We start from the raw sequence: 56716 nt of genomic DNA on the forward strand, positions 1-56716 counted from the left end.
ACGAACTTCGTGAGGCCCCCCGCGGTGAAGAACATCTCCGCCGTCACGGGGCGGCCGAAGAACATGTCGTCGTTCGAGTAGAGGAAGTGCTCGGCCAGCCCGTCGATGCGGTGGAGTTGCGCCTCGACGGCATGGGAGTTGTGCGTGGGGAGCACCGACGGATCGGCGAAGAACTCGTCGCTGCGAACGACCGTGACCCGCGGATGCTCCCGCAGCCATGCAGGCTGCGGCGAGTCGGTGGCGATGAAGATGCGGCGCACCCAGGGGGCGTACATGTGCACGCTGCGCAGCGCGTACCGCAGCTCGTCGACGTGCCGGTAGCGGGCGGGCCCGTCGTCGCCTTTGCCGACGACGTACTCCTCCTGCTGGGCGGCGCGCTGCCGTTGGAACTCGCTCGCCGACCCGTCGACCCAGGAGAAGACCATGTCGATGTCGACGGTGACCTGGTGGGGACGCACCTCGAACATGCCGGCCACGGTGCGCCACGACCTGCCGTAGCGCCAGACCGTCGTGACGACGAGATCGGATGCCGGGAAGACGCGCCGCGTGAGCGCGGTGGGTCGTGGCGTGTGGACCAGATCGCCGCTCATGCGCCAGGTCTCCAGGCGCACGCCCTCCGCGCTGCCGTAGCGGAGAGAGCCGCTGTCGGTGACGCGGGGACGGAACAGTCGCAGGGACCAGACGGCGTCGGCCTCGGGCAGAGGCACATCGACGGCGAGACGGGCGGCACCGCCCGGCGCCTTCGCGTACAGGGGCTCCCGGGCTCCGGCGGCAGCGAGGGCGCGGAGCGCCGCGCGCCCCTCCGCGGCATCGACCACGATGACGGCGGCGCCGTGATCGTCTTGCGCGAGCAGCGGATCGATACCGGCGGCGGCCAGGGTGTCGGCGATGAGGCCGATGTCGGCCACACGGGCCATCTCGGGCGTCAGGTCGTCGTGCACGATGTGGAGCACGCCATCCACCCAGCGCACGTCGTCGCGGGCCAGCAGGCCCGACCAGGGATGCGGGTGCGGTGAAAGTGCCTCCAGTGCTGCCGTCACGAGGACCGCCCTTCGTCGTCGGAGAGGCTCAGCGTACGGTGCCGGCGTTTCCCGCGCGTTTCGGGGACGGCAGGCGCGGCGGGCGGTCGCGGTCGATAGCCTGGACGGGTGACCGACATCTCCGAGCGCTTCCCCGCCTCACGCGGCGGCGACCTGCACCGTCCGTACGCTGCGGCATCCGACCGCTACTCCGCCTCCGCGTTTCGTCAGGTGGGCTCGAGCGGGCTGTATCTGCCCGCGATCTCGCTGGGGCTGTGGTGGAACTTCGGCGACAACGTCCCCTTCGGCAACCAGCGCGCGCTACTGCGCCACGCGTTCGACCGCGGCATCACGCATTTCGATCTCGCCAACAACTACGGTCCGCCCTACGGCAGCGCCGAGACCAATTTCGGACGCATGATGCGCGAGGACTTCCGGCCCTACCGGGACGAGCTCATCATCTCGTCCAAGGCCGGCTACGACATGTGGGACGGGCCCTACGGTCAGTGGGGTTCGCGCAAGTACCTGCTCGCCAGCGCCGAGCAGTCGCTGACGCGCATGTCGCTCGACTACGTCGACATCTTCTACTCGCACCGCTTCGATCCCGTCACCCCGATCGAAGAGACGGTCGCGGCGCTGGATACCCTCGTGCGTCAGGGCAAGGCGCTCTACGTCGGCATCTCCTCGTACGAGCCCGACCAGACGGCGCGGGCTGCCGCGGTGGCGCGCTCTCTGGGCACTCCGCTGATCATCCATCAGCCCTCCTACTCGATCCTCGGTCGATGGATCGAGGACGGCCTGACCGGCGTCCTGCGTGAGGAGGGGATGGGTGCGATCGCCTTCGTGCCGCTCGCGCAGGGGCTGCTCACCGATCGCTATCTGGGCGACGGGACCTCGGCGCGATCGCAGGAGCGCTCGTCGCTGCCGGGCCGTCGTCTCACGGACACTGCGCTGGAGGGCCTGCGTGCGCTGAACGTGATCGCCCGCGAGCGCGGACAGAGCCTCGCTCAGCTCGCGCTGCAGTGGGTGCTGCGCGACGGCGTCGTGGCCTCGGCGCTCATCGGCGCCTCGCGCACGCAGCAGCTCGACGAGAACCTCGCGGCCGTGAACGGCCCCGCGTTCGACGCGGAAGAACTGGAACGCATCGACGTCATCTCCGCCGGCATCGGCGAGGTCTGGGCGGACGCTTCGTGACGACCGCTGCGGTGGCGGGTCGCCGGGTGCACGTGCGTGCGCCCGGCAAGATCAACATCGCCTTCGACGTCGGTGACGCCCAGCCCGACGGCTACCACGACGTGGCGTCGGTGTATCAGGCGGTATCCGCCTACGAAGACGTCTGGGCCCAGGTGGCGGACGACTTCACGCTGGCGGTCACCGGCGACCTGGACGTGTCGGGGGTGCCGCTCGACGAGTCCAACCTCGCCGTCCGCGCCGCGCGGCGCGTCGCCGAGCGGCTGGGGTGGCGCGGCGGCATCCACCTCGACATCCACAAGGGCGTGCCCGTCGCCGGCGGGATGGGGGGCGGGTCGGCGGATGCCGCGGCCGCTCTCGTCGCCGTCAACGAGCTGCTCGGCGGGGGACTCACGACTCTCGAACTTCAGGAGCTGGCGGCGCCCCTGGGCGCAGATGTGCCCTTCGCGGTGCTCGGGGGGACGGCGATCGGCACGGGTCGCGGCGACGAGCTGGCCCCCGCGCTGGCACGGGGTCGCTTCGACTGGGTCCTCGTGACGAGCGCGGACGGACTGTCGACGCCGGCGGTGTATCGGGAACTGGACCGTTTGAGAGCCCTGCCCGACATCGCGCCCGCGCACGGGGTGCCCGCCGCCGATCCTGTCGTGATGCAGGCGCTGCGTGCGGGCGATCCCGCCGCGCTCGCGGTCGCCGTCCACAACGACCTGCAAGAGGCCGCCCTCTCGCTGCGGCCCTCGCTGGCCGCGACGCTGCGCGGCGGTCATCTCGCGGGCGCTCTGGCCGGGCTCGTCTCGGGTTCGGGACCCACTGTCGCCTTCCTCGCCGCCGACGAGCGCGGAGCGGCGGCGCTGGCGTCCGAACTCGCCGCGTCGGCGGCTTCCGGATCGCGTGTGCTGCACGTGCACGGACCCGTCCCGGGCGCGCGTGTCATCAGCGCCTGAGAACGCCCCGCACCACCAGGCCGAGCCTCACCGCAGACCGTCCGCACGAATGGAGACCCGCATGTCCGATCACCGCTCCCACCACGATGCATCGCTGGACCGCACGATGACCGACGAGCTCGATGGACGCGGGCTCGGCGTGCGCCGAGTCGACGATGCGCTGCGCACCGAGACCGACCCCTGGTTGGAAGCCGTCTCCCGCGGCTTCCTGGGCGGTGAGCGCACCGATGTGCAGCGCGACGCCTTCTTCGCGCACACGGCGTATCGGCGCAAGATCGGCGTGTTCGACGACACCGCCCCGCAGCCCGACGTTCCGGTCGCGACGTTCGCGTCGTGGGCGGCGGAGCTCACGCTTCCGGGCGGTACCGTTCCCGCGTGCGCGATCAGCTCGGTCACCGTCGCTCCCACCCACCGTCGCCGTGGCATCCTGCGCTCCGTGATGACGGGGGAGTTGCGCACCGCCGTCGAGCGCGGGCTTCCCGTCGCGATCCTCACCGTGAGCGAGTCGACGATCTACGGCCGCTTCGGCTTCGCGCCGGCCGCACTTGCTGCGCAGTGGACGATCGACGCACGTCGGGCGCGCTGGGTGGGGCCCGAGGCGCCGGGACGCATCGACTTCGTCACCCGCGCGCAGGGGCGCGACATCGCCGCGGCGCTGCACGAACGCGTGCGCACGCAGACGCCCGGTGAGATCGAGATGCCCGGCGGGCACTGGGAGCGCTTCTTCGGCACCAGGCCCGACGCCGAGAAGGCCGAGGAGCTCCGCGTGGTCCAGTACCGCTCCGTGGCGGGGGAGGTCGACGGCGTCGCGCTGTACAAGGTGACCGAGAACGAGCACGACTTCGTGGCCTCGACCGTCGATGTCCTGCTGCTGGTCGCGGCGACGGACGAGGCGTACGCCGGTCTGTGGCGCTTCCTGCTGACGATGGACCTCATCGGCACGGTACGCGCGGGCGAGCTGTCGGTCGACGAACCGCTGTGGTGGATGATCGCCGATCAGCGCGCCGCGACGGTCACCGTGCGCGACCACCACTACACGCGGATCCTCGACGTGCCGGCCGCGCTGTCCGCGCGCACCTACGACGTCGCCGACGCGGTGACGCTGCAGATCGCCGACCCACTCGGCGTCGCCGCCGGCACGTTCGTGCTGACGGCGGATGCCGACGGCATCGGTGCGGTCGACATCGTGGACGAACCGCCGGTCGGCATTCCCACGGCGACGATCGGGGTGGCCGAGCTGTCGGCGATGCTGCTCGGCGGAGTCTCGGCCGTCACGCTCGCACGAGCGGGACGTCTGGTCGCCGATGATCCGGCGCGACTGGCGCGACTGTTCGCCTCGACGGTGCCGCCGCGTCTGAGCTTCTGGTACTGAGCCCTGGAACCACGCGGGGCCCGGACCGGTGTCGGATCCGGGCCCCGCCTGGTGAGAGGTCTCAGCTGCCGCAGACCTCCTGCAGCTTCTTGGCCTCGGCGGTCAGCTTCGTCGAGGATTCCTGGCCCTTCGTGGAGATCTCCTCGGCCTTGGCCTGAGCCTCCTGCAGCTTCTGCATGGCGGCCTCGTCACTCGGATCGATGTTCTTCAGGTTGGGCATCTCGAAGTCGGCGAAGATCGCGGCGAAGTTGCGGTACTCGTCGGCGAATGCGCTCAGCGGGGCCTTGACCTGCTCATTGGTGACCTTCGACTCCGCAGAGGAGAGTCCGTCCAGAACCGGCTGGAAGAGCGACGAGAAGTCGACCTTCTCACCCGAGGTCGCCTGGCTCATCGACGCGTTGAGGTCGCTCGTGATGCTCGAGGTCGCCGTCTCGATCTCGGTCTTCGCAATGCTGCAGGCGTCGGCGACGCTCTGCCCGCCCGCGCAGGCGGTGAGCGCGGCCGTGAGGCTCAGGGCTGCGGCGATCCCGCCGATGCGGGTGACGTTCTTCGTGTTCATGTCATCTCTCCGGTTTCTGATGTGCGACGGTTTCTCCGCCCACGAGAAGAGAGGGCGAAAGCTCCAGCCTATGACGGCGATACGAAGATCCGATGTCCACGCTGGGAACGGGGCCATCGGCCGTCCGCCCGCTCGCGTAGCCTGGAACCGATATGGCGCATCTGCTCGGGGCTGAAGGCCTCCACCTGGAATTCCCCACGAAGGTCGTGTTCGACCGCGTCTCGCTCGGCGTCGACGAGGGCGACCGCATCGGCATCGTCGGTCGTAACGGCGACGGCAAGTCATCCCTCATGGCCATGCTGGCCGGCCGCCTCGCGCCGGATGCCGGGCGCGTGACGGTGCGCGGCGGCGTGCGCGTGGGCGTGCTCGACCAGGGCGACACGCTCGATGACACGTTGACCATCGCGCAGAGCGTCGTCGGCGACCGCGCCGAGCACGACTGGGCCGGGGATGCCGGGGTGCGCGACGTGATCGCGGGCCTCGTGGGTGATCTCGACTGGGACGGGCCGGTCGCCGGACTCTCCGGAGGGCAGCGGCGACGGGTCGCGCTCGCGCACCTGCTCGTCGGAGACTGGGACGTGCTGGCGCTCGACGAGCCCACGAACCACCTCGATGTCGAAGCGGTGGCCTGGCTCGCCGCGCACCTCAAGCGGCGCTGGTCGGCATCCCAGGGTGCGCTCCTGGTCGTCACCCACGATCGATGGTTCCTGGACGAGGTCTGCACCAAGACGTGGGAGGTGCACGACCGCATCGTCGAGCCGTTCGAGGGCGGCTACGCGGCCTACGTGCTGCAGCGCGTCGAGCGCGACCGCCAGTCGGCCGTGATCGAGCAGCGTCGACAGAACCTCGCTCGCAAAGAGCTCGCGTGGCTGCGCCGCGGCGCGCCGGCGCGCACCAGCAAGCCGCGGTTCCGCATCGAGGCGGCCAATGAACTCATCGCCGACGTCCCCGAGATCCGCGACAAGGTGCAGTTGCAGTCGCTCGCCGTGTCCCGGTTGGGCAAGGACGTCGTCGACCTGCTCGACGCCGGCGTGACCTACGGCGATCGACAGGTGCTGCAGGACGTCGAGTGGCGCATCGCGCCGGGTGAGCGCACCGGCATCCTCGGGGTCAACGGTGCCGGCAAGTCCACGCTCCTCGGGCTCATCGCCGGCACGGTCGAGCCCACCCACGGTCGGGTCAAGCGCGGAAAGACCGTGAAGGTCGCGACGCTCACGCAGCGGATGGACGAGCTCGACCAGTACCTGGACGATCCGGTGCGCGTGGTCATCTCGGGCCTGCGCACGAGCTACACGATCGGGACGGGCTCCAAGGCGGCCGAACTCACGCCGGGCCAGCTGCTGGAGCGCATGGGCTTCAGCTCGGCGCAGCTGTCGACGCCCGTGAAGGATCTGTCCGGTGGTCAGCAGCGTCGGCTGCAGCTGCTGCTGATCCTGCTCGATCAGCCCAACGTGCTGATCCTCGACGAGCCGACCAACGACCTGGACACCGACATGCTGGCCGCGATCGAGGATCTTCTCGATTCGTGGGCGGGGACGCTCCTGGTGGTCAGCCACGACCGCTATTTCCTCGAGCGGGTCACCGATCAGCAGTACGCCGTGATGAGCGGGCGCCTCCGGCACCTGCCGGGAGGAATCGACGAGTACCTGAGGCTCCGCGCCGCCCAGCGCGATCAGCCGGCGGCGCCCGTCGCGGCGACGTCGGAGGGTGACAGTGGTCCGGCGTTGGCCGGTGCCGACCTCCGCGCGGCGCAGAAGGAGCTGGCGGCGGCGGAGCGGCGGATCCAGAAACTGACGGCCCAGGTGGATGCCGCCCGCACCGCCCTTGCCGACCACGACCAGTCCGACTATGCGGGGCTGGGCGAGAAGATGCGCGCGATCGGCGAGCTCGAGGCAGAGATCGCTGCGCTGGAGGAGCGCTGGTTCGAGCTCTCCGAGCTCATCGGCTGAGCCGGCTCTCAGGAGTCGAAGCCCAGCGACAGCTTGCGCAGCAGGCCGGCGAGTCGCTCACGATCGGAGCGCGACAGCACGCTGAGCAGCAGGGCTTCGGCGTCGACGAGGCGTGTGATCGCGGCATCCACGCGGGTCTTGCCCTCGTCGGTGATCGTCACCAGAACGCTGCGTCCGTCACCGGGATCGGCCTCGCGGCGCACCAGGCGGCGTCCGACGAGGCGATCGATGCGGTTCGTCATCGTGCCGCTGGAGACCAGCGTCTGCTGCAGCAGCTGCTTGGGACTGAGCTGGTAGGGCTCGCCGGCCCGTCGCAGTGCCGACAGCACGTCCCACTCCCAGGGTTCGAGGTCGCTGCGACGAAACGCCTCGCGTCGCGCCCGGTCGAGATGCCGCGACAGGCGATCCACCCGCGAGAGCACCTCCAGCGGCGAGAAGTCGAGATCCGGTCGCTGGGCGCCCCACGCGCCGACGATGCGGTCGACTTCGTCGTGCTCGGTGGACATGCCTCCATTATCGTCACGGCGGCCCTCGCAGTTGCGTCAAGATACCCCCGGGGGTATTGTGTGAACACGCGTTCGAGAAGGAGAACAGATGCGCATCGTGATCGTCGGGGGAGTGGCCGGAGGTATGAGCTGTGCCGCGCGTGCGCGCAGGCTCGATGAGGCGGCCGAGATCATCGTCCTCGAGCGCGGCGCGCACGTCTCGTTCGCGAACTGCGGCCTGCCCTACTACGTCGGCGGAGAGATCGCCGATGAGTCCGCTCTGCTCGTGCAGACCCCGGCCTCGCTGAAAGCGTCTCTCGCGCTCGACGTGCGCCCCGGTCACGAGGTGACGGCGGTGGATGCCGCGGCCAAGACCGTGACCGTGATGAGCGCAGACGGTGTCGACACCCTGCACTACGACACCCTCGTGCTGGCTCCGGGCGCCGCCGCGGCGACGCCGCCCATCACCGGACTGGACTCGCCGCGGGTGCGGACGCTGCGCAGCGTCGAGGACGCGGTCGCGTTGCGTGATCGCGTCCAGGCCGGTGCGCGCCGTGCCGTCGTGCTCGGAGCGGGCTTCATCGGCATCGAGGCCGCCGAAGCGCTTGCCCAGCGTGGGCTGCACACCACCGTCGTCGAGTTCGCGCCGCACGTGCTGCCCCCGCTCGAGGACGAGCTGGCCGCCCTCGTGACCGCGGAACTGCGGACGCTCGGCATCGAGGTGCGCGCCGGCACCGCGGCCACCGCGGTCGAATCCGGTGAGGACGGCGACGTCGTCGTCCTCGACGACGGCACCCGCCTGGACGCCGACATCGTCGTGCTCTCGGTGGGTGTTCGTCCCGACACGGCGGTCTTCGAGGCCGCGGGCGTCGCATGCGTGCGTGGGGCGATGATCATCGACGAGCACGGACGTACCTCGCTGCCCGACGTCTACGCGGTCGGTGATGCGACGGCATCCGTCGACGCCGTCACCGGGGCCGTGCGTCCCGTCGCGCTCGCCGGACCCGCCAACCGCGCCGGACGGCTCGTCGCCGACGCGATTCTCCGTCCGGAGCACGCTCGTCCGCTTCCGCGCCCCGTCGGGACGGCGATCGTCCGTGTCGGTGCGCAGACGGTGGCGATGACCGGCGCGAACCGCGCCGCGCTCGCCGCCGCCGGGATCGACGCGGACACGCTGCACCTTCATCCGGGCCAGCACGCCGGCTACTTTCCCGGCGCCTCGCAGATCCATCTGGTCGTCCACATCCGTCGGAGTGACGGCCTGCTGCTGGGAGCGCAGGCCGTCGGCGCCGACGGGGTCGACAAGAGGATCGACGTGCTCGCGACGGCCATCCGTGCGGGCTGGGCGGTGGATGAGCTGATCGACCTCGACCTGGCCTACGCACCGCCGTACGGCTCTGCGAAGGATCCCGTCAACATGGTCGGGATGGTCGGCGAGAACGTCCGGAGCGGGGCCCTCCGCCTCTGGTACGCGCAGGACGTCGACGCGGTCGCCGAGACCGCGCTGATCCTCGACGTGCGCACCCCCGCGGAGCTGTCCACCGGGCATCTGCCCGGGGCGCTCGCCATCCCGCACACCGCGTTGCGCGGCCGGCTCGACGAGGTGCGTGCCGCCGCCGCCGGGCGACCCGTGCGCGTCATGTGCCAGTCGGGCGTGCGCTCCGCGATCGCGCACCGCGTGCTCGCGCAGGCCGGGTTCGACTCGGCGTCCCTGTCCGGCGGCATGCTGACGCTGCGCGCCGTTCTCGGTGAGCACGCGGATGCGGTGCTCGTCTCCGACCACGCCCGCATCTGAGCGGCGCGGACTCTTCGCCGCACCACCGACAACCTCATACGTACGAACGACGAGAAGGAGAACTCTCATGTGCTCAGCAGTAACGTGCCGAACCTGCGGCAAGACGACGTGGGCCGGCTGCGGCCAGCACGTCGATCAGGTGATGAAGAACGTGCCGGCGGCCCAACGCTGCCCCGGCCACGAACAGGAAGCGGGCGGCGGCTTCCTCGCCCGCGTCTTCGGACGATGACGGCGAACGCGTCCGCGTCGGACGCCGCGACAGCGCACGACGGCGCCGCGCAGCGCAAGATCGCCAATCGCCTGCGCCGCGCGCGGGGTCAGCTCGATGCGGTCATCGCCGCCGTCGAGGAGGGAAAGCCCTGTCGTGACGTCGTGACCCAGCTGGCGGCGGTGTCCAGCGCGCTGGACCGCGCCGGCTTCGCCATCGTGTCCACGGCGCTGCGGGAGTGTCTGTCCGATCCGGAGGGTGCGGCCGCGGAAGACGGCGTCACCGCCGACGAGCTGGAGAAGCTCTTCCTCATGCTCGCCTGAGCACGGCGATGCGGTCATCCGGGGTCGGGACTGGCAGACTGGAGCGGCACACCCGCCGTCTCGTGGGGTGCGGTCCGCCGTAGTGTAACGGCAGCACGACAGCCTTTGGAGCTGTGAGGTTCAGGTTCGAATCCTGGCGGCGGAGCATGACAGAGAACACGTTGGATGCGTCCCTCGCCGTCGTGATCCTCGCCGCGGGGCAGGGAACCCGCATGCGGTCGTCGCTGCCGAAGGTGCTGCACCGCATCGGGGGTCGCCCGCTCGTCGGACACGTTCTCGACACGGCCCGCGACCTGTCGCCCGCCCACGTTCTCGTCGTCGTCCGGCACGAAAGGGATCTCGTCGCCGATGCGGTGACCGGTATCTCGCCCGAGGTCGTCGTCGTCGATCAGGACGAGATCCCGGGCACGGGGCGCGCCGTCGAAGTCGCCCTGGACGCCGTCCCCGATTTCGACGGCGACGTGCTGGTGCTTTCCGGTGACGTCCCCCTGCTCGATGCCGAGACGCTGAGCGCCCTCATCCGAGACCACCGCTCGTCCCGGGCTGCGATCACACTGCTGTCGGCCGTGCTCGACGACGCGACCGGCTACGGCCGTGTCGTGCGCGCCACCAACGGCGGCGTGGAGCGCATCGTCGAGCAGAAGGACGCCACGGCCGCGGAAGCGGCGATCACCGAGATCAACGCGGGCGTCTACGTCTTCCAGGCGGAGATGTTGCGCTCGCAGCTGGCGCGTGTGGGCACCCAGAACGCGCAGGGCGAGAAGTATCTGACCGACGTCGTGGGCCTGGCCCGCACCGCGGGGCTCGCCGTCACGGCATCCGTCGTCTCCGACGTCTCGCTGACGCTCGGCGTCAACGATCGCGCGCAGCTCGCCGAGGCCGGGCGCCTGCTCAACGCGCGCACCGTGCGCCGGTGGCAACTCGACGGCGTCACGATTCAGGATCCGGCGACGACCTGGATCGATGTCACCGCGACCCTCGCGCCCGACGTGACGGTATTGCCCAACACCCACATCCTGCGCGCCACTGCCGTGGCTGCCGGCGCCACGATCGGACCCGACACGACGCTGGAGGACTGCGAGGTCGGCGAGAACGCCGTCGTCCGCCGCACTGATGCGACCCTCGCCGTCATCGGGGCGGGCGCCTCGGTCGGACCGTTCGCCTATCTGCGGCCGGGTACCGTGCTGGCTGACGGAGGCAAGATCGGAACGTTCGTGGAGACGAAGAACTCCACCATCGGCGCAGGCAGCAAGGTTCCCCACCTGTCCTACATCGGCGACACGACGATCGGACGCGGCGTCAACCTCGGCGCCGGCGCGATCACCGCGAACTACGACGACATCGCCAAGCATCGCACCGAGATCGGCGACGAGGTGCACTCCGGCTCGCACAACGTCTTCGTCGCGCCCGTTAGGATCGGAGATGGCGCCAAGACCGGTGCCGGTGCGGTGATCCGGAAGGACGTCCCGCCCGGAGCTCTCGCCTTGAGCGTTGCCCCCCAGCGCAACGTCGAGGGGTGGGTCGAGAACCACCGACCGGGAACGGCCGCGGCCGCGGCTGCCGCACGTTCCCGCACTGCACAGGAAGCGGACCATGGCGCGCAAGAAGCACACGGTTGACCTGGACGTCGAGCGCGGGATCGCCCCCGGACTCGTCGCCAAGACCAAGAAGCGTCTGGTCGTCGCCAGTGGCAGCTCGCATCCGACCCTGTCGCATGACGTCGCCCAGGCGCTCGGCACCGAGCTGGTACCGACCGAGCATCGTACGTTCGCCTCCGGCGAGATCCTGACCCGCTTCGAGGTGTCGATCCGCGGCTGCGATGCCTTCATCATCCAGTCCTTCGGCCCCCCGGTGAACGAGTGGCTCATGGAGCTGCTGATCATGCTGGATGCCGCCAAGCGCGCCTCCGCGAAGCGGATCACCGTCGTCGCGCCGTATTACCCGTACTCGCGTCAGGACAAGAAGGGTCGCGGTCGCGAGCCGATCAGCGCGCGTCTCGTCGCCGATCTGCTGAAGACGGCGGGTGCCGACCGCGTGATGAGCGTGGACCTGCACGCCGCTCAGATCCAGGGGTTCTTCGATGGACCGGTCGATCACCTGTTCGCCAAGCCCGTGCTGCTCGAGTACTTCCAGAACAGCCTTTCGGCCGACGACCGTGCCAAGCTCACGGTCGTCTCGCCCGACACCGGGCGCGTGCGCGTGGCCGACCAGTGGTCCGACTCGCTCGGAGCGCCTCTCGCGATCATCCACAAGCGCCGCGACCCGAACGTCGCCAACCAGGTGACCGTCAACGAGATCGTGGGACACGTCGAGGGTCGCGTCTGCCTGCTCGTCGACGACATGATCGACACCGGCGGCACCATCGTCAAGGCGGCGCAGGCGCTGAAGGCCAACGGGGCCGAACGGGTCATCGTGGCGGCCACGCACGCGGTGTTCAGCGCTCCGGCGACCGAGCGCCTGCAGGATGCCGCGATCGACGAAGTCGTCGTGACCGACACGATTCCCCTTGCGGACGAGAAGCGCTTCCCGGGGCTGACGATTCTGCCCATCGCTCCGCTGCTCGCGCGCGCGATCAAAGAGGTCTTCGAGGACGGCTCGGTCACGAGCATGTTCGACGGCGCCGCCTGAGCCCGCCGCCCCCGGTCGCGGCGGCGTGAGCGTCGCCGGACGTCATCCTGGCGATCGCACCCGCGGCGGCGAAGCGCGCCTCCTAGGATCGCGGTATGAGCGCCCACGCTGCTGCCGACGTCGAACTCACCGTTGCCGCCCCGCACGCCGCTGACGTCGCGGAGGTTCGCCGCCTCCTTCGCGTCGGAGAGGACGGCCTGACGGCGGACGACGCGCGAGCCCGACATGCTGTCATCGGGCCCAACCTTCTGCCTGAGCCGAAGCGCACGCCGGCGTGGCAGCGATTCCTGTCGCACTTCAACGACACCCTGATCTACATCCTCCTCGCCGCCGCGGCGATCAAGGCCGTCATGGGCGACTGGCTCGACTTCTGGGTGATCGTGTCCGTCGCCGTCATCAACGCCGTCATCGGCTACGTCCAGGAAGGGCGGGCGGAGAAGGCCCTCGCCGGCATCCGTGGCATGCTCTCCGCGGATGCGACCGTGCGCCGGGAGGGACGTTGGACGACCGTCGCGGCCTCCGAACTGGTTCCCGGCGACGTGGTGCGACTGATGCCCGGCGACAAGGTGCCCGCCGATGCACGCATCGTCGAGGCCACCCAGCTGCGTGTCGACGAAGCCGCCCTGACCGGTGAGTCGATGCCCTCCACGAAAGAACCGGCGGCCGTCGCGGCGGAAGCGGGGGTGGGGGACCGGTCCTCGATGGTGTTCTCCGGCACGATCGTCACTGCGGGGCAGGGGGTGTGCATCGTCACCGGCACCGGGGCGCGGACGGAGATCGGCAAGATCCAGGCGCTCGTGGGCGAGGCCGGCGCGCTCGAAACTCCGCTGACCGCTCAGCTGGCCGCGTTCGGCAAGACGCTGACACTCGTCATCCTCGGCATGGCGCTGGTGATGATGGTGATCGGCCGATACCTGCACGAGATGCCGTTGCCCGACCTCGTCTCGGCGACGATCGGCTTCGCGGTGGCGGCGATTCCGGAGGGGCTTCCCGCCCTGGTCACGATCACGCTGGCGATCGGGGTGCAGCAGATGGCGCGGCGCCACGCGATCACGCGCAAGCTGCCCGCCGTGGAGGCGCTGGGCTCGGTCACCACCGTGTGCTCCGACAAGACGGGAACGCTGACGAAGAACGAGATGACGGTGCGCACCATGCTCACCCCTCTCTCCCGCTACGAGGTCTCCGGGCTCGGCTACGACCCGACGGGAACGATCACCCCTGCCGGCGGCGCAGACCTGGCGGCGTTGCTGGCCGTCGCCGACCTCTGCAACGATGCATCGCTGGAGCGGGTGGCGGACGGTGCGGATGCCGGTCGGGCGCACCTTCTCGGCTGGTCGCTGGTGGGCGAGCCGACCGAGGGGGCGCTGAAGGTCGTCGCCATGAAGGGGGGTGTCGACAGCGCTGACGCACGCCGCGTCGCCGTCGTCCCCTTCGACTCCGCCAACAAGTTCATGGCGACGCTGCACGAGAGCGCGGACGGTTCGCGGGCGGTGCTCGTCAAAGGTGCGCCTGACCGTCTGCTCGAACGCGCGCTCACCCAGCGCGGCGCGGAGGGTGCCGAGCCCGTCGACCGCGTGTTCTGGGAGCGGGCCGTCGAGGAGCTGAGCGCCCAGGGGCTGCGGGTCCTCGCCGCGGCGCGCAAGGCCACGAGGGCCGAGACGCTGGATGCCGAGGACCTCGTCGATCTGGAGATGCTCGGTCTCTGGGGCATCGTCGATCCGCCTCGACCCGAGGCCATCGTCGCCATCGCGGACTGCCATGCCGCCGGCATCCGCGTGAAGATGATCACCGGAGACCACGCCGGCACGGCGATGGCGATCAGCAGGGAGATGGGGCTGATCCGCGACGCGGACGCTCCGGTGCTGACCGGTGCAGAACTCGAGGCGATGAGCCAGGAGCAGCTGAAGGGCGTGGTGCAGGAGGTCGACGTCTTCGCCCGCACCAGTCCGGAGCACAAGATCCGCATCGTGCGCGCACTGCAGGCGCACGGCGAGGTCGTCGCGATGACCGGCGATGGTGTGAACGACGCGCCCGCGCTCACCCGGGCCGACGTCGGCATCGCCATGGGCATCAAGGGCACCGAGGCGACGAAGGAGGCGGCCGAGATCGTCCTGGCCGACGACAACTTCGCGACGATCCGCAGCGCGATCGCCGAGGGACGGCGGATCTACGACAATCTCCGCAAGTCGGTCGTCTTCCTGCTGCCGACCAACGGTGCGCAGTCGCTCGTGATCCTGGTGGCGGTCGTCTTCGGCCTCACCCTGCCGCTCACACCCGTGCAGGTGCTGTGGGTCAACATGGTCACGGCCATCACCCTCTCGCTTGCGCTGGCCTACGAGCCCGCCGAACGGGGCATCATGAACCGACCACCGCGGCCGACCGGCGGATCCATCGTCTCGATGCGTGAGCTCGGCTTCATCCTGGCGGTCTCGGTGCTCATCGGCGGTGCCACCCTCGCGGTCTTCGGCCTTGCGCTCGCCCGCGGCGCCGACATCGGCGTTGCCCGCACGGAGGCGGTTTCCACGCTCGCCTTCGCCCAGCTCGCCTTCCTGCTGAACTGTCGATTCCTGGGACGCTCGAGCCTCACGATCGACGTCTTGCGCGGCAACCCGGTCATCTGGTGGTCCGCGATGGCGCTCGTGGCTCTGCAGCTGCTGTACACCTACGTGCCGTTCCTGAACGAGCTGTTCGGTTCGGAGCCCCTCGACGGCCTCGGCTGGATCATCCCGATCGCCGCAGCCGTCGCCGTGTTCCTCGCGGTAGAGGTGTTCAAGGCGCTGCGCCGCCGCCCGATTCTCAATGCGAATGCATAGGAAAACGCAGGGGTCTCGTCCGAGCGCGCCGCTAGCGTGGAAAGCGCCACCGCGATGCGCCCCCCGCATCTGAAGCGGCAGGGCACGACAGAAGGAGGACCATCATGATCCGCACCACCGCCGTACCCCGTTCCGTCCGCACCGGCGCTGCTGCCGCCTCGGTGTTCGGAATGATCGCCCTCGCGGGCTGCTCGGCCACCACGACGAGCACCGCGTCGCCGTCGACCGCCCCCGCCGACGAGTCCACCCCCTCGACGGCGTCCTCGGCTCCTGCCACCGGCAGCACCGGGGCCGCCGCCTCCGGCAGCGTGTACAAGGACGGCACCTACTCGGCCGACGGTTCGTACGCGACCCCCGAGTCGGTCGAGACCATCTCGGTGACGGTCACGCTCGCCGACGACGTCATCACCGACGTGCAGGTCAGCGGAAATCCGACCAAGAGCGAGTCGAAGCAGTATCAGAGCCAGTTCATCGGCGGAATCAGCTCCGAGGTCGTCGGCAAGAAGATCGAGGACATCTCGGTGTCGCGCGTCGCCGGTTCGTCGCTGACCAGCGGTGGATTCAACAAGGCGATCGAAGAGATCAAGACCGAAGCGAAGGCGTGACCGCGCCCGACGCGCCCGACTCGTCCACGCCCCCCGCTTTCCGCTGGGAGTTCGAGGCGATCGGCACGCGCTGGCGCATCGACACGGCCGTGGAGTTGTCCGCCACGGTGCGCTCCGAGGTCGGTGTTCTGATCGACGCGTTCGACCGCGCGTGGTCGCGATTTCGGCCCGATGCCGAGATCGCCGCGCTCGCGACGGCGGCAGGATCCATCCCGGCGCCCGTCGACGCGGCGCCGATGCTGGATCTGTTCCTCGCGCTGAGCGAGGCCACGGCCGAAGCCGTCAACCCGCTCATCGGCGACGCGCTCGCGCGCCGTGGCTACGACGCCCAGTACGGGCTCGTGGACCACGGCGCGCAAGCCGCTCCGGCGGGATGGTCGCAGCTGCTGACATGGGGCGGCGATCGGCTCACCCTGCGCACGCCGGCGACGATCGATGTCGGAGCGCTCGGCAAAGGGCGCCTCGTCGACCGCGTGCTGCGTCGCGTCGCGGCGCACGTGGAGGGTGCGGTGACGGTCGACGCCGGCGGCGACATCGCTCTGCGCGGCAGCGAGACGATCGCACTCGAGCACCCCTTCGACCCGACGCGCGCGATCGGGGTGTGGCGGGTGACGGATGCCGCGCTCTGCGCGTCCGCGATCCAGCGCCGCGCCTGGCCGGCCGCGGACGGCGGGGGACTGCATCACGTGCTGGACGCGCGCACCGGAGAGCCGGTGCGCACGATCGCCGCGACGTGGGTGGTCGCTGCCGACGCCATGACCGCCGATGCCGCCGCCACCGCGCTCTTCTTCGACGGCGGACCCGCGTTCGCCGACGCCCACGCCGCGGCGTGGGTGCGTATGACCACCGACGGCCGCGTGGAGTGGTCGCCCGACAGTAAGGCAGAGTTGTTCCTGTGATGAGCTCACTCACCGCGGCATGGAGTCGCACCCTGGCGGTGCTCGGTCGCGTATCGATGTACCGCCTGGTCGTTCTCGCGCTCGCCGTCCTGGCCGCGATCGCTCTCGTGCTGTCCTTCGCGGGAGCGGTCGGGCCCTCGCCGTGGGTGCTGCTGGTTACCCTCCTCGTGCTCGCGTTGGTCTGTGCCGCGACCGATGCGATCGCGCACCGCGTGCTCGGCAAGGACTGGCGGTGGGAGTCGTCGCTCGTCACCGTGCTGATCCTGCTGTTCGTCCTGCGCCCTACGGTGGAGCCGGCGGCGCTCGTGGGCATCGCCGTCGCGGGACTCGTAGCCTCGGCATCCAAGTACCTGCTGGTCTGGCAGGGACGCCACATCTTCAATCCCGCTGCGGTCGGCGCGACCGTGCTCACGGTGTTGAGCGTGTGGCTGCCGGACCTGGGCTCGTCCGCATGGTGGGTGGGTTCCCCCTTCCTCGCCGGACCCGTCATCCTGCTCGGCCTCGTCGTGCTCGTTCGCACCGAGAAGGTGCGCATCATCGCGCTCTTCCTCGTCGTCGCGGTGGCGGTCGCCTTCGTGCGCACCACGCTGCAGTACCAGCAGGCGGGGCTCGCACTCGATGCGGGGACGGTGTTCTGGAACATCCTCTGGTCGTCGCCGTTCCTGTTCCTCGGCGCTTTCATGCTCTCCGAGCCGCTGACGCTGCCCCCGCGCCGGTGGCAGCAGTTCGTGGTCGCGGCGGTGGTCGGCGTCCTCGCCGGCTGGCCCATCGACGTCGGCGACGTCAGTCTCGGTCAGGAGCGCGCGCTGCTGGTCGGCAACCTCATCGCCTTCGTCTTCGCCCTGCGTACGGCGGTGCGCCTCACCTTCCAGGAACGTGTCGCCCTCACGCCCACCGTGCGCGAGCTGTCGTTCCGGGCGGAACGGCGCTTCCGTTTCGTCGCGGGGCAGTATCTCGAGCTCGAGGTGCCGCACCCCCGCCCCGATGCGCGCGGCACGCGCCGGGAGTTCAGCATCGTCTCGGCCCCGGAGGAGCTTCCGGAGGTGCGCATCGCGCTGCGCGAAGGATCGCAGTCCAGCTACAAGAAGGCGCTCGCGCTCGTCGAGCCCGGCCAGCAGCTCGCGGTGACCGGCGTGTGGGGCGACTTCGTCCTGCCGGCGCGCGCGTCGGCGCCGGTGCTCATGGTCGCCGCCGGCATCGGCGTCACGCCCTTCGTCTCGCAGCTGCGCCACCTGCGCCTGTCGGGGGAGCAGCGTGACGTGGTGTTCGTCTACGTCGCCGCGGATGCCGAAGAGCTCGCGTTTCGCGACGAGCTCGAACACGCCCGCATTCCGGTGATCGTCTTCACTCGCACCGAGCCCGACACGCTTCCCGGGCACTGGACGTGGGCGCAGGGCGTCCGTCTGGATGCCGCGGGACTGCTGCAGATGGTGCCCGATCTCGCGTCGCGGCATGCCTACGTGTCGGGTCCGCCGCGTCTCATCGCGGATCTCGCCCCCGCCCTCGAGAAGGCTCGGACACTCACGACGGACGCCTTCTCGGGTTACTGATCGGCACCGCACCCGTGGTGCGGGGGCCGCGTGCGCCCGGTCGTCGGGGCGGTCTCGGCCTCGGTCGCGCGCAGCCCGGGTCAGGCCGGCGCGTCGGCCGCGTGCGGGGCCGCCGGGCGCGCCGGCAGTCGTACCTCGAACTCGGTGTGTCCCGGTTCGCTGTTGACGGAGATCGTGCCGTGGTGCGCGGTGACGATCGCCTTCGCGATCGACAGCCCCAGGCCGGTACCTCCGGTCTGGCGTGCGCGGGAGGTGTCGCCGCGCGCAAACCTCTCGAACAGCTCGCCGGCGACCACTGGATCAATGCCGGGACCGTTGTCGGTGACGCGCACGACGGCGTCGCCCTCCTCGACGGCGACGCTCGCGGTGACCGTCGTTCCTGCCGGCGTGTGCACGCGGGCGTTGGTGAGCAGGTTCGCCACGACCTGATGCAGACGCATCGTATCTCCGGCGACGACGACCGGTTCTTCGGCGGCATCCAGCTGCCATTCGTGTCCTGAGCCGGCGACCTGTGCGTCGGCGACACTGTCGACGACCACTCGCGTGAGGTCGACGGCGCCGTACACGAGTTCCTTGCCCTCGTCGAGTCGAGCCAGCAGCAGCAGGTCTTCGACGAGCGCCGTCATCCGCAGGGAGGCGGACTGGATGCGCTCCAGGCTCTGCTCCGACTGCTCGGCGCTGATCGCGACCTGGGCCGGTGTGGCCGCGTCGCCGGCGGCGTTCACGGTTCGCAGCGACCGCAGGGAAAGCTCGGAGTAGCCGCGGATCGCCGCCAGGGGAGTGCGCAGCTCGTGGCTGGCGTCGGCCACGAACGAGCGCATGCGCTCCTCGTTGCGTTGCCGGGCGGCCAGTGACACGTCGATGTGGTCGAGCAGAGTGTTCAGTGCCGCACCGACACGCCCGATCTCATCGCTCGCATCGGCTTCGGATGCCGGGACGCGCTCGGAGATGGTGACGTCGCCCGAGTCCAGCGGCTGCGCAGCGACGCGTGTCGCCGTGGCGGCGACGGCCCGAAGCGGCCGAAGGGAGTAGCGGATCACCACGGCGATGACGGCCGCCAGCAGCAGCAGCCCTCCGGTGGTGACGAGGGCGACGGTCGTCAGGATCTGCGCAATGGTCGTGTTCACGGTCGACACCGGCAGCCCGACCGCGATCGCGTAGGGACCGGCGCCGGTGGTGAACAGCCGGTAGGTGCCGATGTCGTCCACCGTCCCCGTCGCGGAGGGACCGGAGCCGAATGCGTTGGCGATCTCGAGCACCTGTGCGTCCGTCAGCGACTTCACGCTGTTGCCGTCGAGGTACGCCCCGTCGAAGCCGCTCGCCGACCTCACGATCAGCAGCACTCCGGGAGTTCGCACGCGCGCATCCTGCAGCACGGTGTACGCGGACTGCACGGTGCCGAAGTCCACCTTCTGCGAGAGCAGTTGCGCGCTGACACTGGCTGCCGCATCGCGTACCTGTGTGTCGAGCTGGCCGGACAGGATGTTGCCGAGCAGCGCGCTGGTGGCGACGCCGATCATCGCCAGAATCAGCGTGACCATGCCGACGACGGCCGCGATCAGACGCGTCTGCAGGCTCCATTGCGGTCGCCGTCGGACCTTCTTCGGCGCAGGCGCTGCGCTCACTGCGGAGCTTTGATCATGTAGCCCACGCCGCGCACCGTGTGGATGAGCGGGTCACGGCCCGCGTCGATCTTCTTCCGCAGGTAGGAGATGTACAGCTCGACCACCGAGGAACGCCCGCCGAAGTCGTAGTTCCAGACGCGGTCCAGGATCTGGGCCTTCGACACGACGCGACGCTGGTTGCGCATGAGGAAGCGCAGCAGCTCGAACTCCGTCGCCGTCAGCTCGATCTCGGTGTCGCCGCGCATGACCTCATGGGAGTCCTCGTTCAGCGTCAGCTCACCGACGCGCAGGACGGGGTCGGCGCCGCCCGCTGTCGCGGTGCCGGCGCGGCGCATCAGACCGCGCAGACGCGCGACGACCTCTTCCAGGCTGAACGGTTTGGTGACGTAGTCGTCGCCGCCGGCGGTGAGGCCCGCGACGCGGTCGGCGACGGCATCCTTCGCCGTGAGGAAGAGCACCGGCACATCATTGCCGGCGTGACGCAGTCGCTGCAGCACCGACATGCCGTCCAGGTCGGGCATCATGATGTCGAGCACCATGGCGTCGGGATCGAACTCGCGCGCCTGCGCGAGCGCGTCGAACCCCGACCCCGCCGTGCGGACCTCCCAGCCCTCCATGCGCAGCGCCATCGAGAGCAGGTCCGTGAGCATCTGCTCGTCGTCGACGACGAGGACGCGAAGGGCCGACCCGTCTGGGCGGTGCAGGACAGGGGAGGCGGCGAGAGCGGTCATGGCTCCATTGTGCTGCCGGTGCTGTGAAGAACCTATGCGCCGCGCTATGAGCCCGCTGTGGATTGCAGCAGGCTCTGCCGAGTGGCTCATAGCCACTTCCTCAGTCGCCCTTCGATCGCGCATCGAAACCGCTCGTACGTTCGTCGCGTCGGCGCACCGAGCACCCGGGCTCGCTCGCCAGAAGGAGACGCGATGTATTGGACGTATCTGCGCCGTGAGCTGTCCGGCCGAAAGAAGCAGACCACGATCGTGGCGATCGGCCTGGCCGTCGCGGTCGCGCTGGTCATCATGGTCAACGCGCTGTCCGCGGGCGTGCGTGACGCCCAGTCGGAGGCCCTGGCCTCGGTATACGGCGTCGGCACCGACCTCACCGTCACCGGCGCGCAGGCCCAGCCCGGCTCGAACACGCGCGGTGGTCGCTTCGACTTCGAAGGCGGCGGCGGACAGACCGGCGCGGACGGGACGACCACCCTCAACCAGTCGCGCCTGGTCACCGGGTTCGGTCGCAGCACGCTGGACGCGTCGGTGCTCGATACGGTGCGCGCCGTCGACGGGGTGTCCGAGGCGACCGCTGCTCTCAGCCTCACGAACATGACCTTCAGCGGCTCGCTGCCGCAGCGCCAGTCCGGCACCGCCGAGGGCGGCGCGCAGACCGCGCCGCAAGAGGGCGAGGGCAGCCGCGGTCAGGGCGGCGAGGGCGGTGGCGGGGGATTCCAGGGGGGCTCCTTCGGCGTGGATTCCTTCAGCGTGCTCGGCGTCGACCCGGGCGCCACCGCCGCGGGGCCGTTGACGGCGGCCACCGTCAGCGGCGGACGCGCGCTCACCTCTTCTGACGCGGGTACGGATGTCGCCCTGGTCGACGCGACCTACGCGGCCAGTGCCTCTCTCGCCGTGGGCGGCACCATCGATGTGGCGGGGACGCCGTTCCAGATCGTCGGGATCGTCGCGTCCTCGTCCGCGTCCGCCGACACCGCCGCCAACGTCTACATTCCGCTCGATGTCGCACAGAAGCTCTCCGGCGCGGGCGACGTCGTCTCCACGGTGTACGTGCAGGCCAGCTCGAGCGATCGCATCGCCGCGATCCAGTCCGCGCTCAAGGCCGCCCTCCCCACGGCGACCGTCAGCTCGCAGTCGGACCTTGCCTCGACCGTCTCGGGCTCGCTCGCCAGCGCGAGCTCGCTGATCACGAACCTGGGCACGTGGCTGTCGATCATCGTCCTCGTGGTGGCCGTCGCTCTCGCGGTCCTTTTCACGATCTCGGGTATCTCCCGACGCACCCGTGAGCTGGGCACGCTGAAGGCCATCGGGTGGTCCAACGCGCGTGTGGTCGGCCAGGTGGCGGGGGAGTCCGTGGTCCAGGCCCTCATCGGCGGTGTCATCGGCGTGGCGCTCGGCCTCATCGGCGCGCTGATCATCAACATCATCGCCCCCACGGTGTCGGCCTCCGCGGGCGCGACCGCCGGCCGAGGTCCGGGCGGGGGTGGTCGCGGCGGGGGAAGCGGGTTCGGCGGTCAGCTGGCGCAGACGACAACAGAGATCGCCCTGCACGCGCCGCTGTCGCTCTGGATCGTCGGGCTCGCTCTCGTGCTCGCCGTCCTCGGCGGACTGATCGCCGGCGTGTTCGGTGGCTGGCGTGCCGCCCGTCTCAGCCCCGCAGAAGCACTACGGGCGGTCTCGTGAGCACCCCGGCCGCCCCCACCGACATCCACCATCTCGAAGGAATGACCGACATGACCGTGATCGATGACACCATCGCTACCGCTGCGCCGACCGCGGCGGGAGCGGCCTATCGCTTGACGTCCGTGACGAAGACCTACCGTCAGAAGGGCAGGGAGGTGAAGGCCTTGACGGGGGTCGACCTGCAGATCGAGGCAGGAGAGTTCGCGACGATCCAGGGTCCCACGGGTGGGGGCAAGTCGACCCTGCTTCAGATGCTCGGCGCGCTCGACGTCCCGACCAGCGGATCGGTGCTGCTCGGCGACACCGATCTCGCGGCGGCATCCGCGACGGACCTGCAGAAGGTGCGCGCGCACGAGATCGGCTTCGTGTTCCAGGCCTTCAATCTCATTCCCACGCTCACCGCGGCGGAGAACGTCGCCATGGGGTTGGAACCGCTGCGTCTGGACGGTGCCGACCGTCACACCCGTGTCGAGGAGGCGCTCGCGCACGTCGGCCTCTCCGATCGCGGCAGCCACCGTCCGGGGGAGCTCTCCGGCGGGCAGCAGCAGCGGGTGGCGATCGCGCGGGCCATCGCCAAGCGCCCGCGCGTGCTGCTGGCGGATGAGCCGACGGGGAATCTGGATGAGTCGATGCGCGACGAGATCCTTGTGGTGCTCGAACGTCTCTCCGCCGAGGGGCTGACCCTCGTCGTCGTCACCCATGACTCGGCCGTCGCGCGCCGCGCCCGTCGCCGGCTGCGGCTCGACAAGGGCGCCGTCACCGACATCACGGCATGAGAGCGGTGAGGAGCGGGGCCGCCCGGCGGGCCTAGGGTTGCTCTCATGGCTCAGCCCCAGTGCGTCGTCTACGACGGCGGCATCGCCCACCCCACCGACGCGGCACCGGCCGACGCGCTCGCCGAGGCGCGTCGGCGGGGCGGAATGCTCTGGGTCGGGCTGACCTCCCCGAGCGACGAGGAGGTGAGCGCGCTCGCCGAGGTGCTCCAGCTGGAGCGGCTCGGCGTCGCGACGGCGCTGCGCACCCATCAGCGTTCGAAGCTCGAGCGCTTCGGCGACCACCTGTTCGTGGTCGTCCAGCCCTCCCAGTACGACGAGCCGACCGAGACGGTGCAGTGCCGCGAAGTCGACCTCTTCGTCGGCCCCGACTTCTTCGTCGCCATCTCCGGCGACGGCGCGGTCGACATCGATCGCCTGCGAACGCTGCTCGACGAGCATCCCGACATCGCCGCGCGCGGGCCCCTGGGCGTGCTCTGGGGAACCTTCGAGTACGTCACGCGGGCGTACCGGGCCGTCATGGACGAGATCGAGCACGACATCGACGAGATCGAGGAGCAGCTCTTCGCCGAAGACGAGGGCGTCTCCCGTCGCATCTTCGCCCTGCAGCGCGAAGTCATCGACCTGCGCCATGCGACGGCTCCGCTGCCGGCGATGATGGACCGCCTGGAGCACTACGTGAGTACACGGATGCCGAGTGGTGAGGCCCCCGGATATCGGGAGATCGCCGATCGTGCCCGCTACATCGATGCGCGAGTCGCGGCGTTTCGCGAAACCCTCGACAATGCGCTGACGATCCACGCGACGATCGTCGACCAGCGACGCAACGACCAGATGAGCGAGATGACGCGCACGAGCATCGAGCAGAACGATCAGGTCAAGAAGATCTCGTCCTGGGCCGCCATCGGCTTCGCGCCGACGCTCGTCGCCGGCATCTACGGCATGAACTTCCACGACATGCCCGAACTGTCATGGCCGTGGGGGTACCCCTTCGCCATCGCGCTCATGGCGGCTGTCAGCACGGGGCTGTATCTGGTCTTCAAGAAGAAGGACTGGATCTAGGCCTTTCGACTCGCGGCTGAGCAGAGCGCGTCGAAACGCGCCTGCTCAGCCGCGTCGCCGACGGTCAGTGGGTGTCTTCGGCCTCGACCTCGGTGCGGTCGCCCGACCACAGCGTGTGGAAGGTGCCGTCCTTGTCGATGCGCTTGTAGGTGTGCGCACCGAAGAAGTCGCGCTGGCCCTGGATCAGGGCGGCGGGCAGGCGCCGCGCGCGCAGTCCGTCGTAGTACGCCAGCGACGACGAGAAAGCGGGAGCGGGGATGCCGGCGGCGGCAGCCAGCGCGACGATGTTGCGCCACGCGTCCTGTGCGCGCGTCAGCGCGTCGACGAAGTACGGCGCCGTCAGCAGAACGGCAAGGTCCGGCTCGGCTTCGTACGCGTCGGCGATCCGGTTGAGGAACTGGGCGCGGATGATGCAGCCGGCGCGCCAGATCTTGCTGACCGCGCCGAGGTCGATCGACCAGTCGTAGTGCGCGGCGCCGGCGCGGATCTCGTCGAATCCCTGCGAGTACGCGACGATCTTCGACGCGTAGAGGGCCAGCCGCACCTGCTCGATGAAGGCGTCCGCGTCGGCGCCGGTGAGGTGCTCGCCGGTCGAGTCGTCGGGACCGGGCAGTGCGCCGGAGATGGAACGCTGCTCGGGGTGGCTCGACAGCGATCGCGCGAACACGGCCTCGGCGATGCCCGAGACGGGAACTCCCAGGTCGATCGCGGTCTGCACGGTCCACCCGCCGGTGCCCTTCGCGCCGGCCTGGTCGAGGATGACATCGACCAGCGGCGCGCCGGTCTCGGCGTCGACCTGGCGCAGCACCTCGGCGGTGATCTCGATCAGGTAGCTCTCCAGCTCGCCCGTGTTCCACTCGGCGAAGACATCGGCGATCTCGGCGGGCGACTTGCCCGTGGCGCGACGGATGAGGTCGTAGGCCTCCGCGATCAGCTGCATGTCGGCGTACTCGATGCCGTTGTGTACCATCTTCACGAAGTGGCCGGCACCGTCGTGTCCGATGTGGGTGACGCAGGGCTCGCCTTCGGCGACCGCTGCGATCGAGCGCAGGATGGGACCGAGCGTGACCCAGGCCTCGTCGGGGCCGCCGGGCATGAGCGACGGGCCGAGGAGCGCGCCCTCCTCACCGCCGGAGACACCCATGCCCACGAAATTGAAGCCGCGCTCTCGCACGGCCTTCTCTCGACGGATGGTGTCCGTGAACAGCGCGTTTCCGCCGTCGATGATGATGTCGCCGGGCTCGAAGACGTTCATCAGCTCATCGATGACGGCGTCGGTGGGGCCGCCCGCCTTGACCATGATGAGTGCCGTGCGCGGCTTCTGCAGGCTGGCGGCGAACTCCTCGTAGGAGAAGGCGGGAACGAAGCCGGCCTCGGGGTGCTCCGCGATGAGCTCGTCGGTCTTCGAGCGCGAACGGTTGTACACCGCGACGGTGTTGCCCTCGCGCGACGCCAGATTGCGGGCCAGGTTCGAGCCCATCACCGCGAGTCCGACGACTCCGATGTTGGCCGTGGGCGACACGGGCGTGGTGGTCTCGGCAGCGGTCTGTTCGGGCACGTCGAACTCCTCAGGGTCGGTCGGGGATTCCGTTCTCAGCGTAGTCCGCCCCGGGTGCGGCGGGCGTCGGATGACGCTGCGCCGTCAGTCGCCGCGTGACCGAGATATCACGCTCGCCGAGTCCCGCAGTCATGATCTCGTCGAAGACCGCGCGCAACGCGGGCAACAGGGCGGTCGTGGTGTGTGTGGATGCCGCGACGTCGGCGGCGAAGCCCAGATCCTTCACCATGTAGGCGGCGGCGCCCGATGGGCTGTCGTCACCGGCGACGAGGCGGTCCTTGCGGCTGCGCAGCAGGTTCGAGCCCGCATAGCCGCCCGCCAGCAGCGACCACAGGGCGTCGAGGTCGAGCCCCGAGCGTGCGGCCAGTTCGGTGGCCTCGCCGAGGGCGACGATGGTCGCGGCCACGACGAGCTGATTGCAGGCCTTCGCCACCTCTCCGGCACCGAGCGGGCCGAGGTGGACGGGAGTGCCGCAGGGGGAGAGGATGCGCGCGGCCAGCGCGGCGTCGGCATCCGCTCCGCCGAGCATGATCGACAGCGTCCCCGCGCTCGCCCCGTCGACGCCCCCCGAGACCGGGCAGTCCACGACGCGCACACGACCCCCGCTCTGCCGGTCGAGCCGTTCGGCGATCGTGCGCACGCCCGTGGGCGAAGAGGTCGACCCGATCAGCAGCAGCAGGTCCCCGGCGCCGGCGAGCAGGCCGTCATCGCCGTCGAGGATCTTCTCCAGGTCCGGCAGGTCGGGGAGCATGACGAGTACGGCGTCGCTGTGCGCAGCCAGCTCTGCGGGTGTGTCCACGGGACTCGCGCCGAGCTCGACGAGATCGGGCCGCGGCGACCGTGACCAGATCGCGAGACGCCCGCGGGCGCGGATGAGATGGCGAGCCATCGGCGTGCCCATGGCACCGGTGCCGATCATTCCGAGGCGGACGTCCTCGGCCGCAAGAGACGATGTCATGACGACACTCTAGACAGGATCCAACCGGATGAACAGCGTTCAGTAATGTGGACGTGCGGTAGAGTAGTCGCGGATCACATCCACCCGATGGAGGGAAACGAATGTCGGATCACGCCGTCCGCTCGCTGCGCGCCGTCGCCGCCGTACCGCTGCGGGAGGAGCTCTGTCGGCTGATCGAGCGGCTCGAACCGCGCGTCGAGATGGTCCGCGAGCCCGACCTCCTTCCTCCGATGCGCGGCCCGGCCGACTGGTCGGGCGACCCCGCTTTTCGGCGTACTCCCGCCGAGCAGCGCCGCTTCGAGGAGCTCGTCGACTCGGCAGACGCCCTCTTCGGCATTCCGGATGTCGACCCGGCGGCGCTCGCGCGCACGGTGGCGGCCAATCCGCGGCTGCGGTGGGTCATGACCACGGCAGCCGGAGGCGGCGCACAGGTGCGGGAGGCGGGTCTTGCGCCCGAGGCGCTCCAGCGCGTCGTCTTCTCGACGAGCGCGGGCGTCCACGGGGGAGCGCTCGCCGAGTTCGCGGTGTTCGGCGTGCTCGCCGGAGCGAAAGACCTGCCGCGGCTGCGCGCCGACCAGGACTCGCGCACGTGGCCCCTGCGGTGGCAGATGCGCCAGCTCGACGAGATGACCGTGCTCATCGTCGGGCTCGGCGGCATCGGGTCGGCCTGTGCGCGGCGCTTCGCCGCTCTCGGCGCGACGGTGTGGGGCACGACGCGTTCGGGGGAACCGGTCGAGGCCGTGGACCGCCTCGTGCCTCTCGAGGAGCTGCCGTCGGTGATCGCCGAGGTGGATGCGGTCGTGGTGACGCTGCCGGGCACGACGCAGACGCACCATCTCATCGGCGCGGCCCTGCTGTCGAGGGCGCGTCCGGGCCTGATCCTCGCCAGCGTCGGACGCGGCAGCGTCATCGACGAGGCGGCACTGCTGCGGGCTCTCGACGACGGCACCGTCTCCTTCGCCGCGCTGGATGTCTTCGAGGTGGAGCCGCTCGCGCAGGACTCGCCGCTGTGGTCGCATCCCCGCGTCCTGGTGAGTCCGCACACGGCGGCCCTGGACAGTCGGGAGGAAGAGCGGATCGCGCGGCGGTTCGCCGCCGACGCGACGCGACTGCTCGATGGCGCCGCGTTGCACGCTGTTGTCGATACGGTCGAGTTCTACTGACATCGGCGCACGGCGGCGTGCGTCGTGAAGGAGGATCATGACCGACGACCTCGACGACCGTGCCACACGCGACCCCGCTCCCGCCGTCACTCGCGGCATCCGGCTGCTCGAACTCCTCGCGGAGGCGAGGCGGCCGCTCACGCTGACCGAGATCGCGGCGGCGCTGGGTCTTGCCAAGTCCTCGACCGCGAACCTGTGCCTGGCGCTGGAAGCGGCCCGCATGATCGAGCGGGGTGCGCAGGGGTATCGCCTCGGCCTGCGCACGGCAGAGCTCGGGGGAGCCTTCGCCGCGCAGTTCAACCAGGTGCGCGAGTTCTACGGCGTGTGCGATGCGTCGCCGATCCTCGCGGGCGAGCTCGTGCAGGTCGCGATCCTCGACGGGGCCGATGCGCTCTACATCGCCCGGCACGAGGGGTCGCGTGCGGTGCGCATCGGCACGCCGCTCGGCTCCCGCCTTCCGGCGGCGTTGAGTGCGACCGGGCGGGCGATGCTGTCCACGCTCTCGGATGCCGAGGTGACCGAACTCGTGGGCGCCGATGCCGTCTTCCCGTCGGTCGCCGATGCGGCGGCGCGCGATCTCACGGGGCTGCTGCGGCGTCTGGCCGACGTGCGCGAGCGCGGCTGGGCGCTGGATGCCGAGGAGTCGCTGCCCGGAATCGTCGGGGTGGCCGTGCCCTTGGAGGGCTGGGCGCCCGGCGATCCGCAGCTGGCCCTGGGTGTGGGGCTGCCCGCGACCGAAGCCGACCAGCGGCGGATCGCGGCCGTGGCGGCGGCACTCAACGAGGCCGCGCGACAGCTCACGAACCCTTTCAGTGCGGCCGCCCGCCGCGACTGAGCGCCGCAGCGGCGCGGGTCAGGCCCTCGCGCGCCGGCGCATGAATCCAACATATTGAACATCGTCCACTGGGTTGATACTCTGATCGCACACGCGGCCGTGCCGTGCCGATCAAAGGAGATGGCAGTGACAGACCTTCGACCCCCGGTGGACACCACCTCGGACGACCCCGAATACGCCGCGAACCTGCGTCGGGCAACCCTCGCCTCCAGCATCGGCAGTGCCTTGGAGTACTTCGATTTCGCGCTGTACGGACTGTCCACCGCGCTCATCTTCAACGTGCTGTTCTTCTCCCAGGACGATCCGGCCATGGCCACGGTCGCCGCCTTCGCCACGTTCGGCGTCGGATTCGTGGCCCGTCCCTTCGGCGGCCTGTTCTTCGGCGTTCTCGGTGACCGTCTCGGGCGCAAGTGGGTGCTCGTCATCACCATCCTGCTCATGGGAGGCGCCTCCACCGCGATCGGGCTGCTGCCCACGTACGCGCAGATCGGGCTGTGGGCGCCGGCGCTGCTGGTGCTCATGCGCCTGCTGCAGGGCTTCGGCGCCGGAGCCGAGCAGGCCGGTGCCACCGTGCTGATGGCGGAGTACGCCCCCGTGCGGCGACGCGGCTTCTTCTCCGCGCTGCCCTTCATCGGCATCCAGGCGGGTACGCTCCTGGCCGCGGTGGTCTTCAGCCTGATCACGCTCCTGCCGGAGGATCAGCTGCTCTCGTGGGGCTGGCGGGTGCCGTTCCTGTGCTCGTTCGCCCTCATCCTGGTCGCGCTGTTCATCCGCATGCGCCTGCGCGAGACGCCGACGTTCGTGGAACTCGAGAAGCACGAGCAGATCAGTGATCGACCGGTTCGCGAGATCTTCGGTCATGGACTGCCGGGTGTCATCGTCGGCATCGGTCTGCGCATGGCCGAGAACGGCGGCTCTTACATGCTGAACACGCTCGCGCTGACCTTCTTCGTCGCCGTTGCGGGATCCGGCGCCGACAAGAGCCTGCTCACGTGGGGCGTCACTCTCGGCTCGCTGCTGGGCATCTTCACGGTGCCGCTGTCCGGTGCCCTGTCGGATCGCTGGGGGCGTCGGACGGTCTACCGGATGGGCGCGCTGTTCCTGCTGGTGTACTCGTTCCCCGCGTGGTGGCTGCTGACGCTCGGCAACCATGCGATCGCGATCGCGGTCATCGCGATCGGCATCGGATTCGGAGTCAACGTCATGCTCGGTCCGCAGTGCGCCCTGCTGCCGGAGATGTTCGGCAACCGGCACCGCTACCTCGGGGTGGCCATGGCCCGTGAGCTGTCGGCGGTGCTCGCCGGCGGACTTGCCGGTGTGCTGGGCGCGTATCTGATCGCGGTGAGCGGCGGCAACTGGGTTCTGCTGGGTATCTACATGGCGACCCTTGCCCTGATCACGACGGCCGCGACGTTCCTCGTGCCCGAGACCCTCCGGCGCGACCTCACACGCACCGACGACGCGGTGAAGGTGTCGCGCGACGAGGCCGGCGAGGGCGTGTCGTCGACCACGGTGACCATCCGGACGGTGCGCTGGTGATGCGCGCCGACGACGGCGGAGGGCCGTCGTGCTGATCGGGCGGGCGCTCGTCGACGGGAGGGCTGTGGACGTGCGGTGGAGCCCCGACGGCCCGGTGCCGATCTCGGTGCCCGATGACGGCGATGACATCGCGTGCGGTGGGCACGACATCGCGGGGCCGCGCGCCGACGCCGAGCTGATCGCCCCCGCGGCACCTGTCGTCCTCGTCGGGATCGCACAGAACGGGCCGCGTCATCCGGCTCCCGTCCAGGCCTGGTTGAAGAGCCCGCGCACGATCGTTCCGTCCGGGCGCACCGTGCGGCTGCGACGCGATGCCGGGCAGAGCGTCGCCGAGGGCGAGATCGCCGTCGTGATCGGCCGGGACTGCACGGAGCTGACGGCGGCGACGGCCGAGCGGTTCGTGCGGGGCGTGACCGCCGTCAACGATCTCTCCAGCCCCGATCGCACCGTCATCGACGTCCGCAACTTCGAATCGAAGTCGGGGGTGGGATACACGCCCCTCGGGCCGTGGATCGACACGGCCGCGGACATCGATCGCGTCGCGCTCGGCCTCGAGATCGACGGTGCGGTGGTGGCGCAGACGGATGCCGCGGCGCTGCCGGTATCGATCCGCGACTGTCTCGCCTACGTCGCGTCATGGACGCCGCTCGGGCCCGGTGACGTGGTGATGACGGGAGCGCCGTTCAGTGCCGCTGCGGTCCAGCCGGGCCACCGCATCGACGTGATCGTCGGCGGTGTGCGGCTGACCACGCCGACCTCGTGAGCGGGCTCGTCCGTGCCTCACGCGTGGGCGACCTCGCCGGACACGAGTCGGAGGTGCTCGCGCGCGGACGCCTCGGCGCTCGCTCCATCGCGGCGGACGATCGCCTGCGCGGTGGCCACGTGCGCCTCCAGCGTGCCCACCCGCGGCAGGCTCGGCGTGAGGCCGCGCACCGCTCGGCCCCGCAGGATCTCGGCGATCGGTTCGCTGAGCTTGCCGAACAGCGGATTGCCGCCGGCGCGCAGAAGAAGCGAGTGATAGGCGATGTCGGCTTCGAGATACTCCTCGGTGTCGCCGAGCCCCTGCGCGCCGAGCTCGTTGAGGCGGGTCGCGTGCGCGAGGAGGTGCTCACGTTGGGCGTCGTCGGCGCGCTCGGCCGCGAGACGGGCGGCGATCGGCTCCACGGCGGCCCGCAGCTCGGTGAGCTCTCGAAGGACGTCGTTGCGCCGGGGGCCGTCCAGAGTCCACTCGATGACGGTGGCGTCGAGGCTGTCCCATTCCTCCCGCGGGCGCACCACGAGTCCCACGCGGCGCCGGGAACGCAGCAGCCCGTGCGCCTCGAGCACGCGGACGGCTTCGCGGACGACGGTACGGGAGGCGGAGAACTCCTCCTCGAGATCGGCGACGGTCATTCCCGACCCGGGGGCGAGCGCGCCGCCGGCGATGCGTCGGCCGAGGGTCTCCACGATATGCGCGTGCGACGCGGTCGAGGCGGTGGTGGGCATCGGTGTCCTTCTGTCAGGGGACACGCTACCGGGACATGGCGTCCGGTGACCCGAGGCAAGGGAAAAAAGTACGACGATTCGCTTGCAATAAGTAGTACTTTTGTGAAACGGTGGTCCCGCCGCCGGGAACGACCCCGGCGCATGGACGATTCATCGGAGAAGCCCCCATGCAAGATTGGACGCAGACGCTCGGCGCCGTCCCGCTGCTGCTCATCGCAGCAGGCGCCATCGCGCTCATCCTCATCCTCATCATCTGGGCGCGCATGCACGCGTTCCTCGTGCTCGTGCTCGTTTCGCTCCTCACGGCACTGGCGACCGGCATCCCGATCGACGGAGTCGGCAAGGTCCTCATCGACAGCTTCAGCGGCACTGTCGGCGCCGTCGCCCTTCTGGTCGGATTGGGCGCGATGCTGGGAGCGCTGGTGGAGACCTCCGGCGGTGCACGCGTGCTCGCGGAGAAGATGGTGTCCGTCTTCGGTGAGAAGCGGGCCGCGTTCGCACTCGGTGTGGCCTCGCTCATCATGGGATTCCCGATGTTCTTCGACGCGGGACTCATCGTGATGCTCCCGGTGATCTTCGCCGTCGGACGACGCATCGGCGGCAAGCACATGCTCCTGTACGGCATCAGTGCCGCCGCCGCGTTCTCGGTCATGCACGTCTTCGTGCCGCCGCACCCCGGCCCCATCACGGCCAGCGAGACGTACGGGGCCAATCTCGGGCTCGTCCTCCTCATCGGTATCGTCGTCGCGCTGCCGACGTGGTACCTCACCGGCTACCTGTGGGCGAAGTTCACCGACAAGCGCATCCCGCTTGCGATCGTCGACCTCTTCGGCGGCCGCGACGTCGAGCCCACTAACCCGCCGAAGGCCGGCACCGTCATCGGGGTGCTCGCGATCCCGCTCGTGCTGATCCTGCTCAACACGGGCATGTCCGCGCTCGTGTCCGCCGGGGCCGTGGACGGCGCGCTCGTCTGGGTGCAGGCGCTGCGCCTGATCGGCACCAGTCAGATCGCCCTGCTCATCTCCGTGCTCGTAGCCCTGTTCGTGCTGGGCACCCGCCGCGGCGTGCACGGCACGGCGCTGGAGAAGATCGTCGACTCCGCCCTCGGGCCGATCTGCTCCGTCGTGCTCATCACGGGCGCCGGTGGCATGTTCGGCGGCGTGCTGCGGGCGTCGGGCATCGGCTCGGCGCTCTCGGACTCGCTGTCCTCGATCGGCATTCCGGTGATCTTCGCCGCCTACCTCATCGCGGTCGTCCTGCGCGTCGCACAGGGCTCGGCCACGGTGGCCCTGGTCACGGCGGCGGGCCTGGTCTCGCCCGCGGTGCTCGCAGCCGGCTTCAGCCCCCTGCAGGTGGCGTGCGTCGTTCTCGCCACCGCCGCCGGCTCCGTGTTCGCCGGGCATGTCAACGACTCCGGCTTCTGGCTGGTCGGTCGCCTCATGGGCATGGACGTGAAGACCACGCTGAAGACATGGACGGTTCAGCAGGCCCTCGAGTCGGTCGTCGGCTTCGCCTTCGTGCTCATCATCTTCGGGGCGGTGTCCCTTGTCTGATCTGTTCGACCTCAGCGGGCGTACCGCCCTCGTCACCGGATCTTCGCGGGGGCTCGGACAGAGCCTGGCGGCGGGCCTGGTCGATGCGGGCGCGCGCGTGATCGTCCATGGGCGCAGCCGCGAGGGTGTCGCCGACAGTGCCGCCCTGCTGGCCGATCGGACGGGCGTGCGCGTCGAGACCGTCGTCTTCGATGTGACGGATGCCGCGGCCGTCGAGGCCGCGATCGCCGAGCTCGTCGCGCGCGTGGGCGTTCCCGACATCCTCGTCAACAACGCCGGCATCCAGCGTCGAGCGCCGTTCGCCGAGTTCTCGGTCGCGGACTGGGACCAGGTGATCGCCACCAACCTGTCCAGCGCGTTCTACGTGTCGCGCTTCGTCGTGCCGGGGATGATCGCGCGCGGCTCGGGGAAGATCATCAACATCGCGTCGGTGCAGTCCGCGCTCGCGCGGCAGACGATCGCCCCCTACTCGGCGAGCAAGGGCGGCATCGCGCAGCTGTCGCGCGGCATGGCTGCCGATCTGGCGCGCCACGGCATCCAGGTGAACACGCTCTCGCCCGGCTACTTCGCCACCGAGATGAACGCTGCCCTCGTCGCCGACGAGGACTTCACCGCCTGGGTCGTCCAGCGCACCCCGGCTGGTCGGTGGGGGCGGGTCGAGGAGCTGCGCGGCCCCCTGACCTTCCTCGCCTCGGCGGCGAGCGACTTCGTGAGCGGACAGAACCTGTTCGTCGACGGCGGCATGACCGCGGTCGTGTGATCGAGAGGAGCAACCATGGATGCGGTCGTGATCAGAGGACGCCAGAACGTGGCGGTCGAGAAGCTCGGCGTGCCGCCGTGCGCCCCCGGGCAGGTACGGCTGCGAGTCGGCTACGTCGGCATCTGCGGCTCTGACCTGCACTACTACTTCGACGGCGCGAACGGGGCGTTCGTGGTCACCGAGCCTCTCATCCCGGGGCACGAACTCGCCGGCTGGATCGACGACGATCCCTCCGGCACCTGGGCGCCGGGCACGCCCGTCACGGTGCACCCGGCGCGCTTCGGGAGCTGCGTGCCCGCCATCGCTGAGGCGCCGCACCTGTGGCCCGGGGGTTCGTACCTCGGCAGCGCCTCGACGACGCCGCATACGCAGGGGGCGATGGCAGATCGCCTCGTCGTCGACGCGGCGATGGTGCGGGTACTGCCCGACTCCCTGTCGGTGCGGCGTGCGACGCTGGCGGAGCCGCTGGCCGTGGCCCTGCATGGCGTCGGTCGCTCCGGGAGTGTCGACGGCGCGCGGGTGCTGGTGTGCGGCGCCGGTCCGATCGGGCTTCTCGCCGTCGTCGCCGCGCAGGCCCGCGGCGCTGCCGTCGTCGACGTCAGCGATCTGCTGCCCGAGGCGTTGGAGCGCGCGGCTGCGCTCGGCGCCGATCGCACGTGGCGCGCGGGAAGCGATGAGGTGCCCGGCGAGGCCTACGACGTGGTGCTGGAGTGCTCGGGCGCGGCGGCCGCCGTCAGCACCGCCCTCTCCGCGGTGCGTCGGCGCGGCGTCGTCGTGCAGATCGGCATGCTGCCGAACGAGCCCCGTCCGATCAACCTCGCCCCCTTGGTCGCCAAGGAGGCGACGCTCACCGGCGCGTTCCGCTTTCTCGACGAGATGGAGGAGGCGATCGCTCTCCTGGACGCGCAGCCCGCCGTGGAGAGCGTCATCACCCACGAGTTCGCGCCCGCCGACGCCGTCACGGCGTTCGAGACCGCTCGTGACTCGGCATCCAGCGCCAAGGTGATCGTGGCCATGGCGTCCGCGCGAGAGGCGGAGCAGTGAGCATGCCCTCCCGTGCGCCGCGCATCGTCGTGATGGGCCCGAGTGGCTCGGGCAAGACCGCCGTCGGGGCCGCGCTCGCCGTCGACTTCGGCGTCGACTTCGTGGATGCCGACGACCTGCACCCCGCGCAGAACGTCGCCAAGATGGAGTCGGGCGTGCCGCTGGACGATGACGACCGACGGCCCTGGCTCGACGTCGTCGGACGGCGCCTGGCGTCTTCACCGGGGCTGGTCATGGCCTGTTCCGCTCTCGCCCGTCGCTATCGCGATCGCATCCGCGAGGCCGCACCCGACACGCGGTTCGTCGAACTCGTCGTCTCGCGTGCCGAGCTCGACCGTCGGATGCGTTCGCGCCAGCATTTCATGCCGGTCGCCCTCCTGGAGTCGCAGTTGGCGACGCTCGAGCATCTCGGTGCCGACGAGGACGGGGTCGCCGTCGAGAACATCGGGGGCATCATCGAGGTCGCCGCCCGCGCGCGCGCCGCTCTGGATCAGGCCGAGCGCCGATAGGCAGACGGGCGGCGACGAGAAGGCGGGGTACGCTCGCATCGCGGGGCGCAGTCGCCGGTCCCCGCGGCAGCGGAGGTGAAGATGGCGCGGGTCGTGTTGATGGGGTCGTCGGATGCCGCGGTCGAGCTCACCGGAGCGGCGCTCGCCGCGCGACTGCGCGCCCGCTACATCGACGGCGACGAGTTGCGCCCGCCCGCCCGCCGGCGTCGCCGCCGCGCTGAGACGACGCCCGCAGCGTCCGATGCCGAGATCTGGTTGGACGCGCTGCGCCTCGTTCTCGTGGAGGCGGCGACCGTCGTGGTGAGCACGGGACCGCTCACGCGCGCGGCGCGTGATGCCGTCCGCGCGCGCGTGCGCGACGTCGTCTTCGTCGAGCTGGTCGGCCGCGAGAGTGTCGGCGAGCCGCTCACGCAGGACGAGGCGGGATTCCGCGTGGCCGCGGGGGCCGATCTGCAGATCGTCGTCGATCGGGTCGCCGATCTGCTGACGGGGCGCTGACATCCACGACACTCGCGGATGCGGGCGACGGGATCAGTCCTTGCGGTAGCCCGAGCGCCCGAGCGTGAAGAGGGCGCCGACGACGGCGACGGTCGCTCCCACCGACATCAGTCCGATGATCCACAGGAGTGCGTGCGACATCCAGCCGTAGTCCATGGGTTCCTCCGGAGTGAGAGACGGGTGGGCGCGGGCTCGGCCGCGCGAGGGCACCCGTGCGGGCACCGTCTCCATCGTAGCGGCGTCGCTGGTAGAGTGGAGTCCTCCCTCGGCGAGGGATGCCGTGTGTTCGCGTATCGGCATCCGTGATCGACGCGGTGATGCGGGCCCACGCGGCGCGGACGGACAGTCCGGGCGGGCTCTCCTCACGTGACCACGTTCGAGTCGAGACCCAGACCCAGACCAGGGCGAGAAGCCCGCAAGGAGAATCATCATGTCGACCGAGACCGACACCAAGGTCATCGCCGAGGTTCGCGAGAACTTCGGCAAGGGCTTCGCCCGCCGTCTGCGCGCCGCAGGCAAGATCCCCGCCGTCATCTACGGCCACGGCACCGACCCGGTGCACGTCGCGCTGCCCGGCCACCAGGTCGCGCTGCTCGTGCGTCGTGCCAACGCCGTCCTCGAGCTCGAGATCTCCGGTGCGCAGCAGCTCACCCTCGTGAAGGACGTCCAGAAGGACCCGGTGCGCCAGATCATCGAGCACATCGACCTCCTCGTCGTGAAGAAGGGTGAGAAGGTCCAGGTCGACGTCCCCGTCGTCGTCGTCGGCGAGCCCTTCGCGGGCACCATCGCCAACCTCGACAACGCGACCGTGTCGCTCGAGGTCGAGGCCACGCACATCCCCGAGAACGTCGAGGTCGACGTCGAGGGCCTCGAGGACGGCACGCACATCACCGCGGCCGACCTGAAGCTCCCGCGCGGCGCCGCGCTGGTCACCGACGCCGAGACGCTCATCGTGGCGATCTCGGTGCCGGCGGCGACGATCGCCGAGGTCGACGAGATCGAGGCGGCCGACGAGGCCGTCGCCGAGGAGCAGTCGGAAGAGGCTGCCGAGTAATCGACGCATCATGAACGAAGCCCGTCGCCGCCGATACTGGTGGGGCGGGCTTCGTCGTGGATCGACCGGTGAGGACATGAGCATGGCCGAGACATGGCTGGTGGTGGGGCTGGGAAACCCCGGCGTCCGCTACGAGAGCACCCGTCACAACGTGGGGCAGATGGTGATCGCCGAGCTCGCCTCTCGGCGGGGCGAGACGCTGCGTGCGCACAAGGCGAACGCGCGCGTCGCGGAGAGCTGGCTGCGTCCGGGTGGGGCGAAGCTCGTGCTCGCCACCCCCAATTCGTACATGAACGTGTCGGGCGGGCCGGTTTCGCAGCTCGCGCGCTTCTATGACGTTCCCGCCGACCGCGTCGTGCTCGTCCACGACGAGCTCGACATCCCGTTCGACACCATCAAGCTCAAGACCGGCGGTGGACACGGCGGCCACAACGGCATCCGCGATGTCGCCAAAGCACTGGGTACCCCCGACTTCCCGCGCGTGCGGGTCGGTATCGGTCGTCCTCCGGGACGCCAGGATCCGGCGGACTGGGTGCTCGATCCGTTCTCTTCGGCCGAGCGGGCCGCGTTGCCGGTGCTGGTGTCGGAGGCTGCCGACGCGGTCGAGCTGCTCGTCGAGGAGGGGCTGCTCGCCGCCCAGCAGAAGCATCACGCGCCGCGCGCCTGAGCCTGCGAGCGGCTTCGTCGGGAGGCGTTCGGTGGTCGGGGAGCGTCAGGAGTAGGTGGGGATCGCGGCGACGACGCCGGCAAGGACGGCGAGCGTGACCGCGACGGCATAGACGATGGGGCCCGCCGCCGCGACGATCACGGCGCCGATGCCCTGCCCGCGTCCCCGCCGGCTCGCGATGGCGACGATCCCCTGGATCAGAGCCCAGACGCCGAGGACGGTTCCGCTCCAGAATCCGATCTCGGCCCACAGCACGAGCCCGCGCACGGGACTCAGCAGGGCGAGGGTCTGGTCGTCGGAGAGATGCTCCAGCGGCCTGGTCGAGGTCAGACCTGCGTGGGCGACGGCTCCCGACGCGGCGGCGAAGCTCGTGGTGGCGCTGAGCACCGAGGAGAACGCGACGGCGCAGATCGCGACGATCACCGCGATCGTACCAAGCGCCTTCGAGGTGGTCGGCGCGGGCGGCGTCACCGATGGCGGCAGGTAGACCGGGGGAGCACCCGGCACGGACTGGACGTAGCCGCCGGTCGGCCATGCGGGTCCGCCGGGTCCCGGAGCTCGCGTCACGGCGGGCGGTACGGGGGCGTGCTGCGGGTTCTCGCTCACCTGCTCATCCTAGGGACAACACCGCTGAGATCAGGAGCGATGTCGGGGCGCCGCGCTCACACGATCGCGCTCGGCGGAGCGGGTGTCGGCGGGGAGCCATAGACTCTTTCGGTGACAGTTTCCGGGATCGTTCACGCCCTTCTTCAGGCGGATGTGATCCGCGAATCCGTCGAGTCGGCCCTCTCCGACGCCGATTTCTCGATGATCCCCGGGCTGGACGCGCCGCTGCTGGCCGCGCTGCTGGATCGTCGGCGCGCGGCAGGTCTGCCGGGTGTCCTGCTGGCCGTGGCTCCCACGGGCCGCCGCGCTGAGGCGTTGGGTGCGGCATTGTCCGACGTCATCCCGGATGCCGAGGTGCGGCACTTTCCCGCCTGGGAGACCCTTCCGCACGAACGCCTGAGCCCGTCGCCAGAAACGGTCGGACGCCGCCTGGATCTGCTGCGCACGGTCGCAAGCTGGGACGGGCGACGCCCCCTCGTCGTGACCGCTTCGGTGCGCAGCGCGCTTCAGCCCATCGCGGCCGGGCTCACCGACGCCGGCGTCATCGCCCTGTCCGTGGGCGGGCGCGGCCACGATCTGGACGCCGTCACGCGACGACTCGTGGAGCTCGCCTACCACCGGGTCGACATGGTGTCGCGACGCGGAGAGTTCGCCGTGCGCGGCGGCATCCTCGATGTCTTTCCTCCGGCCGCCGACCATCCCTATCGGGTCGAATTCTTCGGCGACGAGGTGGATCAGATCCGCGCGTTCTCGGTCGCCGATCAGCGCTCCCTGCCCGGAGAGGTGAAGGACATCACCCTTCTGCCCAGCCGTGAGCTGCTGCTGACCCCTGAGGTCCGTGAGCGCGCGGCCGCGCTGCGCGACCGCTTCCCGGGCCTGCGCACCATGCTCGAGAAGATGAGCGAGGGCATTCCGGTCGAGGGCATGGAGTCTCTGCTGCCGGCGCTCGCCGACGCCGTGGTGCCGCTCATCGACTACCTGCCCACCGGCGCCGCGGTCGCTCTCGTCGATCCGGAGCGCGCCGTCGGCCGCGCCATGACGCTCGGGGAGACCAACCGGGAATTCCTGGAGGCCGCGTGGAGCGCCGCCGTCGCCGGCGCCGACACCCCGATCGACCTGGGCTCCGGTGACTTCCTGACCCTCCCGGAGCTGCAGGCGGCGACGTCGAGCCGTTCCGGGGTGTGGTGGACCCTCAGCGGCTTCGATTCGGGCGAGGCAGATGCCGCCGCCGATCTCGCCGGCCTCGCCTCCGCGCCCCGCAGCGATGTCGTCCGCGTGCCGGGATCGGCGGTGCCCTCTTTCCAGGGCAATGTCGACGGCGCCACCGCGCACGTCGCGCAGTTGCTCACCGAGGGGTGGCGCGTCGTCGTCGCGGCCTCGGGTGTGGGACTGGTCGATCGCGCGCGTGACGTGCTCGCCGAGCGGGGCATCGCCGCCCGCAGCGCCGACGGGCTCCACGACGCGCCGGAACCGGGCGTCGCGGTCACGGTCGTCGGAGCGTTGGAGAGCGGCTTCGAGCAGCCCGAGGCCCGACTGGCCGTGCTCACCGAGGCGGAGTTCTACGGGCGCACGATCGGCGCCGACAGCCGCGTCGTGAAGAAACTGGCCTCCCGTCGGCGCAACGTCGTCGACCCGCTGCAGTTGAAGGCGGGGGACATCGTCGTCCACTCCACCCACGGCATCGGACGCTTCGTCGAGCTCGTGCAGCGCGAGGTGTCCAGCGGTGGCCGTCATGCCGTCAAGACCACCCGCGAGTACCTCGTGCTCGAATACGCACCCTCCAAGCGCGGTCACCCGGGCGACAAGCTGTTCGTGCCCACCGACCAGCTCGATCTGCTGAGCAAGTACGTCGGCGGTGAGGCCCCGACCCTCTCCAAGATGGGCGGCAGCGACTGGGCGGCGGCCAAGGGCAAGGCGCGCAAGGCCGTGCGGGACATCGCGGTCGAACTGGTCAAGCTCTATTCGGCGCGGATGGCCGCGAAGGGCTACGCCTTCGGTCCCGACACGCCGTGGCAGCGTGAGCTGGAGGAGGCGTTCCCCTTCGCCGAGACCCCCGACCAGCTGCAGACCATCGAGGAGATCAAGGCCGACATGGAGCGGCCGATCCCGATGGACCGCCTGCTCTCGGGCGATGTCGGCTTCGGCAAGACTGAGGTCGCCGTGCGGGCCGCGTTCAAGGCGATCCAGGACGGCAAGCAGGTCGCCATGCTCGTACCCACGACGCTGCTGGTCAAACAGCACCTCGACACGTTCACCGAGCGGTTCGCGGGCTTTCCGGTGAAGGTGCGTCCGCTCTCGCGGTTCCAGTCCGACAAGGAGGCACGAGAGATCGTCGCAGGGCTCCTCGAGGGCAGCGTCGACATGGTCATCGGCACCCACCGCATCCTCACCGAGAAGGTCGCCTTCAAGGACCTCGGGCTCATGATCATCGACGAGGAGCAGCGGTTCGGCGTCGAGCACAAGGATGCGTTGAAGAAGCTGAAGACGAACGTCGACATCCTCGCGATGAGCGCGACCCCCATCCCGCGCACACTCGAGATGGCCGTCACCGGCATCCGCGAGATGTCGACGCTGCAGACTCCGCCCGAGGACCGGCATCCGATCCTCTCCTACGTCGGGCCCCGCAGCGACAAGCAGATCGCCGCGGCGATCCGCCGGGAGCTGTTGCGCGAGGGGCAGATCTTCTACGTCCACAATCGCGTCCAGTCGATTCAACGCGTCGCCGCCCAGCTCGCCGAGCTGGTACCCGAGGCGCGGATCGCCGTCGCCCACGGTCAGATGGGAGAGCACGCACTCGAAGAGGTCGTGGACGGATTCTGGGAGCGGCGTTTCGACGTGCTCGTCTCGACGACCATCATCGAGACCGGGCTGGACATCTCCAACGCCAACACGATCATCATCGACCGCGCCGACAAGTACGGCCTCAGCCAGCTCCACCAGCTGCGCGGGCGCGTCGGCCGGGGCCGGGAGCGTGCGTACGCCTACTTCCTCTACGACGAGATGAAGCCGCTGTCGGAAACAGCCGCCGACCGGCTGGAGACGATTGCCGTCAACAACGACCTCGGCAGCGGCATGCAGGTCGCCCTGAAGGATCTCGAGCTGCGCGGTGCCGGAAACCTCCTGGGCGCCGAGCAGGCCGGGCACATCGCCGGCGTGGGCTTCGACCTCTACCTGCGGATGATCGGCGAAGCGGTCGCCACCTTCCGCGGCGACGAGGTGGACGGCCCGACCGAGCTGCGCCTGGAGCTTCCGGTCGATGCGCGTCTGCCCGAGAGCTACATCGACAGCGAGCGGCTGCGTCTGGAGGCCTACCAGAAGCTCTCTGCTGCGGCATCCCCCGACGCCCGCACCCGCGGTGGAGAGGGCGGCGCCTCGGCCGATCCGATCGACCTGGTCATCGAGGAGCTCACCGACCGGTACGGTGCGCCGCCGCGCGAGGTCGACGGTCTCGTCGCCATCGCACGCCTGCGCCGTCGCGCCGCTGCTGCCGGGCTCTCCGATGTGGTCGCGATGGGGCCCAACCTGCGCGTCGTGCCCGCCCCGGCATCCGATTCCCTGCGTGTGCGGCTGCAGCGTCTCTACCCGAAGTCGAAGGTGCTCGCCGGCGGCGAGGCGATGATCGTGCCGCTGCCCACCGCCGGTGGCGAGCCGGTCGCAGACGCCGATCTGATCGCGTGGGTCGCCCAGCTCATCGATCAGCTCTACCCGTTGCCGGTGACCGAGGCCGCCGAAGCCTGACCGGCGCGATCCCCGCGAATCAGAGGGAGATCGCCCCGTCGGACAGCAGCACGACCGCCGCGATCGCCGCGGCGACCGCGAGGGCGAACACCACCCACTCGGCCGGCGCGAACACACGGTGCTCCCGACGACGTCGCGCGACGACGAACAGCGCCGTGCCGGGTACCAGCACGAGCATCGCCAGCAGCAGATACTGCCCCCCGGCCGCCGCCAGCAGGAACAGCGTGTAACCGGTCGCGCAGATCGCGACGACGAGAGCGCCGAGACCGGCCGCGCGGCGGGCGCCCTCCGCGCGCACGTCGGCGATCGCGACCCGCAGGCCGTAGCCCGCGGTGAGCACGTAGGGGATGAGCGCGAAGGCGCTGGTGAGGCTGAGGGCGACGTCGAAGGCATCGGCCGACAGCAGGACGACCAGCAGCAGCACCTGCACGAGCAGCGTCGACATCGTCAACGCGCCGACCGGCACGTCGTGGGCATTGGTGCGCGCGAAGATCGGAGGAAGGTCGCCGTCCCGTGCGGCGACCAGCAGCACCTCGGCCGCCATCAGGGTCCATGACAGATAGGCCCCGAGTACCGCGACGATGAGCGAGATTCCGACGAAGGCGGCGCCCCACGGGCCGACCACCTCCGCGAGCACACCGGCCATCGACGGCTGGGAGAGGGCGGCGATGCGCTCACGCGGCAGGATGCCGAAGGACACGATGGTGACGGAGGCGAAGATCGCGAGCACGCTCAGAAAGCCCAGCACCGTCGCGCGTCCGATGTCGCGCCGGCGGCGCGCGTGCCGGGAGTACGCGCTGGCGCCCTCCACGCCGATGAAGGCGAACACCGTCACCAGGAGCGTTCCGCGCACCTGATCGAACAGTGGCAGATCGTTCGGTCCCCACAGGTTCGCGGCGAAGACCTCGGGATCGAAGGCCGTCACGCACAGCACGACGAACACGACGATGGGTAGCACCTTGGCGACGCTCACGATGCGGTTGACCGCAGCGGCCTCGCGGGTGCCGCGCCGCACGAGCAGGAAGAACACCCACAGCCCGACCGAAGAGACGGCGACGGCGAGCACCGTGTCGCCGCCGGCCAGCGGCGGCGCGACCGCGCCGATGGTCGACATGATGAAGACCCAGTAGAAGACGTTGCCCGCGCACGCGCTCGCCCAGTACCCGAACGCCGAGAGGAAGCCCAGGTAGCGGCCGAAGCCTGCGCGCGCATACGAGTAGACACCGGCGTCCAGGTCGGGTCGACGTGCGGCCAGTCGCTGGAAGACCAGGGCGAGCGTGAACATCCCCGTTCCCGCGAGAGCCCAGGCGACGAGAGAGCCCACGACTCCCGTCTGTGCGGAGAACGTGCCCGGCAGCGAGAACACACCCGCACCCACCATCGATCCGACGACGAACGTCGACAGGGTCAGGGTGGAGACGGTCGCGGGGGAGCGGACGTCTCTGCTCATCGCCGTCAGATCACACCCTGCGCGAGCATGGCGTGCGCAACACGCTCGAAGCCGGCGATGTTCGCTCCGGCGACGTAGTCCTCGGCCCTGTCGTATCGTTCGGCGGCGGTGAAGGCCGCCCGGTGGATGTCGCGCACGATCGCGCGCAGCTTGCGCTCGCTGTCGTCGAAGCTCCAGCGCTGGCGCGACGCGTTCTGGCTCATCTCCAGCGCCGAGGTCGCGACGCCGCCGGCGTTCGCGGCCTTGCCCGGACCGAACAGGACCCCGGCCGCGCGGAATGCGCTCACCGCGCCGGGAGTGCACGGCATGTTGGCGCCCTCGGAGACGGCCGTCACACCGTTGCCGATGAGGGCCTGCGCGTCGTTCTCGTCGAGCTCGTTCTGTGTGGCGGCCGGCACCGCGATGTCGACCGCGACATTCCAGGGCCGGGCGTTCGCGACGAAGCGGGCGGAGGGCCGACGCTCGGCGTACACCGAGATGCGGGCCCGCTCGACGTCTTTGATCTCGCGCAGCAGGGCGACGTCGATACCGGCATCGTCCACGACGTAGCCCGACGAGTCGGATGCGGTCACCGGCAGTGCGCCGAGCTGGTGCGCCTTCTCGATGGCGTAGATCGCAACGTTGCCCGAGCCGGACACCCCCACGCGCAGACCGTCGAGCGTGCGGCCGTGCACCGCCAGCATCTCCTCGGCGAAGAAGACGGCACCGTAGCCGGTCGCCTCGGTACGCACCTCCGCTCCGCCCCACTGCACGCCCTTGCCGGTGAACATGCCGGACTCGTGACGGTTCGTGATCTTTCGGTACTGGCCGAAGAGATAACCGACCTCTCGCGCGCCGACCCCGATGTCGCCGGCTGGCACGTCGGTGTGCTCGCCGAGGTGGCGGTAGAGCTCGTTCATGAAGGCCTGGCAGAACCGCATGATCTCGCCATCCGAGCGCCCGCGCGGATCGAAATCGCTGCCGCCCTTGGCTCCGCCGATGCCCTGCCCGGTGAGTGCGTTCTTGAAGATCTGCTCGAACCCGAGGAACTTGATGATCGACAGGTTGACGCTGGGATGGAAGCGCAGACCGCCCTTGTACGGTCCGAGCACCGAAGAGAACTGCACGCGATAGCCGCGGTTGACGCGCACGCGACCGGCGTCGTCGACCCACGGCACGCGGAACATGATCTGGCGCTCGGGCTCGACCAACCGCTCGAGCACGCCGGCGGCTTCGAATGCCGGGTGGCGCTCGACGACGGGAGCGATCGAGTCCAGCACCTCGTGCACCGCCTGCTGGAACTCCGCCTCGTGCGGGTTGCGTTCGCGCACGCCACGGAACACGATGTCGACGGGGGCGGGCAGGGGTGTCAGGTGGTCTGTCACGGTGGAGCTTTCCGGCCACGCCCCGGGTGGTGCGGCCTGTCCCACCCTAGCGGCGACCGAGGCGGGCCTCGACGCGTGTGACGTCGCTCGCCTACGCTGGGCGCGGGAGGATGATCATGCAGTTCGAACATCTCGGGGCGCGCCCCCGCATCCACCCCGATGCCGTCGTGGCCCCCACGGCCGTGATCTCCGGTGACGTCGAGATCGGAGCCGGCTGCCAGATTCTGCACGGTGCCGTGCTGACGGCGGAGGGCGGCCCGATCACGCTCGGCTCACACGTGATCGTCATGGAGAACGCCCTGATCAGGGCGAGCGCCGCACACCCCGTGCACATCGGCTCGCACGTGCTCGTGGGCCCGACGGCCAGCATCTCCGGAGCGACGATCGCCGATGAGGTCTTTCTCGCCACGGGTATCCGGGTGTTCAACGGTGCGCGCATCGGCGAACGATCCGAGGTGCGCATCGGGGCGATCGTGCACCTGCGCACGGTCGTGCCGCCGGATGCCGTGGTACCCATCGGCTGGGTCGCCGTGGGCGATCCCGCCCAGATGCTCTCGCCCGATCGTCACGAGGAGATCTGGGCGCTGCAGAAGGAGCTGGACTTCCCGGGGTTCGTCTTCGGCCTGGATCGGGAGACACCCGATCTGATGATCCAGCTCACCGAACGTTACGGCGCGGCGCTCGCGCGCCACGCCGACGACCGCCGCGTGGACTGAGTCCCCGCGGCGGTCCGGATCGGGGTGCGATCACCCCGTGTTCTGCAGTCCGGCCGAGACGCCGGAGACGCTGAGCAGCAGAAGGCGCTGCCACTGCGCCAGGTCGGCCTCGTCGTGCTCGCCGGTGCGGAGCGTGCGAAGGGCGCGCAGCTGCAGCAGCGAGAGTGCATCGACGTACGGGCTTCGCATCTTGACGGCGCGCTGCAGCACCGGCTTGTTCGAGAGCAGTTCGTCGCCGCCCACGATGCGTACGACCCAGTCGCCGGTGAGCTGCAGCTCGTCCACGACGAGGTCGGCCAGGTCGCTGCGGTCACCGAGATCGAGGTAGCGGCGCGCGATACGACCGTCGGCCTTCGCGAGGCTCATGCCGACGTTGTCGATGACGGTGCGAAACAGGGGCCACTCGGCGTAGGCGCGTCGCAGGAGCTCGACGTCCCCGACGGCCTCCAGCGCGGATCCGAGACCGAACCAGCCGGCCAGGTTGATGCGGGCCTGCGACCATGCGAAGACCCACGGGATGGCGCGAAGGTCTTCGAGCGACTCGACCGACAGACCGCGTCGTGCGGGACGCGAGCCCAGCGCCAGCAGGCCGATCTCCTCCATCGGCGTCACGGTCGCGAACCACGACGCGAACCCGTCGGCCTTGACCAGCGAGAAGAATCGCGCGCGGGAGGCGGCATCCATCGTCGCGGCGACCTCGGCGTAGCGCTCCGCCGCCGCGCTGTTGCGCTTCTCGATCGACGGGGCGGAGGCCAGCAGGACGGCCGCGGCGACCTGGTCGATGTGACGCATCGCGATGTTGGGGTCGCCGTAGCGCGCGAAGATCACCTCGCCCTGCTCGGTGAGCTTGAACCGTCCGTCGACCGAGTGCGGAGGCTGCGCCAGGATCGCCGAGTTGGCCGGTCCGCCGCCGCGACCGAGCGCGCCGCCTCGTCCGTGGAAGAGGGTGAGGTGGATGCCGCATTCCTTGGCCCAGGCGGCGATCTTCGCCTGCGCCTCGTAGAGGGCGAGGTTGGCGGCGACGGGACCGACGTCCTTCGAGGAGTCGGAGTAGCCGAGCATGACCTCGAGCCGCCGATCGGTGGCTTCCAGCCGTGCCGCGAACTGCGGGTGGTCGACGATCTCGGCCATGATCGCGGGCGCGGCCTGCAAGTCGGCGAAGGTCTCGAACAGGGGGATCACGTCGAGGACGGGAACGGTGCCCCCGGGGCCGACCGCCAGCCGCGCCAGCTCGTGCACGGCGGCGAGGTCGGCGGCGGACTGGGTGAAGGAGACGATGTAGCGGCCGGCGGCGCGCGGCCCGTAGCGGTTCTGGATCTGCGCGATCGTGCGGAAGACTTCGAGCACCTCCTCCGCCTGCGTGCTCAGCGGCTCGCCGCTGGCGACTTCGGCGAGCACCTTGGCGTGGACGGCGGAGTGCTGACGCACCTCGAGTTCGGCGAGGTGGAAGCCGAAGGTCTCCACCTGCCACAGCAGCTGCTGGAGGTGTCCATACGCCTGGCGCGGGGCCCCCGCGTCGACGAGTGACTGCTGCACGGTGCGCAGCTCGCCCAGCAGCGCGTCGGGGTCGCGATATGCGAGATCGGCGTCGCGCTTTCGCGTGGCGGTGATGCGACGGGCGATCAGCAGCATCGCGCGCTTGTGCGGCTCGACCTTGGCCCGCTTGGCGGCGTCTGCCGCACCGTCCTCGTCGGCGTCCGCGAGTCGCTGCAGCAGGCCGAGGAGGTCAGCGGTCGGCGGCGTCGTGTCCTCGGACAGCGTCAGCGTCTTGGCGATCCGGACGGCCGAGCGCTCCAGGCCGAGCAGGATGTGCTCGGCACCGATCGACGCGGCCTTCTTCGTGACGGCGGCTGTCACGAACGGGTTGCCGTCGCGGTCGCCGCCGACCCACGTCCCGAGACGGACGAAGGGGCGCACGACGGGCGCGCGACCGCCGGCCGCGGGTCCCTGCAGCGCATCGTCGACGCGTCGGTAGACGTGGGGGACCGCCGTGTACAGGGTCTCGTCGAAGACCGCCATGATGGCGCGCACCTCGTCGACGGGAGTCGGCTTCTCCGCCCGTAGCGGCGCGGTGCGCCACAGCGTATCGATCTCTTCGAGCATGCGCCGCTCCGCGCGTCGCTCGTCGGCCCCACCCTCCAGCGAGGCGTCGCGCTCGGTCAGCAGCGTGACCAGGCGTCGGATGCTGGTCGATACCGCGCGGCGGCGGGCCTCGGTGGGATGAGCCGTGAACACGGGGTGGAAGCGCATCGCCTGCAGGCGCGCCAGGGCGGTGTCGTCGCCGACCTCCGCCGCGAGGCGCACGAACGCCGCGGCCACCGAGTCGGCCGCATCTTCACGCTCCGGGCGTCCGTCGCGTTCACGGAGGACACGCACGCGCTGGTGTTCTTCGGCGAGGTTGACGAGATGGAAGTAGACCGTGAAGGCGCGGGCGACCTCGTCGGCGCGTTCCACGGAGAAGGACTCGGCGATCTGCGCCGCTCGCTCGAAGGCCTCGGGCGACTCATCGCTGTACGCGGCGATGGTCGCGAGGCGCAGACGCTCGACGTCGTCGTACAGGCCGGGGGAGCCGCTTTCGCGCAGGACGCGACCGAGCAGAGCGCCGAGCATGCGCACGTCGGCACGCAAGCGCTCGGGCAGTTCGTTCTCGGCCTCATCGCGGCCGACGAGGTCGATCGCTTCGGTTCGGGTGAGTTCGCGCATGAGACCACGGTAATGGCACGGTGTTTCACATTTGTCACGGGGTAGTCTGGAAGCTCGGGGTGACGACGTTTTATGACGCCCCGACGTCGACGCGACGGCGTGTTGTTCCCTGCGCGTCGTCGGACGGTGTGCCGGGAAGTCTGGTCGGCGAGTCCCGTTCGTCGACCCCCGGAGTGACCGTGTCCTTGTTGCGATCCGCCCGTTTCCCCGCCGTCCTGCTGCTCGCCGCCGCCTCGATCGGCCTGATCGTGGCCAATGGCCCGGCCGCGCCGATTGCTTTCGCCGTCGCGGATGCGCATGTCGGCATTCCCGGCATCGTCGACCTGTCCGTCCGTCACTGGATCTCCGACGGCCTGCTCGCCGTCTTCTTCTTCATCGCCGCGGTCGAGCTGCAGTTCGAGCTGACCAGCGGTCAGCTGGCCTCCCCACGACGTGCCGTCCTGCCCGCCATCGCCGCGGCCGGCGGCGTGATCGCGCCCGTGGTGCTGTACGTGCTGATCGCCGGCGGGGAGGCGACCAGCGCCGGATGGCCCATTCCCACGGCCACCGACATCGCCTTCGCGCTGGGCGTGCTCGCCGTCTTCGGTCGAGGTCTGCCCTCCGGAGTGCGCATCTTCCTCCTTGCGCTGGCCATCTTGGACGACATCGTCGGGATCGTCTTCATCGCGGTGCTGTTCACGGCCGACGTCGACTTCGCCATGATGCTGCTCGCGCTGGTGTTCGTCGTCGTTTTCGCGGCCTGCAGCCGGCTCCTCGACACCCGTGCCCGTCCGGTCGCCGTCGTCGGTCTCGTCGTGACCGCGATCGGCACCTGGTATGCGGTGCACGAGTCGGGCGTGCACGCGACGATCGCGGGCGTCGTGCTCGGGCTGGCGATGGCCCAGCAGCCCGCTCTGCGTGCGCGACACGCACTCGAACCGTGGGTCAACGCGATCGTGCTGCCGCTGTTCGCGCTGTGCGCGGCCCTGGTCGCGATCCCCGCCGTGTCTGCCGGAGAGCTCTCGCCGGCCTTCTGGGGAGTCTTGGTCGCCTTGCCGGTCGGCAAGATCATCGGAATCGCCGTGGCCGGCGGCCTGGCGCAGCGCCTTCTGCGGGTACCGAAGAACGATCGACTCGCCGGTGGTGACCTCCTCGCGGCGGGTGCTCTGGGCGGAATCGGCTTCACGGTGTCGCTGCTGCTCAGCGAACTCGCGTTCTCCGGGGCGCCGGACATCCGCGATCAGGCCACTCTCGGGGTGCTTGCCGGCTCGGCGATCTCGCTCGTGATCGCCGGGATCCTCGTATCGTGGCGGGCATGGCATCATCGACGCCGGAGCACGGCGACCGTCTGAGTCCGATCGACCCGGCGTCGACCTCCACCGGCGACGCCCTGCGACGCGCCGCCGACGTCATGGCAGCAGTGCGGGCGCGATGCGTGTGGTCGGCGCGGATCACGCACGAGGACCTCGTGCCGTACCTCGTGGAAGAGGCGGCCGAACTGATCGACGCCGTCGAAGCCGGCACGCGCGCCGATCTGCGCGAGGAACTCGGTGACCTGCTCTGGCAAGTGCTGTTCCACGCCGCGGTCGCGGCGGACGCGACGGAGGATCCCTTCGACATCGATGACGTCGCCGACGCGCTCGCCGAGAAGATGATCCGTCGGCACCCGCACGTGTTCGGGGATGCCGTCGCCACCACTCCCGAGGAAGTGCTCGTCCACTGGAACGCAGCCAAGGCCGCCGAGAAGCAGGGTCGGCGGTCCGTGCTCGACGGCGTCTCGGCCCACATGCCCTCCCTCGCGCTGGCGCAGAAGCTGCTGGGCCGCGCGGCAGCGCTGCCGTTGTCGTCGCCTCGCCCGGACCACGGGCGGGACGACGGTGACGCGGGTACGCAGAGCGAGGAGCAGCTGGGCGCGGAGCTGCTCGGGCTCGTGGCGCGCGCTCAGCGCCGCGGGTGGGATGCCGAGCGTGCGCTGCGAGGCGCGATCCGCCGACTCGAGGACGAAGTGCGAGCCGTCGAGTCCGCGTCGGCATCCGGCGACCTGGAAGAATGATCGCGTGGCATCCGTGAACCCGCCGCGCGGCATGCGCGACTTCCTCCCCGCCGACAAGACCCGTCGCGAGCGCGTGCTCGCCGTCATCCGCGATCGCTACCGCGCCCATGGATTCGACGAGATCGAGACGCCGGTCATGGAGGACTACGACCGGCTGCACGCGGGCATCGGGGGCGACAACGAGAAGCTCGCCTTCAACGTTCTCAAGCGTGGACTGGATGCCGACGCGATCCGCGCCGCGGCCGACGACGCCGCCGCACTCAGCGACCTCGGCCTGCGCTACGACCTCACCGTTCCCCTCGCGCGCTTCTACGCGACGCACCGCGCCGAGCTGCCGTCGGTCTTCCGCTCCATCCAGATGGCGCCGGTGTGGCGTGCCGAACGGCCGCAGAAGGGCCGCTACCGCCAGTTCGTGCAGTGCGACATCGACATCATCGGTGACCCGACGGGTCGGGCCGAGGCCGAGCTGCTGGTGGCGAGCCTCGATGCGCTCGACGCGCTCGGTCTGGTCGGCGGCAGCATCCGCGTCAACGACCGTCGCGTGCTCGATTGGATGCTCGGAAGCTTCGGCTTCGCCGCGGAAGAGCGTGCCGGGGTGCTGATCACCATCGACAAGCTCGACAAGATCGGGGCCGACGGCATCGTCGCCGAGCTGCGCGAGCGAGGCGCCACGTCCGAAGCCGTCGACGCGTTCGACGCCTTCCTGCGCCGGCCGCAGACGCGCGAATACCGTCCCTACGGTCAGGGGCAGATCCGCGCGGCGCTGCCCGAGGACGTGCCGGACGACATCGTGGCCGATCTCGTGGCCATCGGCGCGGCGGTGTCGGCGGCCCGCGGCGTCTGTGCAGAAGACGCGCAGGGCGCGCCGCTCGTGTTCGACCCGTTCCTCGTGCGCGGCATGGGCTATTACACCGGCACGATCTTCGAGCTCGCCCATCCGAGCGTGCCCTACTCACTCGGCGGCGGTGGTCGCTACGACGGGATGATCGGGCGCTTCTTGGGCCAGCAGGTACCCGCGGTGGGCTTCTCCCTCGGCTTCGAGCGCATCGTCGATCTTCTCGAGGATGCCGACGATGCGGGAACGTCCTCCATCGTCCTCGTGCACGAGCGCGACGTGCCGGTCGGCGAGCTCGTCGCTCTGAAGGCCGCACTGGTCGCGGACGGCTCGCGGGTGCGTCTGGAGCAGCGCACCAAGAACCTCAAGGCGCTGCTTGAGCGTGCTGCCGCCGACGGGTATTCGTCCTTCGCGACGGTGGCGGCGGGTCAAGCGCCGGAGACGCTGGAGATCAAGCCGCTCGGCTGAGAGGTCGCGGGCGACAAACCCGACAGCACCGGCTCCTCGGTGGCGAAGCGGGCGAGGACGTCGAGTCGGCGCGCCGTCGCCGCATCCTGCGGGGAGAACCAGACCACCCGCTGCCCGCCCGCCTCGCCCGTCCAGAGGCTCGTCATCGCCAACTGGAGCACTCCCCAGCGCGGATGAGCGAGGCGCTTCACCGCATTGTGCTCGGCGGCCACGTCGCCGCGGCGCCACAGCTCGGCGAACGGAGGAGACTGCTCCTCGAGCTGGGCGATGAAGCGTTGCCAGCCCGGCTCGTCGTGGTGGCGGCCGTATGCGGCGCGCAGACGCGCCACGATCCGCTGCTGGGCGTTGTCGAGGTCGGTGTGCGCGCGCTGCCATGCCGGATCGGTGAAGATCCGAACCGCACAGTTGCGGCCCTCGGGAGCGATCGTGTCCAGATCCGCGAAGAGAAACCGGTAGGAGCGGTTGTAGGCACGGATGTCGAAGCGAGCCGTCTGCACGGCGGCGGGATACGGCATGAGCTTGGACAGCAGATCGAGGTGCGCCGCGCTCACGCAGGCGTGCTCGTCCCGTTCGGGAGGCGTCGCGCCGGCCAGGGCGAACAGGTGGTCCCGCTCGTCCTCCGTCATGCGCAGCGCCCGCGCGATCGCTCCGAGCACCTGCTCCGACGCCGCGATCGGTCGGCCCTGCTCGAGCCAGGTGTACCAGGTGAGCCCGACCCCCGCGAGCGTGGCGACCTCCTCACGGCGAAGGCCGGCGACGCGCCGGCGGGTGCCCGGAGGAAGGCCGACGTCGTCGGGGCTCAGACGTTCACGGCGCGTGCGCAGGAAGGCGGCGAACTCGTCCCGGCGATCCGTGCGCATGTCTGCCAGCGTAGTGCGCTGGGCACGGGGGCGGCGTGCGCAGCGGGGTGGCGTTGATACCAGGATGAGCGCACTCCTGGTACCAGGATGAAGCCGGCCTCAGGATGAACGCTATGACGACGACGGCCTCACTTCCCCTCGTGCCGGCAGGGCACGTGCGCACCCTTCCCATGGCGGTGCCCACCTGGCGCTACATCGGGTTTCTCATCGGCCCCGGGGCGGGATCTTTCGCCTTCAACGCCGTCACCGTGACGATGCCCCAACTTCGCGAGGCATTCACCGCATCCGAGGTCCAGCTCGAGCTCGTCGTCGCCGGCTACGGCATTCCCTTCGCCGTGCTCCTCATCCTCGGCGGGCGCCTCGGCGACCGCTTCGGGCGCCACCTGCTCTACGCCCTCGGGATGGCCCTCTTCCTGTTGTCGGCCGTGGCCTGTGCGGCCAGCCCCACGATCGAGGTCCTCATCGCCGCACGCGTCCTGCAGGGTGTCGGAGCGTCCCTGTGCACACCGCAGGTCCTGGCCACGATCCAAGCCACCTCGGCAGGGGGAGCGCGCGTGCGCGCCATCGCGGCCTTCGGTGCCAGCGGAGGCATCGGTGCCGCCGGCGGGCAGGTGCTGGGGGGCGCGTTGGCGGGCGCCACGCTGGCAGGCCTGGCCGGCTGGCGGGCGATCTACGTCGTGGTGGCGATCGCCGCTCTCGCGGCGATCGCCCTCGCCCCGCTCGCCCCGCGATCGCGCGTTCACGAAGCGGTGACGATCGATGTCGCCGGAACGGTCGAGCTCGGCGCAGGCGTTCTTCTGATCGCCTCCGCGCTCACCTTCGGACCGTCGGCGGGATGGTCATGGCCGACGTTCGTCGCCCTCGCCGCGGGGGCAGCGGCACTCGTCGCGCTCTGGGTGCACCAGGATCGCATCGAGCGCTCCGGTCGGGTGCCCCTGCTGCCGCCGAGCATTCTGCGACTGCGCGCCCTCCAGCTCGGGCTGGTGGCCGCTGCTCTGTTCTTCACCGGCTACGGTGCGGTGCTCTACGTCATCCCGCGCGCGGTCGAGGCCGGCCTCGGGTATGACTCGTTGACGGCGGGCCTGCTTCTGCTGCCGTTCGCGGTGGTGTTCGCGGTCGTGTCGCTCTCGCTGGCGCCGATCCAACGCCGGCTCGGCGTGCGCACACTCGTCTGGGGAGTCGTTCTGCAGCTGATCGCGCTCGTGGGGTTCCTTCTCGTCTCGCTCGTGGCATGGGGGCCGTCGCTGATCTGGTGGGCTCAGCCGGCGCTCGTACTGCTCGGAGCGGGTCAGGCGCTCGTCTTCTCTCCCCTCACCCAGGCGGTGGTTCGTGAGGTCCCCGTCGAAGCGGCGGGTCTGTCGGGCGGCATGTTCAGCACCGTTCAGCAGCTCGCGCTCTCGATCGGCGTCATCGCGATCGGAGCCGTGACGACGGCGACGGGGTGGAGGGGGCGTGATGAGGTGGTCGCGGGCTTCGTGCTGGATGTCGCCCTCGCGTGCGGCGTCCTTGCGCTGGCGCTCGTGCTCACCGCGGCGCTCCGGCGGGGCGCGCACCGCTGAGCCCGGCGTCCGTGGGAAGCACGGCCGGTCACCTTCCGGCCACCCGACGGGAGCGTGCCGTTCACGCAGGGAGAGTGTGATCGGTGCGTGACATCGCGTTCGCATCGTCTGCGTGCTCTCCGCCCGCGCGTGGCGGCGAGTGCGGCGCTGGGAGGTGCGATCGCGGTCGGCGTGATCGCCGCGCGGACTGTGCTGGCGCGCCAGGCCGCCCTGGCGCGGCTCCGTATCGGCAAGCCGCTGGGTGAGATCGCGCTGGATGCCGACCGCGTGTGGCGGCCGAAGCTGTCGGGCGCGCCGCTCGAGCTGCTGGTGCTGGGCGACTCGATCGCAGCCGGTCTCGGCGCACAGCGGCCCAAGGACGTTCTGGGGGCGCGACTGTGCAAGGGGCTCGCCGACTTCCTGCATCGACCCGTGCGCCTTCGCACCGTCGCCGTGGTGGGAGCCGAGTCGAAGGATCTCGCCACGCAACTCGATCGTCTGGCGCCGGACTATCGGGCGGATGCCGCGGTCATCATCGTCGGTGGCAACGACGTGACGCACCGTACCCCCGTCTCGTCGGCGGCGAGCGACCTCGAGGCGGCGGTGCGGCGGCTGCGCGAGTCGGGCGCGGCCGTCGTCGTCGGCACCTGTCCCGACCTGGGCGCGTTGCGCCCCGTGCCGCAGCCGTTGCGGGCGCTGGGTGCGCAGGCGTCGCGGCAGCTCGCCCACGCGCAGGCGGCGGCGGCTCGGCGCGCCGGGGCCCGGGTCGTCTCCCTGCGGCGCGCCGTCGGGGCGATGTTCATCGAGAACCCCGACGACATGTTCAGCGTCGACCGTTTCCACCCCAGTGCGCTCGGCTACAGGCGTACGGCCGATGCCCTGCTGCCGGAGATCGTCGCGGCGCTTGCCCAGGGGGTGCGCACCCGGGCGTGACCCGCGGATCGTCGAGACTCACATCGCGGCAACTGTTCTATTTGTCATAGAATGGATACAGGAGGCGTCATGTTGATCCGCACCGACCCCACGAGCGATGTGCCGTTGTTCACGCAGATCGCGGTGTCGGTGCGAGCGGATGCCGTCGCGGGCCGTCTGCGCCCCGGCGATCGCTTGCCGTCGGCGCGCGCCGTCGCCGCCGCGCTCGACGTCAACCTGCACACGGTTCTCCACGCGTATCAGCAGCTGAGGGAGGAGGGGCTGGTGTCCATGCATCGCGGGCGTGGCGCGGTCCTCACCGATGCCGCCGATCGGCTCGCCGAGCTCCAGTCCGATATTGCCGCCATCGTCACCCGAGCGCGCGAGCGTGGGCTGTCATCACAGGCGCTCGCCGCGCTCATCCATCACCACAGCGAACCGGAGGAATCATCATGACCACGACACGGCCCCGAGCCGTCACCCGCTTCGTCCTGGTCGCCGTCGCGCTGCCCGTGCTGGCGAGCGCGGTCGCTGTCGTGCTCCAGCTCGCCGCCGGCGACGCGCTGCCCGACCCGATCGCCATCCACTGGGGTGCGAACGGAGCACCCGACGGGTTCGGTCCCGCGGGGACCACGGTGCTGGCCACGGCGGCGCTCGGACTCGGGCTGCCCCTGCTGATCGCGGCATCCGCACTGAACGGGCTTCGCCGCGGCGACCGCGGCCCGGTCTACCGGCTGATGGGAGCGTTCGCCGCGGCGATGTCGGTGTTCACCGCGGTGCTGATGACCGCCTCGGTGCGGATGCAGAGCGGCGTGATGGACGCGGCGACCGGACCGTCCGTCCTGCCGTGGCTGGCCGCTGCCGCCGTCGCGGCACTCGTCGCCGGCGTCGCCGCGTGGGCGCTCCAGCCCGACGAGCGGGTCGCCGTCGCCGGAACCACCCCGACGATGAGCCCTCCGTTGAGCGTCGACGAGCGGGCGGTGTGGCTGCGCAGCGTGCGCCTCGCCCGCGGCGGCCTCATCGTGCTCGGCGCTGCGCTCGCGCTCCTCATCGCCGTGGCCGTGGTGAGCATCGCCGTGAGCGGCGGCCCGGTCACCACCACGGTTCTCATCGCGCTGGTCGTGCTGATGGCTGCGGTCATCGCCGCGACGGCGGTCTTCCACGTGCGGGTCGACGAGACGGGGCTGACCGTCATCTCCGCAACCGGCTTTCCCCGCGTGCACATCCCGATCACGGAGGTCGAACGCGTCGAGGTCGTCGACGTCAGCCCGATGGGTGAGTTCGGCGGCTGGGGTCTGCGGTGGGCGCCGGGCGGAGGCTTCGGTGTCGTCCTGCGTGCCGGCCCGGGCATCCGGGTTGCGCGTGCCGATCGTCGCGTGTTCACCGTCACCGTCGATGACGCCCAGACCGGTGCAGCTCTGCTCGCCGCCGAGGTCGCGCGCGCCGCGGGGCGTTGACCCCGCATCGTCGACCGGGTTTGCTGGGGCTATGACCGAGCTCTCGCTGCCCGCCGCCCATGAGGTCGACCGTTACCTCGTCGACACCCTCGTCGGTACCGACGACGCCCTCGCGGCAGCGGTGGATGCCCAGCGCGCCGCGGGCATGCCCGCGATCGAGGTGGCGCCAACGGGGGGCAAGCTGCTGTGGCTGCTGGCGCGCCTGA

General features: G+C 70.3%; 51 protein-coding genes and 1 tRNA gene (2 of these 52 cut by a window edge). 38 read left to right on the forward strand and 14 right to left on the reverse strand.

Annotation, left to right across the window (positions count from 1 at the left end; genetic code table 11):
* A protein-coding gene (locus CEP17_RS02440; protein ID WP_112931135.1) for a stealth conserved region 3 domain-containing protein crosses the window boundary here: on the reverse strand, window positions 1–1040 show its 5' portion. Its footprint begins 562 nt before the window's first position; the window shows 1040 of its 1602 coding nt (coding positions 1–1040); the start codon lies at window positions 1038–1040; its stop codon lies beyond the left edge, outside the window.
* A 108-nt stretch (window positions 1041–1148) separates the two neighbouring features.
* Here CEP17_RS02440 and CEP17_RS02445 point away from each other — a divergent pair, with 108 nt between their 5' ends.
* From CEP17_RS02445 to CEP17_RS02455, 3 genes are all read left to right on the forward strand, one after another.
* Window positions 1149–2213, forward strand: coding sequence for an aldo/keto reductase (locus tag CEP17_RS02445; RefSeq protein ID WP_112931136.1), 1065 nt, complete (start codon window positions 1149–1151; stop codon window positions 2211–2213).
* Window positions 2210–3151, forward strand: a complete 942-nt coding sequence (locus CEP17_RS02450; RefSeq protein WP_112931137.1) for a 4-(cytidine 5'-diphospho)-2-C-methyl-D-erythritol kinase — start codon at window positions 2210–2212, stop codon at window positions 3149–3151. Before CEP17_RS02445 ends, CEP17_RS02450 begins: the two co-directional genes overlap by 4 nt.
* A 61-nt stretch (window positions 3152–3212) precedes the next feature.
* Window positions 3213–4523 carry a GNAT family N-acetyltransferase gene (locus tag CEP17_RS02455; RefSeq protein WP_112931138.1) on the forward strand — a complete coding sequence of 437 codons (1311 nt, stop codon included), beginning with the start codon at window positions 3213–3215 and terminating at the stop codon, window positions 4521–4523.
* A 61-nt stretch (window positions 4524–4584) separates the two neighbouring features.
* On the opposite strand, the gene CEP17_RS02460 is transcribed toward CEP17_RS02455, so the two are convergent.
* Entirely contained in the window at window positions 4585–5082 is a 498-nt protein-coding gene (locus CEP17_RS02460; protein WP_036315271.1) for a hypothetical protein, read from the reverse strand.
* Window positions 5083–5234: 152 nt separating this feature from the next.
* Here CEP17_RS02460 and CEP17_RS02465 point away from each other — a divergent pair, with 152 nt between their 5' ends.
* The gene (locus tag CEP17_RS02465) at window positions 5235–7031 is read left to right on the forward strand and encodes an ABC-F family ATP-binding cassette domain-containing protein (protein ID WP_112931139.1); all 1797 of its coding nucleotides are present in this window, start codon (window positions 5235–5237) and stop codon (window positions 7029–7031) included.
* An 8-nt stretch (window positions 7032–7039) separates the two neighbouring features.
* On the opposite strand, the gene CEP17_RS02470 is transcribed toward CEP17_RS02465, so the two are convergent.
* Window positions 7040–7537: a MarR family winged helix-turn-helix transcriptional regulator gene (locus CEP17_RS02470; protein WP_016464639.1), complete on the reverse strand. Its 498-nt coding sequence runs from the start codon at window positions 7535–7537 to the stop codon at window positions 7040–7042.
* 88 nt (window positions 7538–7625) lie between these two features.
* On the opposite strand from CEP17_RS02470, the gene CEP17_RS02475 reads away from it, so the two are divergent.
* The 10 genes from CEP17_RS02475 to CEP17_RS02515 all read left to right on the forward strand — a co-directional run bounded on the left by CEP17_RS02475 (window position 7626) and on the right by CEP17_RS02515 (window position 18337).
* On the forward strand, window positions 7626–9311 hold the full coding sequence (locus CEP17_RS02475; RefSeq protein WP_112931140.1) for an FAD-dependent oxidoreductase: 1686 nt from the start codon (window positions 7626–7628) through the stop codon (window positions 9309–9311).
* Window positions 9312–9378: 67 nt separating this feature from the next.
* Window positions 9379–9540 (forward strand): hypothetical protein, encoded by a 162-nt coding sequence (locus CEP17_RS15165; protein ID WP_167487204.1) that lies wholly within the window; start codon window positions 9379–9381, stop codon window positions 9538–9540.
* Entirely contained in the window at window positions 9537–9842 is a 306-nt protein-coding gene (locus CEP17_RS02480) for a metal-sensitive transcriptional regulator (protein ID WP_051039405.1), read from the forward strand. Before CEP17_RS15165 ends, CEP17_RS02480 begins: the two co-directional genes overlap by 4 nt.
* A 73-nt stretch (window positions 9843–9915) precedes the next feature.
* A tRNA-Gln gene (locus tag CEP17_RS02485) sits at window positions 9916–9987 on the forward strand.
* A gap of 1 nt (window position 9988) precedes the next feature.
* Entirely contained in the window at window positions 9989–11461 is a 1473-nt protein-coding gene (glmU, locus tag CEP17_RS02490; protein WP_036315236.1) for a bifunctional UDP-N-acetylglucosamine diphosphorylase/glucosamine-1-phosphate N-acetyltransferase GlmU, read from the forward strand.
* Window positions 11436–12470: a ribose-phosphate diphosphokinase gene (locus CEP17_RS02495; protein ID WP_036315232.1), complete on the forward strand. Its 1035-nt coding sequence runs from the start codon at window positions 11436–11438 to the stop codon at window positions 12468–12470. Before glmU ends, CEP17_RS02495 begins: the two co-directional genes overlap by 26 nt.
* A gap of 95 nt (window positions 12471–12565) precedes the next feature.
* Entirely contained in the window at window positions 12566–15283 is a 2718-nt protein-coding gene (locus tag CEP17_RS02500; protein WP_112931141.1) for an HAD-IC family P-type ATPase, read from the forward strand.
* 104 nt (window positions 15284–15387) lie between these two features.
* Window positions 15388–15888 carry a hypothetical protein gene (locus CEP17_RS02505; protein WP_036315170.1) on the forward strand — a complete coding sequence of 167 codons (501 nt, stop codon included), beginning with the start codon at window positions 15388–15390 and terminating at the stop codon, window positions 15886–15888.
* On the forward strand, window positions 15885–16787 hold the full coding sequence (locus CEP17_RS02510) for an FAD:protein FMN transferase (protein WP_036315173.1): 903 nt from the start codon (window positions 15885–15887) through the stop codon (window positions 16785–16787). Before CEP17_RS02505 ends, CEP17_RS02510 begins: the two co-directional genes overlap by 4 nt.
* Window positions 16787–18337, forward strand: a complete 1551-nt coding sequence (locus tag CEP17_RS02515; RefSeq protein ID WP_112931142.1) for an FAD-dependent oxidoreductase — start codon at window positions 16787–16789, stop codon at window positions 18335–18337. Before CEP17_RS02510 ends, CEP17_RS02515 begins: the two co-directional genes overlap by 1 nt.
* A gap of 80 nt (window positions 18338–18417) precedes the next feature.
* On the opposite strand, the gene CEP17_RS02520 is transcribed toward CEP17_RS02515, so the two are convergent.
* Window positions 18418–19962 (reverse strand): ATP-binding protein, encoded by a 1545-nt coding sequence (locus tag CEP17_RS02520; RefSeq protein WP_036315177.1) that lies wholly within the window; start codon window positions 19960–19962, stop codon window positions 18418–18420.
* The gene (locus CEP17_RS02525; RefSeq protein ID WP_016464648.1) at window positions 19959–20693 is read right to left on the reverse strand and encodes a response regulator transcription factor; all 735 of its coding nucleotides are present in this window, start codon (window positions 20691–20693) and stop codon (window positions 19959–19961) included. Before CEP17_RS02525 ends, CEP17_RS02520 begins: the two co-directional genes overlap by 4 nt.
* A 192-nt stretch (window positions 20694–20885) precedes the next feature.
* Here CEP17_RS02525 and CEP17_RS02530 point away from each other — a divergent pair, with 192 nt between their 5' ends.
* The 3 genes from CEP17_RS02530 to CEP17_RS02540 are packed head-to-tail and all read left to right on the forward strand — an operon-like array spanning window position 20886 to window position 24208.
* A complete protein-coding gene (locus tag CEP17_RS02530) occupies window positions 20886–22373 on the forward strand; it encodes an ABC transporter permease (protein WP_112931143.1) in 1488 nt (495 codons plus the stop codon).
* Window positions 22374–22423: 50 nt separating this feature from the next.
* Window positions 22424–23149, forward strand: a complete 726-nt coding sequence (locus CEP17_RS02535; protein ID WP_051039404.1) for an ABC transporter ATP-binding protein — start codon at window positions 22424–22426, stop codon at window positions 23147–23149.
* A gap of 45 nt (window positions 23150–23194) precedes the next feature.
* Window positions 23195–24208: a magnesium and cobalt transport protein CorA gene (locus tag CEP17_RS02540; protein WP_036315184.1), complete on the forward strand. Its 1014-nt coding sequence runs from the start codon at window positions 23195–23197 to the stop codon at window positions 24206–24208.
* A gap of 64 nt (window positions 24209–24272) precedes the next feature.
* Here the strand turns inward: CEP17_RS02540 and gndA are convergent, their stop codons facing one another.
* Window positions 24273–25766: an NADP-dependent phosphogluconate dehydrogenase gene (gene gndA / locus CEP17_RS02545; protein ID WP_112931144.1), complete on the reverse strand. Its 1494-nt coding sequence runs from the start codon at window positions 25764–25766 to the stop codon at window positions 24273–24275.
* Between the two features lie 10 nt (window positions 25767–25776).
* Window positions 25777–26724, reverse strand: coding sequence for an NAD(P)-dependent oxidoreductase (locus tag CEP17_RS02550; protein WP_112931145.1), 948 nt, complete (start codon window positions 26722–26724; stop codon window positions 25777–25779).
* A gap of 101 nt (window positions 26725–26825) precedes the next feature.
* Between CEP17_RS02550 and CEP17_RS02555 the strand changes: the two genes are divergently transcribed.
* From CEP17_RS02555 to CEP17_RS02570, 4 genes are all read left to right on the forward strand, one after another.
* Entirely contained in the window at window positions 26826–27887 is a 1062-nt protein-coding gene (locus tag CEP17_RS02555) for a D-2-hydroxyacid dehydrogenase (RefSeq protein WP_112931146.1), read from the forward strand.
* Between the two features lie 37 nt (window positions 27888–27924).
* The gene (locus CEP17_RS02560) at window positions 27925–28722 is read left to right on the forward strand and encodes an IclR family transcriptional regulator (protein ID WP_112931147.1); all 798 of its coding nucleotides are present in this window, start codon (window positions 27925–27927) and stop codon (window positions 28720–28722) included.
* A 120-nt stretch (window positions 28723–28842) separates the two neighbouring features.
* On the forward strand, window positions 28843–30261 hold the full coding sequence (locus tag CEP17_RS02565) for an MFS transporter (RefSeq protein ID WP_036315196.1): 1419 nt from the start codon (window positions 28843–28845) through the stop codon (window positions 30259–30261).
* Between the two features lie 28 nt (window positions 30262–30289).
* The gene (locus CEP17_RS02570; protein WP_112931148.1) at window positions 30290–31024 is read left to right on the forward strand and encodes a fumarylacetoacetate hydrolase family protein; all 735 of its coding nucleotides are present in this window, start codon (window positions 30290–30292) and stop codon (window positions 31022–31024) included.
* Window positions 31025–31041: 17 nt separating this feature from the next.
* Here CEP17_RS02570 and CEP17_RS02575 read toward each other — a convergent pair whose 3' ends face one another.
* Window positions 31042–31746, reverse strand: a complete 705-nt coding sequence (locus CEP17_RS02575; RefSeq protein ID WP_036315202.1) for an FCD domain-containing protein — start codon at window positions 31744–31746, stop codon at window positions 31042–31044.
* A gap of 167 nt (window positions 31747–31913) precedes the next feature.
* Between CEP17_RS02575 and CEP17_RS02580 the strand changes: the two genes are divergently transcribed.
* The 5 genes from CEP17_RS02580 to CEP17_RS02600 all read left to right on the forward strand — a co-directional run bounded on the left by CEP17_RS02580 (window position 31914) and on the right by CEP17_RS02600 (window position 36110).
* Window positions 31914–33299 (forward strand): GntP family permease, encoded by a 1386-nt coding sequence (locus CEP17_RS02580; protein WP_112931149.1) that lies wholly within the window; start codon window positions 31914–31916, stop codon window positions 33297–33299.
* Window positions 33292–34059 (forward strand): SDR family oxidoreductase, encoded by a 768-nt coding sequence (locus CEP17_RS02585; protein WP_112931150.1) that lies wholly within the window; start codon window positions 33292–33294, stop codon window positions 34057–34059. Before CEP17_RS02580 ends, CEP17_RS02585 begins: the two co-directional genes overlap by 8 nt.
* 15 nt (window positions 34060–34074) lie before the next feature.
* The gene (locus tag CEP17_RS02590) at window positions 34075–35103 is read left to right on the forward strand and encodes a zinc-binding dehydrogenase (RefSeq protein ID WP_112931151.1); all 1029 of its coding nucleotides are present in this window, start codon (window positions 34075–34077) and stop codon (window positions 35101–35103) included.
* 2 nt (window positions 35104–35105) lie between these two features.
* Complete coding sequence (locus tag CEP17_RS02595; protein WP_036315212.1) at window positions 35106–35612, forward strand: gluconokinase; 507 nt, start codon at window positions 35106–35108, stop codon at window positions 35610–35612.
* Between the two features lie 81 nt (window positions 35613–35693).
* Entirely contained in the window at window positions 35694–36110 is a 417-nt protein-coding gene (locus CEP17_RS02600) for a shikimate kinase (protein WP_112931152.1), read from the forward strand.
* Between the two features lie 33 nt (window positions 36111–36143).
* Here CEP17_RS02600 and CEP17_RS15060 read toward each other — a convergent pair whose 3' ends face one another.
* Window positions 36144–36332, reverse strand: coding sequence for a hypothetical protein (locus CEP17_RS15060; RefSeq protein WP_162722368.1), 189 nt, complete (start codon window positions 36330–36332; stop codon window positions 36144–36146).
* A 208-nt stretch (window positions 36333–36540) separates the two neighbouring features.
* Here CEP17_RS15060 and CEP17_RS02605 point away from each other — a divergent pair, with 208 nt between their 5' ends.
* Both CEP17_RS02605 and pth read left to right on the forward strand, forming a co-directional pair.
* Window positions 36541–37164, forward strand: a complete 624-nt coding sequence (locus tag CEP17_RS02605; protein WP_036315218.1) for a 50S ribosomal protein L25/general stress protein Ctc — start codon at window positions 36541–36543, stop codon at window positions 37162–37164.
* A gap of 82 nt (window positions 37165–37246) precedes the next feature.
* On the forward strand, window positions 37247–37831 hold the full coding sequence (gene pth, locus CEP17_RS02610) for an aminoacyl-tRNA hydrolase (RefSeq protein WP_039412504.1): 585 nt from the start codon (window positions 37247–37249) through the stop codon (window positions 37829–37831).
* 45 nt (window positions 37832–37876) lie between these two features.
* Here pth and CEP17_RS02615 read toward each other — a convergent pair whose 3' ends face one another.
* On the reverse strand, window positions 37877–38437 hold the full coding sequence (locus CEP17_RS02615) for a hypothetical protein (RefSeq protein WP_112931153.1): 561 nt from the start codon (window positions 38435–38437) through the stop codon (window positions 37877–37879).
* 111 nt (window positions 38438–38548) lie between these two features.
* Between CEP17_RS02615 and mfd the strand changes: the two genes are divergently transcribed.
* Window positions 38549–42175, forward strand: a complete 3627-nt coding sequence (gene mfd, locus CEP17_RS02620) for a transcription-repair coupling factor (protein WP_239498569.1) — start codon at window positions 38549–38551, stop codon at window positions 42173–42175.
* 19 nt (window positions 42176–42194) lie between these two features.
* Here the strand turns inward: mfd and CEP17_RS02625 are convergent, their stop codons facing one another.
* A complete protein-coding gene (locus tag CEP17_RS02625) occupies window positions 42195–43625 on the reverse strand; it encodes a basic amino acid/polyamine antiporter (protein ID WP_112931154.1) in 1431 nt (476 codons plus the stop codon).
* A 5-nt stretch (window positions 43626–43630) separates the two neighbouring features.
* On the reverse strand, window positions 43631–44968 hold the full coding sequence (gdhA, locus tag CEP17_RS02630) for an NADP-specific glutamate dehydrogenase (protein WP_204359878.1): 1338 nt from the start codon (window positions 44966–44968) through the stop codon (window positions 43631–43633).
* 137 nt (window positions 44969–45105) lie between these two features.
* Here gdhA and CEP17_RS02635 point away from each other — a divergent pair, with 137 nt between their 5' ends.
* On the forward strand, window positions 45106–45705 hold the full coding sequence (locus CEP17_RS02635; RefSeq protein ID WP_112932846.1) for a gamma carbonic anhydrase family protein: 600 nt from the start codon (window positions 45106–45108) through the stop codon (window positions 45703–45705).
* Window positions 45706–45735: 30 nt separating this feature from the next.
* On the opposite strand, the gene CEP17_RS02640 is transcribed toward CEP17_RS02635, so the two are convergent.
* The gene (locus tag CEP17_RS02640) at window positions 45736–48408 is read right to left on the reverse strand and encodes a phosphoenolpyruvate carboxylase (protein ID WP_039412269.1); all 2673 of its coding nucleotides are present in this window, start codon (window positions 48406–48408) and stop codon (window positions 45736–45738) included.
* A gap of 179 nt (window positions 48409–48587) precedes the next feature.
* Here CEP17_RS02640 and CEP17_RS02645 point away from each other — a divergent pair, with 179 nt between their 5' ends.
* From CEP17_RS02645 to CEP17_RS02655, 3 genes are read left to right on the forward strand one after another with little or no spacing between them, the layout of a single operon-like run.
* Window positions 48588–49739 (forward strand): Na+/H+ antiporter NhaA, encoded by a 1152-nt coding sequence (locus tag CEP17_RS02645; RefSeq protein WP_112932847.1) that lies wholly within the window; start codon window positions 48588–48590, stop codon window positions 49737–49739.
* Window positions 49703–50440, forward strand: coding sequence for a MazG family protein (locus tag CEP17_RS02650; protein WP_112931156.1), 738 nt, complete (start codon window positions 49703–49705; stop codon window positions 50438–50440). Before CEP17_RS02645 ends, CEP17_RS02650 begins: the two co-directional genes overlap by 37 nt.
* 31 nt (window positions 50441–50471) lie before the next feature.
* On the forward strand, window positions 50472–51743 hold the full coding sequence (locus tag CEP17_RS02655; RefSeq protein WP_239498615.1) for an ATP phosphoribosyltransferase regulatory subunit: 1272 nt from the start codon (window positions 50472–50474) through the stop codon (window positions 51741–51743).
* On the opposite strand, the gene CEP17_RS02660 is transcribed toward CEP17_RS02655, so the two are convergent.
* A complete protein-coding gene (locus tag CEP17_RS02660) occupies window positions 51704–52603 on the reverse strand; it encodes a helix-turn-helix transcriptional regulator (protein WP_036320015.1) in 900 nt (299 codons plus the stop codon). The two genes, CEP17_RS02655 and CEP17_RS02660, sit on opposite strands and share 40 nt — an antisense overlap.
* Window positions 52604–52716: 113 nt before the next feature.
* Between CEP17_RS02660 and CEP17_RS02665 the strand changes: the two genes are divergently transcribed.
* From CEP17_RS02665 to CEP17_RS02685, 5 genes are all read left to right on the forward strand, one after another.
* Window positions 52717–54162, forward strand: coding sequence for an MFS transporter (locus tag CEP17_RS02665; RefSeq protein WP_112931158.1), 1446 nt, complete (start codon window positions 52717–52719; stop codon window positions 54160–54162).
* 129 nt (window positions 54163–54291) lie between these two features.
* Window positions 54292–55074: an SGNH/GDSL hydrolase family protein gene (locus CEP17_RS02670; RefSeq protein ID WP_112932848.1), complete on the forward strand. Its 783-nt coding sequence runs from the start codon at window positions 54292–54294 to the stop codon at window positions 55072–55074.
* Window positions 55075–55143: 69 nt separating this feature from the next.
* Window positions 55144–55509, forward strand: a complete 366-nt coding sequence (locus tag CEP17_RS02675; protein WP_112931159.1) for a GntR family transcriptional regulator — start codon at window positions 55144–55146, stop codon at window positions 55507–55509.
* On the forward strand, window positions 55506–56510 hold the full coding sequence (locus CEP17_RS02680) for a DUF1648 domain-containing protein (protein ID WP_112931160.1): 1005 nt from the start codon (window positions 55506–55508) through the stop codon (window positions 56508–56510). Before CEP17_RS02675 ends, CEP17_RS02680 begins: the two co-directional genes overlap by 4 nt.
* Window positions 56511–56541: 31 nt before the next feature.
* On the forward strand, window positions 56542–56716 hold the start of the coding sequence (locus tag CEP17_RS02685; protein ID WP_112931161.1) for an O-methyltransferase. It continues 494 nt past the right edge of the window; the window shows 175 of its 669 coding nt (coding positions 1–175); the start codon lies at window positions 56542–56544; the stop codon falls past the right edge of the window.

The sequence above is a fragment of the Microbacterium sp. PM5 genome (assembly GCF_003293595.1).
GTDB lineage: Bacteria > Actinomycetota > Actinomycetes > Actinomycetales > Microbacteriaceae > Microbacterium.

Excerpts from the sequence above, each read along its gene's own strand:
- CEP17_RS02455 (WP_112931138.1), top strand. The coding sequence starts at position 3,213 with ATGTCCGATCACCGCTCCCACCACGATGCATCGCTGGACCGCACGATG.
- CEP17_RS02460 (WP_036315271.1), bottom strand. The coding sequence starts at position 5,082 with ATGAACACGAAGAACGTCACCCGCATCGGCGGGATCGCCGCAGCCCTG.
- CEP17_RS02465 (WP_112931139.1), top strand. The coding sequence starts at position 5,235 with ATGGCGCATCTGCTCGGGGCTGAAGGCCTCCACCTGGAATTCCCCACG.
- CEP17_RS02470 (WP_016464639.1), bottom strand. The coding sequence starts at position 7,537 with ATGTCCACCGAGCACGACGAAGTCGACCGCATCGTCGGCGCGTGGGGC.
- CEP17_RS02475 (WP_112931140.1), top strand. The coding sequence starts at position 7,626 with ATGCGCATCGTGATCGTCGGGGGAGTGGCCGGAGGTATGAGCTGTGCC.
- CEP17_RS15165 (WP_167487204.1), top strand. The coding sequence starts at position 9,379 with ATGTGCTCAGCAGTAACGTGCCGAACCTGCGGCAAGACGACGTGGGCC.
- CEP17_RS02480 (WP_051039405.1), top strand. The coding sequence starts at position 9,537 with ATGACGGCGAACGCGTCCGCGTCGGACGCCGCGACAGCGCACGACGGC.
- glmU (WP_036315236.1), top strand. The coding sequence starts at position 9,989 with ATGACAGAGAACACGTTGGATGCGTCCCTCGCCGTCGTGATCCTCGCC.
- CEP17_RS02495 (WP_036315232.1), top strand. The coding sequence starts at position 11,436 with ATGGCGCGCAAGAAGCACACGGTTGACCTGGACGTCGAGCGCGGGATC.
- CEP17_RS02500 (WP_112931141.1), top strand. The coding sequence starts at position 12,566 with ATGAGCGCCCACGCTGCTGCCGACGTCGAACTCACCGTTGCCGCCCCG.
- CEP17_RS02505 (WP_036315170.1), top strand. The coding sequence starts at position 15,388 with ATGATCCGCACCACCGCCGTACCCCGTTCCGTCCGCACCGGCGCTGCT.
- CEP17_RS02515 (WP_112931142.1), top strand. The coding sequence starts at position 16,787 with ATGAGCTCACTCACCGCGGCATGGAGTCGCACCCTGGCGGTGCTCGGT.
- CEP17_RS02525 (WP_016464648.1), bottom strand. The coding sequence starts at position 20,693 with ATGACCGCTCTCGCCGCCTCCCCTGTCCTGCACCGCCCAGACGGGTCG.
- CEP17_RS02530 (WP_112931143.1), top strand. The coding sequence starts at position 20,886 with ATGTATTGGACGTATCTGCGCCGTGAGCTGTCCGGCCGAAAGAAGCAG.
- CEP17_RS02535 (WP_051039404.1), top strand. The coding sequence starts at position 22,424 with ATGACCGTGATCGATGACACCATCGCTACCGCTGCGCCGACCGCGGCG.
- CEP17_RS02540 (WP_036315184.1), top strand. The coding sequence starts at position 23,195 with ATGGCTCAGCCCCAGTGCGTCGTCTACGACGGCGGCATCGCCCACCCC.
- CEP17_RS02550 (WP_112931145.1), bottom strand. The coding sequence starts at position 26,724 with ATGACATCGTCTCTTGCGGCCGAGGACGTCCGCCTCGGAATGATCGGC.
- CEP17_RS02555 (WP_112931146.1), top strand. The coding sequence starts at position 26,826 with ATGTCGGATCACGCCGTCCGCTCGCTGCGCGCCGTCGCCGCCGTACCG.
- CEP17_RS02560 (WP_112931147.1), top strand. The coding sequence starts at position 27,925 with ATGACCGACGACCTCGACGACCGTGCCACACGCGACCCCGCTCCCGCC.
- CEP17_RS02565 (WP_036315196.1), top strand. The coding sequence starts at position 28,843 with ATGGCAGTGACAGACCTTCGACCCCCGGTGGACACCACCTCGGACGAC.
- CEP17_RS02575 (WP_036315202.1), bottom strand. The coding sequence starts at position 31,746 with ATGCCCACCACCGCCTCGACCGCGTCGCACGCGCATATCGTGGAGACC.
- CEP17_RS02580 (WP_112931149.1), top strand. The coding sequence starts at position 31,914 with ATGCAAGATTGGACGCAGACGCTCGGCGCCGTCCCGCTGCTGCTCATC.
- CEP17_RS02590 (WP_112931151.1), top strand. The coding sequence starts at position 34,075 with ATGGATGCGGTCGTGATCAGAGGACGCCAGAACGTGGCGGTCGAGAAG.
- CEP17_RS02595 (WP_036315212.1), top strand. The coding sequence starts at position 35,106 with ATGCCCTCCCGTGCGCCGCGCATCGTCGTGATGGGCCCGAGTGGCTCG.
- CEP17_RS02600 (WP_112931152.1), top strand. The coding sequence starts at position 35,694 with ATGGCGCGGGTCGTGTTGATGGGGTCGTCGGATGCCGCGGTCGAGCTC.
- CEP17_RS02605 (WP_036315218.1), top strand. The coding sequence starts at position 36,541 with ATGTCGACCGAGACCGACACCAAGGTCATCGCCGAGGTTCGCGAGAAC.
- pth (WP_039412504.1), top strand. The coding sequence starts at position 37,247 with ATGGCCGAGACATGGCTGGTGGTGGGGCTGGGAAACCCCGGCGTCCGC.
- CEP17_RS02625 (WP_112931154.1), bottom strand. The coding sequence starts at position 43,625 with ATGAGCAGAGACGTCCGCTCCCCCGCGACCGTCTCCACCCTGACCCTG.
- CEP17_RS02635 (WP_112932846.1), top strand. The coding sequence starts at position 45,106 with ATGCAGTTCGAACATCTCGGGGCGCGCCCCCGCATCCACCCCGATGCC.
- CEP17_RS02640 (WP_039412269.1), bottom strand. The coding sequence starts at position 48,408 with ATGCGCGAACTCACCCGAACCGAAGCGATCGACCTCGTCGGCCGCGAT.
- CEP17_RS02650 (WP_112931156.1), top strand. The coding sequence starts at position 49,703 with ATGGCATCATCGACGCCGGAGCACGGCGACCGTCTGAGTCCGATCGAC.
- CEP17_RS02655 (WP_239498615.1), top strand. The coding sequence starts at position 50,472 with ATGCGCGACTTCCTCCCCGCCGACAAGACCCGTCGCGAGCGCGTGCTC.
- CEP17_RS02660 (WP_036320015.1), bottom strand. The coding sequence starts at position 52,603 with ATGCGCACGGATCGCCGGGACGAGTTCGCCGCCTTCCTGCGCACGCGC.
- CEP17_RS02665 (WP_112931158.1), top strand. The coding sequence starts at position 52,717 with ATGACGACGACGGCCTCACTTCCCCTCGTGCCGGCAGGGCACGTGCGC.
- CEP17_RS02675 (WP_112931159.1), top strand. The coding sequence starts at position 55,144 with ATGTTGATCCGCACCGACCCCACGAGCGATGTGCCGTTGTTCACGCAG.
- CEP17_RS02680 (WP_112931160.1), top strand. The coding sequence starts at position 55,506 with ATGACCACGACACGGCCCCGAGCCGTCACCCGCTTCGTCCTGGTCGCC.